Source organism: Avibacterium sp. 21-586, from assembly GCF_026226775.1.
Taxonomy (GTDB): domain Bacteria; phylum Pseudomonadota; class Gammaproteobacteria; order Enterobacterales; family Pasteurellaceae; genus Avibacterium.
Genome location: NZ_JAKKOD010000001.1, coordinates 1,381,543 through 1,439,213 on the forward strand (window position 1 = coordinate 1,381,543; position 57,671 = coordinate 1,439,213).

56 protein-coding genes (2 of these 56 only partly in view) are annotated in these 57,671 nt (G+C 38.9%); 44 read left to right on the forward strand and 12 right to left on the reverse strand.

Features of this window, described 5'->3' with window-relative positions; translation table 11 throughout:
- On the reverse strand, positions 1-468 hold the 5' portion of the coding sequence (uriH, locus tag L5B71_RS06370) for a uridine-preferring nucleoside hydrolase UriH (RefSeq protein ID WP_265757523.1). 465 nt of this gene lie to the left of the window's left edge; the window shows 468 of its 933 coding nt (coding positions 1-468); the start codon lies at positions 466-468; its stop codon lies off the left edge, out of view.
- A gap of 172 nt (positions 469-640) precedes the next feature.
- On the opposite strand from uriH, the gene rbsD reads away from it, so the two are divergent.
- The 8 genes from rbsD to crcB all read left to right on the forward strand — a co-directional run bounded on the left by rbsD (position 641) and on the right by crcB (position 7,835).
- Positions 641-1,060, forward strand: a complete 420-nt coding sequence (rbsD, locus tag L5B71_RS06375; protein WP_265757524.1) for a D-ribose pyranase — start codon at positions 641-643, stop codon at positions 1,058-1,060.
- A gap of 9 nt (positions 1,061-1,069) precedes the next feature.
- Positions 1,070-2,557, forward strand: a complete 1,488-nt coding sequence (rbsA, locus tag L5B71_RS06380; protein ID WP_265757525.1) for a ribose ABC transporter ATP-binding protein RbsA — start codon at positions 1,070-1,072, stop codon at positions 2,555-2,557.
- 11 nt (positions 2,558-2,568) lie between these two features.
- On the forward strand, positions 2,569-3,525 hold the full coding sequence (rbsC, locus tag L5B71_RS06385) for a ribose ABC transporter permease (RefSeq protein ID WP_265757526.1): 957 nt from the start codon (positions 2,569-2,571) through the stop codon (positions 3,523-3,525).
- Positions 3,526-3,555: 30 nt separating this feature from the next.
- Positions 3,556-4,434, forward strand: a complete 879-nt coding sequence (gene rbsB, locus L5B71_RS06390; protein ID WP_265757527.1) for a ribose ABC transporter substrate-binding protein RbsB — start codon at positions 3,556-3,558, stop codon at positions 4,432-4,434.
- A gap of 167 nt (positions 4,435-4,601) precedes the next feature.
- A complete protein-coding gene (rbsK, locus tag L5B71_RS06395; RefSeq protein WP_265757529.1) occupies positions 4,602-5,528 on the forward strand; it encodes a ribokinase in 927 nt (308 codons plus the stop codon).
- A 39-nt stretch (positions 5,529-5,567) separates the two neighbouring features.
- Positions 5,568-6,575 carry a substrate-binding domain-containing protein gene (locus L5B71_RS06400; protein WP_265757531.1) on the forward strand — a complete coding sequence of 336 codons (1,008 nt, stop codon included), beginning with the start codon at positions 5,568-5,570 and terminating at the stop codon, positions 6,573-6,575.
- Positions 6,576-6,614: 39 nt separating this feature from the next.
- Entirely contained in the window at positions 6,615-7,433 is an 819-nt protein-coding gene (locus L5B71_RS06405) for a Cof-type HAD-IIB family hydrolase (RefSeq protein WP_265757533.1), read from the forward strand.
- 18 nt (positions 7,434-7,451) lie between these two features.
- Positions 7,452-7,835, forward strand: a complete 384-nt coding sequence (crcB, locus tag L5B71_RS06410; RefSeq protein WP_265757534.1) for a fluoride efflux transporter CrcB — start codon at positions 7,452-7,454, stop codon at positions 7,833-7,835.
- Here crcB and L5B71_RS06415 read toward each other — a convergent pair.
- Complete coding sequence (locus L5B71_RS06415) at positions 7,795-8,781, reverse strand: alpha/beta fold hydrolase (RefSeq protein WP_265757536.1); 987 nt, start codon at positions 8,779-8,781, stop codon at positions 7,795-7,797. The genes crcB and L5B71_RS06415 overlap by 41 nt on opposite strands.
- A 160-nt stretch (positions 8,782-8,941) precedes the next feature.
- Here L5B71_RS06415 and L5B71_RS06420 point away from each other — a divergent pair, with 160 nt between their 5' ends.
- The gene (locus L5B71_RS06420; protein ID WP_265757537.1) at positions 8,942-11,260 is read left to right on the forward strand and encodes a Tex family protein; all 2,319 of its coding nucleotides are present in this window, start codon (positions 8,942-8,944) and stop codon (positions 11,258-11,260) included.
- Between the two features lie 84 nt (positions 11,261-11,344).
- Here L5B71_RS06420 and L5B71_RS06425 read toward each other — a convergent pair whose 3' ends face one another.
- The 3 genes from L5B71_RS06425 to L5B71_RS06435 all read right to left on the reverse strand — a co-directional run bounded on the left by L5B71_RS06425 (position 11,345) and on the right by L5B71_RS06435 (position 15,744).
- Positions 11,345-12,490 carry an N-acetylneuraminate epimerase gene (locus tag L5B71_RS06425; RefSeq protein WP_265757538.1) on the reverse strand — a complete coding sequence of 382 codons (1,146 nt, stop codon included), beginning with the start codon at positions 12,488-12,490 and terminating at the stop codon, positions 11,345-11,347.
- A gap of 53 nt (positions 12,491-12,543) precedes the next feature.
- Positions 12,544-13,527: a sialic acid TRAP transporter substrate-binding protein SiaP gene (locus tag L5B71_RS06430; RefSeq protein WP_265757539.1), complete on the reverse strand. Its 984-nt coding sequence runs from the start codon at positions 13,525-13,527 to the stop codon at positions 12,544-12,546.
- Between the two features lie 369 nt (positions 13,528-13,896).
- Positions 13,897-15,744: a TRAP transporter large permease subunit gene (locus tag L5B71_RS06435; protein ID WP_265757540.1), complete on the reverse strand. Its 1,848-nt coding sequence runs from the start codon at positions 15,742-15,744 to the stop codon at positions 13,897-13,899.
- Positions 15,745-16,089: 345 nt separating this feature from the next.
- Here L5B71_RS06435 and L5B71_RS06440 point away from each other — a divergent pair, with 345 nt between their 5' ends.
- From L5B71_RS06440 to nanA, 5 genes are read left to right on the forward strand one after another with little or no spacing between them, the layout of a single operon-like run.
- Positions 16,090-16,779, forward strand: a complete 690-nt coding sequence (locus L5B71_RS06440) for an N-acetylmannosamine-6-phosphate 2-epimerase (RefSeq protein WP_265757541.1) — start codon at positions 16,090-16,092, stop codon at positions 16,777-16,779.
- Between the two features lie 18 nt (positions 16,780-16,797).
- Positions 16,798-17,685 carry an N-acetylmannosamine kinase gene (locus L5B71_RS06445; protein WP_265757542.1) on the forward strand — a complete coding sequence of 296 codons (888 nt, stop codon included), beginning with the start codon at positions 16,798-16,800 and terminating at the stop codon, positions 17,683-17,685.
- Between the two features lie 18 nt (positions 17,686-17,703).
- The gene (gene nanQ / locus L5B71_RS06450) at positions 17,704-18,174 is read left to right on the forward strand and encodes an N-acetylneuraminate anomerase (RefSeq protein ID WP_265757543.1); all 471 of its coding nucleotides are present in this window, start codon (positions 17,704-17,706) and stop codon (positions 18,172-18,174) included.
- Positions 18,175-18,197: 23 nt separating this feature from the next.
- On the forward strand, positions 18,198-19,067 hold the full coding sequence (locus L5B71_RS06455; protein WP_265757544.1) for a MurR/RpiR family transcriptional regulator: 870 nt from the start codon (positions 18,198-18,200) through the stop codon (positions 19,065-19,067).
- A gap of 19 nt (positions 19,068-19,086) precedes the next feature.
- Entirely contained in the window at positions 19,087-19,965 is an 879-nt protein-coding gene (gene nanA / locus L5B71_RS06460) for an N-acetylneuraminate lyase (protein WP_265757545.1), read from the forward strand.
- A 588-nt stretch (positions 19,966-20,553) separates the two neighbouring features.
- Here the strand turns inward: nanA and rraB are convergent.
- The 5 genes from rraB to galT all read right to left on the reverse strand — a co-directional run bounded on the left by rraB (position 20,554) and on the right by galT (position 24,834).
- Positions 20,554-20,985 carry a ribonuclease E inhibitor RraB gene (gene rraB / locus L5B71_RS06465; RefSeq protein ID WP_265757546.1) on the reverse strand — a complete coding sequence of 144 codons (432 nt, stop codon included), beginning with the start codon at positions 20,983-20,985 and terminating at the stop codon, positions 20,554-20,556.
- Between the two features lie 85 nt (positions 20,986-21,070).
- Positions 21,071-21,469: a large-conductance mechanosensitive channel protein MscL gene (gene mscL, locus L5B71_RS06470; protein WP_265757548.1), complete on the reverse strand. Its 399-nt coding sequence runs from the start codon at positions 21,467-21,469 to the stop codon at positions 21,071-21,073.
- 111 nt (positions 21,470-21,580) lie between these two features.
- Positions 21,581-22,618, reverse strand: coding sequence for a galactose-1-epimerase (galM, locus tag L5B71_RS06475; RefSeq protein WP_265757550.1), 1,038 nt, complete (start codon positions 22,616-22,618; stop codon positions 21,581-21,583).
- Complete coding sequence (gene galK / locus L5B71_RS06480) at positions 22,612-23,769, reverse strand: galactokinase (RefSeq protein ID WP_265757552.1); 1,158 nt, start codon at positions 23,767-23,769, stop codon at positions 22,612-22,614. Before galK ends, galM begins: the two co-directional genes overlap by 7 nt.
- A 21-nt stretch (positions 23,770-23,790) precedes the next feature.
- Positions 23,791-24,834: a galactose-1-phosphate uridylyltransferase gene (gene galT, locus L5B71_RS06485; protein ID WP_265757553.1), complete on the reverse strand. Its 1,044-nt coding sequence runs from the start codon at positions 24,832-24,834 to the stop codon at positions 23,791-23,793.
- Between the two features lie 218 nt (positions 24,835-25,052).
- On the opposite strand from galT, the gene L5B71_RS06490 reads away from it, so the two are divergent.
- From L5B71_RS06490 to L5B71_RS06595, 22 genes are all read left to right on the forward strand, one after another.
- Positions 25,053-26,054, forward strand: a complete 1,002-nt coding sequence (locus L5B71_RS06490; protein ID WP_265757554.1) for a substrate-binding domain-containing protein — start codon at positions 25,053-25,055, stop codon at positions 26,052-26,054.
- 145 nt (positions 26,055-26,199) lie between these two features.
- On the forward strand, positions 26,200-27,192 hold the full coding sequence (mglB, locus tag L5B71_RS06495) for a galactose/glucose ABC transporter substrate-binding protein MglB (protein WP_265757555.1): 993 nt from the start codon (positions 26,200-26,202) through the stop codon (positions 27,190-27,192).
- Between the two features lie 50 nt (positions 27,193-27,242).
- Positions 27,243-28,760 (forward strand): galactose/methyl galactoside ABC transporter ATP-binding protein MglA, encoded by a 1,518-nt coding sequence (gene mglA, locus L5B71_RS06500; RefSeq protein WP_265757556.1) that lies wholly within the window; start codon positions 27,243-27,245, stop codon positions 28,758-28,760.
- A gap of 18 nt (positions 28,761-28,778) precedes the next feature.
- Complete coding sequence (gene mglC, locus L5B71_RS06505; protein WP_265757557.1) at positions 28,779-29,789, forward strand: galactose/methyl galactoside ABC transporter permease MglC; 1,011 nt, start codon at positions 28,779-28,781, stop codon at positions 29,787-29,789.
- A gap of 331 nt (positions 29,790-30,120) precedes the next feature.
- Positions 30,121-31,161 (forward strand): phosphate ABC transporter substrate-binding protein PstS, encoded by a 1,041-nt coding sequence (gene pstS / locus L5B71_RS06510; RefSeq protein WP_265757558.1) that lies wholly within the window; start codon positions 30,121-30,123, stop codon positions 31,159-31,161.
- Between the two features lie 75 nt (positions 31,162-31,236).
- Positions 31,237-32,187 (forward strand): phosphate ABC transporter permease subunit PstC, encoded by a 951-nt coding sequence (pstC, locus tag L5B71_RS06515; RefSeq protein WP_265757559.1) that lies wholly within the window; start codon positions 31,237-31,239, stop codon positions 32,185-32,187.
- Between the two features lie 2 nt (positions 32,188-32,189).
- Positions 32,190-33,041, forward strand: a complete 852-nt coding sequence (gene pstA, locus L5B71_RS06520) for a phosphate ABC transporter permease PstA (protein WP_265757561.1) — start codon at positions 32,190-32,192, stop codon at positions 33,039-33,041.
- Between the two features lie 12 nt (positions 33,042-33,053).
- A complete protein-coding gene (gene pstB / locus L5B71_RS06525; RefSeq protein ID WP_265757562.1) occupies positions 33,054-33,821 on the forward strand; it encodes a phosphate ABC transporter ATP-binding protein PstB in 768 nt (255 codons plus the stop codon).
- Positions 33,822-33,867: 46 nt separating this feature from the next.
- Positions 33,868-34,563 (forward strand): phosphate regulon transcriptional regulator PhoB, encoded by a 696-nt coding sequence (gene phoB, locus L5B71_RS06530; RefSeq protein WP_265757563.1) that lies wholly within the window; start codon positions 33,868-33,870, stop codon positions 34,561-34,563.
- A complete protein-coding gene (phoR, locus tag L5B71_RS06535; RefSeq protein WP_265757564.1) occupies positions 34,560-35,864 on the forward strand; it encodes a phosphate regulon sensor histidine kinase PhoR in 1,305 nt (434 codons plus the stop codon). Before phoB ends, phoR begins: the two co-directional genes overlap by 4 nt.
- A 135-nt stretch (positions 35,865-35,999) precedes the next feature.
- A complete protein-coding gene (gene htpG, locus L5B71_RS06540; protein WP_265757565.1) occupies positions 36,000-37,880 on the forward strand; it encodes a molecular chaperone HtpG in 1,881 nt (626 codons plus the stop codon).
- A gap of 74 nt (positions 37,881-37,954) precedes the next feature.
- The gene (locus tag L5B71_RS06545; RefSeq protein ID WP_265757566.1) at positions 37,955-38,218 is read left to right on the forward strand and encodes a DUF5339 family protein; all 264 of its coding nucleotides are present in this window, start codon (positions 37,955-37,957) and stop codon (positions 38,216-38,218) included.
- Positions 38,219-38,248: 30 nt separating this feature from the next.
- A complete protein-coding gene (locus L5B71_RS06550) occupies positions 38,249-38,986 on the forward strand; it encodes a 4'-phosphopantetheinyl transferase family protein (RefSeq protein ID WP_265757567.1) in 738 nt (245 codons plus the stop codon).
- Between the two features lie 95 nt (positions 38,987-39,081).
- A complete protein-coding gene (gene hflK / locus L5B71_RS06555) occupies positions 39,082-40,305 on the forward strand; it encodes an FtsH protease activity modulator HflK (RefSeq protein ID WP_265757569.1) in 1,224 nt (407 codons plus the stop codon).
- Positions 40,305-41,189 (forward strand): protease modulator HflC, encoded by an 885-nt coding sequence (gene hflC / locus L5B71_RS06560; protein WP_265757570.1) that lies wholly within the window; start codon positions 40,305-40,307, stop codon positions 41,187-41,189. The genes hflK and hflC overlap by 1 nt, the downstream gene beginning before the upstream one ends.
- A gap of 109 nt (positions 41,190-41,298) precedes the next feature.
- Positions 41,299-42,285, forward strand: coding sequence for a helix-turn-helix transcriptional regulator (locus tag L5B71_RS06565; protein WP_265757571.1), 987 nt, complete (start codon positions 41,299-41,301; stop codon positions 42,283-42,285).
- Between the two features lie 59 nt (positions 42,286-42,344).
- Positions 42,345-43,091, forward strand: coding sequence for a PP2C family protein-serine/threonine phosphatase (locus tag L5B71_RS06570; RefSeq protein ID WP_265757572.1), 747 nt, complete (start codon positions 42,345-42,347; stop codon positions 43,089-43,091).
- A 62-nt stretch (positions 43,092-43,153) separates the two neighbouring features.
- Positions 43,154-43,990 carry an SIR2 family NAD-dependent protein deacylase gene (locus L5B71_RS06575; protein ID WP_265757573.1) on the forward strand — a complete coding sequence of 279 codons (837 nt, stop codon included), beginning with the start codon at positions 43,154-43,156 and terminating at the stop codon, positions 43,988-43,990.
- A gap of 54 nt (positions 43,991-44,044) precedes the next feature.
- Positions 44,045-45,409, forward strand: a complete 1,365-nt coding sequence (locus L5B71_RS06580; RefSeq protein ID WP_265757574.1) for a DUF262 domain-containing protein — start codon at positions 44,045-44,047, stop codon at positions 45,407-45,409.
- A 14-nt stretch (positions 45,410-45,423) separates the two neighbouring features.
- A complete protein-coding gene (locus tag L5B71_RS06585; RefSeq protein WP_265757575.1) occupies positions 45,424-47,298 on the forward strand; it encodes a DUF262 domain-containing HNH endonuclease family protein in 1,875 nt (624 codons plus the stop codon).
- A 112-nt stretch (positions 47,299-47,410) separates the two neighbouring features.
- Positions 47,411-47,917, forward strand: coding sequence for an opioid growth factor receptor-related protein (locus tag L5B71_RS06590; RefSeq protein ID WP_265757576.1), 507 nt, complete (start codon positions 47,411-47,413; stop codon positions 47,915-47,917).
- A 154-nt stretch (positions 47,918-48,071) separates the two neighbouring features.
- Positions 48,072-50,135, forward strand: coding sequence for an AAA family ATPase (locus L5B71_RS06595; protein ID WP_265757578.1), 2,064 nt, complete (start codon positions 48,072-48,074; stop codon positions 50,133-50,135).
- A gap of 79 nt (positions 50,136-50,214) precedes the next feature.
- On the opposite strand, the gene yjgA is transcribed toward L5B71_RS06595, so the two are convergent.
- Entirely contained in the window at positions 50,215-50,748 is a 534-nt protein-coding gene (gene yjgA, locus L5B71_RS06600) for a ribosome biogenesis factor YjgA (protein ID WP_265757579.1), read from the reverse strand.
- A 119-nt stretch (positions 50,749-50,867) separates the two neighbouring features.
- Between yjgA and pmbA the strand changes: the two genes are divergently transcribed.
- Together pmbA and hpt are read left to right on the forward strand one after the other, a co-directional pair.
- Positions 50,868-52,217, forward strand: a complete 1,350-nt coding sequence (gene pmbA / locus L5B71_RS06605; RefSeq protein WP_265757580.1) for a metalloprotease PmbA — start codon at positions 50,868-50,870, stop codon at positions 52,215-52,217.
- Positions 52,218-52,451: 234 nt separating this feature from the next.
- On the forward strand, positions 52,452-52,994 hold the full coding sequence (gene hpt, locus L5B71_RS06610) for a hypoxanthine phosphoribosyltransferase (protein WP_265757581.1): 543 nt from the start codon (positions 52,452-52,454) through the stop codon (positions 52,992-52,994).
- Between the two features lie 64 nt (positions 52,995-53,058).
- On the opposite strand, the gene L5B71_RS06615 is transcribed toward hpt, so the two are convergent.
- Positions 53,059-53,298, reverse strand: coding sequence for a DUF5339 family protein (locus tag L5B71_RS06615; protein ID WP_265757791.1), 240 nt, complete (start codon positions 53,296-53,298; stop codon positions 53,059-53,061).
- Between the two features lie 548 nt (positions 53,299-53,846).
- On the opposite strand from L5B71_RS06615, the gene L5B71_RS06620 reads away from it, so the two are divergent.
- The 6 genes from L5B71_RS06620 to tolQ form a co-directional block, all read left to right on the forward strand.
- Entirely contained in the window at positions 53,847-55,409 is a 1,563-nt protein-coding gene (locus L5B71_RS06620; RefSeq protein WP_265757582.1) for a cytochrome ubiquinol oxidase subunit I, read from the forward strand.
- A 14-nt stretch (positions 55,410-55,423) separates the two neighbouring features.
- Positions 55,424-56,560, forward strand: coding sequence for a cytochrome d ubiquinol oxidase subunit II (cydB, locus tag L5B71_RS06625; protein WP_265757583.1), 1,137 nt, complete (start codon positions 55,424-55,426; stop codon positions 56,558-56,560).
- An 11-nt stretch (positions 56,561-56,571) separates the two neighbouring features.
- A complete protein-coding gene (locus tag L5B71_RS06630; RefSeq protein WP_103853713.1) occupies positions 56,572-56,670 on the forward strand; it encodes a cytochrome bd oxidase small subunit, CydX/CbdX family in 99 nt (32 codons plus the stop codon).
- Positions 56,671-56,674: 4 nt separating this feature from the next.
- On the forward strand, positions 56,675-56,980 hold the full coding sequence (locus L5B71_RS06635) for a cyd operon YbgE family protein (protein WP_265757585.1): 306 nt from the start codon (positions 56,675-56,677) through the stop codon (positions 56,978-56,980).
- 166 nt (positions 56,981-57,146) lie between these two features.
- On the forward strand, positions 57,147-57,545 hold the full coding sequence (gene ybgC / locus L5B71_RS06640) for a tol-pal system-associated acyl-CoA thioesterase (RefSeq protein ID WP_265757586.1): 399 nt from the start codon (positions 57,147-57,149) through the stop codon (positions 57,543-57,545).
- A 46-nt stretch (positions 57,546-57,591) separates the two neighbouring features.
- On the forward strand, positions 57,592-57,671 hold the 5' portion of the coding sequence (gene tolQ, locus L5B71_RS06645; RefSeq protein WP_265757587.1) for a protein TolQ. The gene runs 604 nt beyond the window's last position; only the first 80 of its 684 coding nucleotides appear in the window; it begins with the start codon at positions 57,592-57,594; its stop codon lies beyond the right edge, outside the window.

Sequence of the window (57,671 nt, forward strand, 5' to 3'; positions counted from 1 at the left end):
ATGATAACCTCCCCCCATTAGGACAACCTCTTTAACTCGCTCAATAATCCTAGGTTCAAGGCGAGCAGCAAGAGCGATATTTGTTAATCCTCCAGTAGGAACCAAGGTGATGGTTTTAGCAGGGTGCAACATGATTAAATCGATTATTAATTGTACAGCATGTGAAGGGTGAAAAGATTGGCTTGGTTTCGGTAGGATTGGACCATCTAAGCCAGATTCACCATGAATTGATGGGGCAAGCTCTATTTCCCTAATTAAAGGACGATCCGCCCCTTTAGCAAACGGAATTCCTTTTATATTTGCAATTTCCGCAATGGCTAATGCATTGTAAGATACTTTTTCTAAAGTTTGATTGCCTACTACCGTGGTAACCGCTAATAATTCAATATCAGGATTACCATAAGCTAATAGCATAGCTATTGCATCATCATGACCAGGATCGCAATCTAAAATGATTTTTTTACCCATATTTTTCTCCTTAATCATTTATTGATATTCCATTTATTTATACTTTACTGGGGTTATAAGATAAATTTTTTGAACTACTTCACAAATTTGAAGATTGTTACTTTTAATTTTCACTTAATTATTCTATTTTTATTTTATCGAAACGTTTCGATATGGTTTTTAGGGAGGCAATATGAAGAAAACAGGCATTTTGAATGCGCCGCTGTCATTGCAAATAGCGCAACTCGGGCATACGGATTTTTTAACGATTTGTGATGCAGGCTTACCCATTCCAGTGGGAATGGAAACCGTAGATCTTGCCTTGAGCGCAGGGATTCCAAGTTTTTTATCGGTTTTTGATGCCGTAGTGGGTGAATGTTTTGTGGAACGAGTGATTTTAGCCAAAGAAATTGAACGCCAAAACCCGAGCATTCATCAAGCGTTATTGCAGAAACTTGAACAATTAGCGCGACAACAAAACAACGAAATTACAGTGGATTATGTATCCCACGAAGAATTTAAAGCCTTGAGCCAAGAGAGCAAAGCTATAGTGCGTTCGGGCGAATGTACGCCTTATGCCAATATTATTCTTGTTTCAGGTGTACCATTTTAAGGGGGCGTGATGAAACCCATTTTAAGATTAGACAACATTTGTAAATCCTTCCCCGGCGTGCGTGCATTACATAATGCAAGCCTGTCCGTTTATGCGGGGCGAGTGATGGCATTAATGGGCGAAAATGGCGCAGGCAAATCAACCTTGATGAAAATTCTCACCGGGATTTATCAGCAAGATAGCGGAGAGATTTATTTTCACGGAGAGAAAGTGCGGTATAAAAATCCGAAATTTTCTCAGTTAGCGGGAATCAGTATTATTCATCAAGAACTCAATATTATTCCTAACTTAACCATTGCCGAAAATATTTTCTTAGGGCGAGAATTTACCCATAAATTTGGCGGTATTGATTGGGCTAAAATGACGGAAGAATCCGCAAAATTGCTTCAACGTTTGAAAGTTAAACATCACCCTTCAACACCTGTTGCAAAACTTTCCTTAGGTGAGTTGCAAATGATTGAAATCGCCAAAGCATTAAGTTTTGATGCCAAGGTGATTATTATGGACGAGCCAACCGATGCTTTAACCGATTCTGAAACTCAAGCCCTGTTTGACGTCATTCAAGAACTGAAAGCGGAAGGTTGTGGGATCGTATTTATCTCTCATCGAATGCAAGATATTTTTACCATTTGTGATGATGTTACCATTTTACGCGATGGCGAGTTTATTGCAGAAAGTGAGCTTTCCGCCATTAATGAAGAACAGCTTATTGAACTAATGGTGGGCAGAAAGCTGGAAGAACAATATCCTCATCTTGATAGCCCTATTGGTGAGCCGGTATTACGTGTGCAAAATTTGACGGGGCAGGGCGTTAATAACGTGTCTTTTCAGTTAAATCGCGGTGAAATTCTTGGCGTGTCAGGTTTAATGGGGGCCGGTAGAACAGAATTGATGAAACTCATTTATGGTGCGTTACCGAAAAAGAGCGGTGAGATTTTTCTACATAATCGTGCCTTGGCGATTCGATCCCCACAAGATGGCTTAAATAATGGCATTGTGTATATTTCTGAAGATCGTAAGGGGGATGGCTTGGTGTTGGGAATGTCAATTAAAGAAAATATGACACTCACTGCATTAAAGCAGCTCACTAAGAATGGGGCGATCGATCACCGTGCTGAAAAAATGACCGTCAATGATTTTATTCTACTCTTTAATGTGAAAACCCCTTCAATGGATCAAACGATCGGCTTGTTATCAGGCGGTAATCAACAAAAAGTGGCGATTGCCAAAGGATTGATGACACGGCCTGATGTCTTAATTTTAGATGAGCCAACTCGTGGTATTGATGTAGGGGCAAAAAAGGAAATTTATCAGTTAATCAATAAATTTAAAGAAGAAGGAATGAGCATTATCGTGGTTTCTTCCGATATGCCGGAAATTATTGGTATGAGTGATCGTGTTTTGGTGATGAATAATGGCGAAATTTGTGGTGAATTCTTGCGTGAAGAAGTGAGCCAAGAAAAGCTCTTAACTGCCGCTATCACGCAACAGCATTAAAAGGATAAATTATGACAACAACAAAATTAAAAAATTTCCTGATTGAGCAGCGTTCAATTTTGGCTTTAATTGTCTTGATTGTAATTGTTTCTAGCATTAATTCGAATTTTTTCACAATGGATAATTTGCTGAATATTTTGCGTCAAACCTCAGTCAATGCCATTATCGCAGTGGGAATGACCTTTGTGATTTTAACTGCTGGGATCGATCTTTCAGTAGGATCGGTATTGGCATTAACTGGTGCGATTGCCGCCTCACTGGTGAACCTTGATTTATCTATTTTCATTGTGATTCCCCTTGTTTTATTCTGTGGCACCTTATTAGGTGGCATCAGTGGTGTGATTATCGCGAAAGGTAAAGTTCAGGCTTTCATCGCCACCTTGGTAACAATGACCTTATTGCGTGGCGTAACAATGGTTTATACCGATGGACGACCAATCAGCCTTGGTTTTTCTGATGTTGCAGATCAATTTTCTTTCCTTGGAACAGGGTATTTATTTAATATTCCTTTCCCAATTTGGTTAATGGCAATTATTTTCCTTGTTGCTTGGTATATCTTAAAACATACTCCAATGGGACGTTATATTTATGCCCTAGGTGGCAATGAATCGGCAACCCGTTTATCAGGCATTAATGTCGATAAAGTAAAAATATTCGTGTATGCGGTAAGCGGATTTTTAGCCACCGTTGCAGGATTGATAGTGACTTCCAGATTATCTTCCGCACAGCCAACCGCGGGCGTGTCCTATGAGCTTGATGCGATCGCCGCAGTTGTTGTCGGTGGTACAAGTTTAATGGGCGGAAAAGGGCGTATCTTTGGCACATTAATTGGTGCGCTGATTATTGGATTCTTAAATAATGCGTTGAATTTATTAGATATTTCTTCTTACTATCAAATGATTGCAAAATCAATCGTTATTTTGGCAGCTGTACTTACCGATCATTTTTTCAGTCGAAAAAATGCTTAACTTAAACTCACCTAATGAAAGGAGATGTGTATGAAAAAATTAACGTTACTGGCGTCTGCAGTGATTCTTGGTTCGGCTGTTAGCCAAGCGGTGGTAGCAAAAGAGACCATTGCATTAGCCGTTTCAACTTTAGATAATCCGTTTTTTGTTACCCTAAAAGAAGGGGCAGAAAAAGAAGCGGATAAATTGGGCTATAACTTTGTGGTTTTAGATTCACAAAATGATCCAGCAAAAGAGCTGGCGAATGTTGAAGATGTCACTGTACGCGGTGCAAAAGTATTACTGATTAACCCAACGGATTCTACCGCAGTAGCAAGTGCGGTGCGAATGGCAAATCAAAAAAATATTCCTGTGATTACCTTGGACCGCGGTGCAGCGCAAGGTAAAGTGGTGAGCCATATTGCTTCTGATAATGTGGCTGGCGGAAAAATGGCAGGGGATTTCATCGCAGAAAAATTAGGAAATAATGCGAAAGTCATTCAATTAGAAGGTATTGCTGGAACGTCCGCTGCGCGTGAACGTGGTGAAGGTTTTAAACAAGCGGTAGAAGCACATAAATTTGACGTATTAGCCAGTCAGCCTGCAGATTTTGATCGCACCAAAGGCTTAAATGTAATGGAAAACTTACTCACTGCGCAACCAAATGTGCAAGCGGTATTTGCTCAGAATGATGAAATGGCACTCGGTGCAATTCGAGCTGTTCAAGCAGCGAATAAATCTGTGTTAATTGTTGGGTTTGATGGCACAGATGATGGCGTAAAAGCAGTAAAAAGTGGCAAGTTGGCTGCGACTATTGCACAACAACCAGCGTTGATCGGTGCATTAGGCGTGCAGACTGCTGACAAGGTGATTAAAGGTGAACCTGTTGAAGCACAAATCCCTGTGCCATTAAAAGTGGTCAGTCAATAATCCTTTAATTATTCAAGGCGGATTTTCTATTCGCCTTGAATTTCACTTTTGTATATTGAGTGTATTGCCAAATATTTTTCGTGTAATCAGGTTTCGTCAATGTATTTCGCAATATGCACAAAATATAAGTGCGGTGCTTTTTTTCGTGATTTTTATAAGGAATAACTATGCGCAATTCAACCCTAACCATTCTCGGCAGTATTAACGCAGATCATCTTATCCAAGTGTCGCATTTCCCGCAGCCGGGGGAAACCTTGTCGGGACGTAATTATCAAGTGGTGTATGGCGGAAAGGGCGCAAATCAAGCGGTGGCGGCAGCTCGCTTGGGGGCGAAGGTGAATTTTATTGCTTGTGTAGGAAATGACGATATTGGGCGGGAGATGAAAAAATCTTTCGCGCAAGCGGGAATGAATACAGCGGCAATTCCTGAAGTCCCAGAAGCTCGCACAGGGATTGCAATGATTCAAGTGGCAGACAGCGGAGAAAATAGCATTGTGATTTCCGCGGGGGCGAATGCTTATCTGAATGCTGATATGGTGCAGTCTTTCGATCATATGATTGAGCAGAGCGATGCCTTGCTGATGCAATTAGAAACCCCCTTGGACGGCGTGCTGTGTGCGGCGAAGTTAGCGAAACAAGCAGGTAAACAAGTGGTGCTAAATCCCGCGCCTGCGCAGCCATTGCCAGATGAATTGTTGGCTCAGCTAACAATTATTACGCCAAATGAAACAGAAGCCGAAATTCTTACAGGCGTGAAAGTGGTGGATTACCAAAGTGCGGTGCAATCTGCGCAAGTTTTTCATCAAAAAGGGGTGGAAACTGTCTTGATTACCTTAGGTGCGAAAGGGGTTTTCGTCAGCCATCAGAATCAACAAGAAATCGTGCAGGGTTTTGTGGTGCAGGCAACGGATACTACCGCCGCTGGGGATACCTTTAATGGGGCGTTGATGACGGCATTATTAGAGGGTAAATCATTAAATCAGGCCATTCATTTTGCCCAAGCCGCCGCAGCAATAAGTGTTACCCGTTTAGGCGCACAAACCTCCATTCCTACTCGGCAAGAAACCCTCGATTTTTTGGCTCAGGCTCATTAGAATGACAACTATTTAGTAATAACCACTTGAGAAGTCATTATGGCAACAATGAAAGACATTGCACGCATTGCGCAGGTTTCAACCTCCACCGTGTCGCACGTGATTAATAATACGGGATATGTGAGCGAAGCAATGCGAGAACGCATAATGAAAGTTGTCAAAGAGCTTAATTATCGCCCTTCTGCCTTGGCGAGAAGTTTGAAAATCAAGCAAACCAAAACCTTGGGAATGTTGGTTACCGCAACCAACAACCCTTTTTTCGCGGAAGTGGTGAGTGGCGTTGAGCAATATTGTAATCAGCACGATTATAATCTGATTATTTCAAGTCTAGATGGCAATGAAGATCGCTTAGAACAAAATATTCAAACGCTGATTCAAAAACAGGTGGACGGCTTGTTGTTAATGTATTCTGATAGCCGTCATTCCTTTCTTAAACAACTTGATTTAGCCTTGCCAATGGTGATTATGGACTGGTGGCCAACGGCATTAAGTGCGGATAAAATTTATGAAAATTCTGAACTCGGTGCGTATCTTGCGACAAAATGCTTAATTGAGCAAGGGCATAAAGAGATTGCGATTATCACAGGAAATCTAAATAAATCCCTCGCACAAAATCGTTTGCAAGGCTATAAAAAAGCCTTAAGCGAATATCAATTAGCCATTTGTGATGAATGGATTATCGAAAGCCATTTTGATTTTGAAGGTGGGGTGGAAGGAATGAAAAAACTATTACAAGCTGGCAAACGGCCTACGGCTGTGTTTGCGTGTAGCGACACTATTGCGGTGGGCGTTTATCAAGTGGCGTGGCAAAACGGTTTGCGTATTCCGCAAGATCTTTCTGTGATTGGCTATGATAATATTACCCTTGCTCAATATCTCGCCCCACCGCTCACCACTATTCATCAACCTAAAGCCGAATTAGGCAAACTTGCGGTAGAAACCCTGCTAGAACGCATTAAAAATCCCCATAAAAGCGAACAATCTATTTTGTTAGAACCTAAATTAGTATGGCGAAGCTCAGTTCAATCATATCCACTTAAGTCATAATTTGCTATCATATCCTTGTTTTGTTGAAGGAGGTTGACTATGCAAAATCGACCATTTCGTGCTGTGGTTTCAGATTTAGACGGCACATTACTCAATGGGGATCACGTTATCGGTGATTTTACTATTGAAACCCTTGAAAAATTATCGCAAGAAAAGATTGATATTATTCTCGCCACGGGGCGCAAGTATGAAGACGTGGCGCATATTGTCGGCAAGGTGAAGCTGGATAATGCGGTGCTGATTACATCAAATGGGGCAAGGGCGCATAATCTGCAAGGTAAATTGCTGTTAAGCAACAGTTTGCCTGATGAAATCGCAATGGAAATAATGCAAACCCCTTATGATGAAAAAAATGTGTTCGCCAATAGTTATCAAGATGATGGCTGGTTTATCAGCATCGATATGCCAGAATTAGCCAAATATCATCAAGATTCAGGCTTTATGTATCAAGTAGTGGACTTCAAACATCATCACGGACGTGGCACAGAAAAAGTGTTTTTTATTGGACGCACGGCCGCTGATCTAGCCCCGATTGAAGCGCATTTAAAAGCGCGTTTTGGCGATGCGATTTATATCACCTATTCCACGCCGCAATGTTTAGAGATTATGAATAAAAATGTGTCAAAAGCCACCGCACTTGCCCAAGTGGTACAAGGGCGTGAATATGATTTGAGCGCGTGCCTTGCCTTTGGTGATGGTATGAATGATATAGAAATGCTCAGCGAAGTGGGCAAAGGTTGTATTATGGGCAATGCTGATCCACGCTTGGTGCAGGCTTGTCCGCTCTTAGAGCAAATTGGCTTGAATCGCCACGAAGCGGTGGCAAGCTATTTGCGTGCCACCTTTGGTGTGTATTAGGTCAGGGATCAGGTAAAAATGGCGATTTGGCAATCTTTATTGATTATAAGCAGCGGCGCAGCAATCGGCGCTTGCACTCGTTGGGGCTTGAGCGAATTGCTAAATCCGCTGTTTTCTTTTCTTGCCTTTGGCACGCTTATCGCCAATTATCTTGGCTGTTTTTTAATCGGCATTTTGATCGCCTTACTTTGGCAATATCCGCAATTTTCTAGCGAGTGGCGATTATTTTTGATTACTGGATTTTTAGGCAGCCTCACCACCTTTTCTTCCTTTTCGGCTGAAGTGGTGAATGATTTTTTAACGGAAAAATGGCTATCTGCGCTGGCAATTATTACTTTGCATCTTGGCGGCAGTCTGCTGTTTACGCTGTTTGGCGTACTGTTGTACCGTTATTGGAAATAAAGGCTTGCACTGCATTTAAGGCTTCGGCGCGAATTTTATCCCGTTCAAACAAAATCTCGTGTTTGGCATTTTCCACTGTGATCAGTTGCCCTTTTGGCAAACAGGCAACCAATTTTTTCAGCTGCGCATTTTCTACGATCTTTTCTTTGCCCGCTTGCAAAACCAAAACGGGAATTTCAATGCGTGACAAAATTTTTTCTAGCCCTTTAATTGCGGTTAAACACAAATGCACCCAGCGGAAAGTTGGTCCACCAAGGCTTAACTCAGGAAAATAACGATTAATGCGGTTCATCCATTTCATTCTTGTTTTGCAAAAACTGAGTTCATTTTGATCCAGATTGGCGGGTTTATAGGCGCTCTTGCCGAACACATAGCGTTGCCCTTGCCCGAATAACATCATCAAATTAATAATCAGTTCATCGCGCAATAAATGTTTAGTTGGTAAGCCAAAAAATGGCGAAGAAAGCACCGCACTTTGAATATGATGATCATAGTTCGCCAAATAATAAGCCGAAATGAGTGAGCCTAGAGAATGAGCAAGCAGGTGTTGTTGCGAATAATCATAATGATGAGTGATTTGCTTGATAACAGCATTCATATCCTCGCAGTAAAAGCGGAATTCATCAATGTACCCTTTATCTTTATCCGCTAATAAACGCTGTGAATAGCCCTGCCCGCGATGATCGAAAAGTAATACATCATAGCCCCAGCGATAAAAATCATAAGCTAGTTCTGACCATTTCAGCATATTCTCTGCCCGTCCATTGACTAAAATCATCAATTTTCGAACCGCACTTGGTGAGGTTTCGGCATGCAAAAAATGGCGATAGGCAATTTGACACCCCTGTTTACCCGTTAAATATTGGATAGGGAATTGATCCACAAAGGGCATTAATTGTTGCAACGCAAAGCGGCAAAAATGGGGTTCTCGGTGCCTTAAGTCCATTGTCATTTCTTAATTCATTTAGTCTAAATAAAATTTATCATAAAACAAAGGCGTCGCGAAAGATAGCATGAGTCTACAATAAATATTTGAGCAAAGCCCACAAAACCAGTATCCTATGAAAATTTTTTACTAATTGTTTTACTAATCAAAATAAGAGCCAATGCTAAATCAACAAATTTCCCAAATTATTGCCGCAGAGCTTGCGGTACGCCCGCAGCAAATTTTAGCTGCGATTCAATTATTGGATGAAGGCAACACCATTCCTTTTATCGCGCGTTATCGTAAAGAAGTAACGGGCGGCTTAGATGACACCCAATTACGCCATTTTGAAACCCGCTTGATTTATTTGCGTGAGTTAGAAGATCGCCGTCAAACCATTTTGAAATCCATTGAAGAACAGGGCAAATTGACGGAAGAATTACGCAACCAAATCCAACAGACCCAAAGCAAAACCGAGCTGGAAGATTTGTATTTGCCGTACAAACCGAAACGCCGTACTAAAGGGCAAATCGCCATTGAAGCAGGGCTTGAACCGTTGGCGGAAAGCCTTTGGAATGATCCAAGCCAAGATCCTGAAACCGCAGCAAGCGCTTATATTGACGCAGAAAAAGGCTTTGCCGATAGCAAGGCCGTGTTAGACGGCGTGCGTTATATTTTAATGGAACGCTTCGCTGAAGACGCCCAATTATTGGCTAAAGTGCGTCAGTATTTGCAACAAAGTGCGGTGTTAATTTCTAAAGTTTTAGAGGGTAAAGAACAGGAAGGGGAAAAATTCCAAGATTATTTTGACCACCAAGAGCTTTGGCATAATGTGCCTTCGCACCGTGCTTTAGCAATGTTCCGTGGACGTAATGAGGGCATTTTGCAGTTGAGTTTAAATGCCGATCCAGAACAGGAAGAAGGGGCGCGTCAGAGTTATTGTGAAGAAATTATTCGCCAACATTTGGGCGTGCATTTTAACCAACAGCCAGCAGACAAATGGCGTGAGCAGGTGATCAGCTGGACGTGGCGGATTAAGGTTTCATTGCATTTAGAAACAGAATTAATGAGCCAGCTGCGTGAGAAAGCGGAAGAGGAAGCTATTAATGTTTTTGCCCGAAATCTTACCGCACTTTTAATGGCCGCCCCAGCAGGTGCAAAAAACACAATGGGGTTAGATCCCGGTTTGCGTACAGGTGTCAAAGTTGCGGTTGTGGATAATACAGGAAAATTATTGGCTACGGATACCATTTATCCACACACAGGGCAAACGGCGGCTGCAATGGCTAGCCTTTATCAATTAATTGAACGCCATAATGTAGAACTGATCGCCATTGGAAATGGCACAGCATCGAGAGAAACGGAACGCTTTGCTAAAGATGTATTAAAGCAAATCTCAGGGCAAAAACCACAAACCGTGGTGGTGAGTGAAGCAGGCGCTTCTGTCTATTCTGCTTCTGAATTAGCCGCACAAGAATTTCCACAGCTTGATGTATCTTTGCGTGGTGCGGTGTCCATTGCGCGCCGTTTGCAAGATCCGCTCGCGGAATTAGTGAAAATTGAGCCAAAAGCTATTGGCGTGGGGCAATATCAGCACGATGTGAACCAAACTCAATTAGCACGCAAATTAGATGCAGTGGTGGAAGATTGTGTGAATGCGGTGGGCGTGGATCTTAATACCGCTTCTGTACCGTTACTTGCTCGCGTAGCAGGAATGACCAAAACGCTCGCGCAAAATATCGTGCAATTCCGTGATGAGAATGGCCGTTTTGAAAACCGTGAAGAGCTGAAAAAAGTGTCCCGTTTAGGGCCAAAAGCTTTTGAACAATGTGCGGGCTTTATGCGCATTTCTGCGGGGCAAAATCTCCTTGATGCGTCAGGCGTTCACCCTGAAACCTATCCTGTGGTGGAAAAAATCTTGCAAGCCACGCATCAATCTATCCAAGATTTAATGGGCAACGCCAGCGCCATTCGTCAGCTCGATCCAAAACAATTTATTGATGAACAATTTGGTTTGCCAACGGTGCAAGATATTTTCAAAGAGCTAGAAAAACCAGGGCGTGATCCGCGTGGTGAATTTAAAACTGCCACCTTTATGGACGGCGTGGAAGAAATCAGTGATTTGAAAGCAGGAATGATCCTTGAGGGAACGGTAACCAACGTAACCAACTTTGGTGCGTTTGTGGATATTGGCGTGCATCAGGACGGGCTGGTGCATATTTCTTCCCTTTCCAATAAATTTGTGGAAGATCCGCACGATGTGGTGAAAACCGGGGATATTGTGAAAGTCAAAGTGTTGGAAGTGGACGTGGCGCGTAAGCGTATTGCGCTGACAATGCGTTTAGACGAACAGCCTGTGGATAAATCACAAAATGGCGAAAAAAATCACCGCACTTTGACGGCGAAAAATCAGCGTAACGCACAAGCAGCGCGTAAGCCACAAAATAACAGCGCAATGGGTAATGCCTTTGCTGATGCGTTGAAAAACTGGAAGAAATAAAAGAATAGAATATTTGCAATTATTAATTGTACGAAAAAAAAGCCTCTTGAAATGAGGCTTTAAATTTATATTAATAGAAATATTTTATTCAACAACCAGTTTTTTTCCATCATAACTCATTGTTTGAACTGAGGTTAGCGCTTTTCCTCCTTGACCCTCACCACCGATTAATAGCACTTTATTATCATAGCTGACGCTCACCCCGTAACCAATTGGCTCTGGTAAGTTACCAATGATTTTCCAAGTACCTTTCTTGGCATTGAGTGCATAAACATCACTATGCCAAGTTTTTTTCAACCCACCAGTGCGATGTGCGTCGGTAATACCATTTTGATAATTTGCTCGTGCCCCCGGGAAGTTTGCTCCACCGGTTACAATATAGTTACCGTAGGTGTAGCCCCCCATTGCGCCAGCAATACCTTCTTGTTGTTTTTGCCCTTTCGGTGTTGGTAAATCACCTAATTTTTTCCAAGTAACTCCATTTTTACCGATTGTACCAAGTTCCGTGGTTTGGGTTCGCAATCCTGCTTTTACTTCTCCGTTTACAACAAGAAGTTTGTTATCCTTAATTGCCACCGCTGCCCCTGCTCGTCCTGAGTATGGGAAAATACCTTCGTTACGCCACGTGTTGGTGGCGGGTTCATAGCTGACAATTTCTGGTGAGAAGAAGAAATCCTGTACGCGTAAGTTGAAATAAGGATCAAAAATGGCTTTTTCTTTGTCTTTATCACCACCTGCGGCAGCAATATCTTGGAAAAGTCCGTTCCAAATTTCTTGGTTAATTCCGCCTACAAAATAAATTTTACCGTTGGTTTCTGCTACGCTTGCGCCCACAGCTGAACGTGGTGAGCGGGTTTGCAATTTTGTCCAAGTGTTTGTTTTAGGATCATAGCGATAAGCATCATTGATCACTTGATTTTTCGCCACATCGGTATCTTGGAAACCGCCAAACACATAGAGCTTACCATCTACGCCAGCAGAAACTGGTTGATTACGTTTCCCACCTGGGAAAGTAGGCAACTCTTGCCATTTAGCCTCTTTCTCTTTTAAGTTGAGAGAATAAAATTTATCTCCACCCGTTCCTAAACCAACATAAACGGTATCGCCAATTAATGCCCCTGTTCCGCTTTTAATCCCTACAGGCAAATCAGGATATTGGCTTGCTTGTGCAGCAAATGCTGTCATTGCAATCGCAGCAAATAATGCACTATGTAATGCTGTTTTTTTCATATTGACCTCTTGTCGTTAAGGTTATTGCTTAATAAATTGAGCAAGCAAACCGCTTATTTAGCTAACTCAGAGATTTCTTCTACAGCTTGTTTTCCAACTTCACCATTCTTTTTCAAGTATTCATCGTAGTATGGTTGTAACGCCGCTTTAAACGGAGCAAGATCGGGTTTTGTTACGGTTACGCCTTTTTCTTGGAAGAAAGCGATTAACTCATTTTCACCGTCCACAAATAATTTTGTGTGATAATCTGCCGCTTTAAGAGCAGCTTCTTTCACTACAGCTTTCAAATCATCGGGTAACTCATCAAGGGTTTCATTACTGATAAGGTATAGTTGATCGTTCAAAATATGATTAGTTAAGGCTAAGTATTTCTGTACTTCATAGAATTTTTGCGCCTGAATCGTTGGTAATGGGTTTTCTTGACCATCTACTGCATTGGTTTGTAACGCAAGATACACTTCAGAGAAAGCCATTGGTGTTGGGGTTGCCCCTACATATTTAGCGAAAGCAAGGTTAGTCGCCGCATTTGGTACGCGAAGTTTCAAGCCCTTCATATCTGCAATGCTATTAATTGGACGGTTTGAAGTAGTTTGACGAGTACCGTTATAGCCGATAGAAAGCACGCTCACGCCCAATTCTTTATTGATTTTGGCGAATAAGTTTTTACCAAAGTTTGTTTCTAACACCGCTTTTTTCGCCACATCAAAGTTTTTCAACATATAAGGCAGTGCAAATACCTCCGCTTCTGGGTAGAAAATTTGGAAACGTGCAGATTCCGCAAGGGTGAAGTCTAATGCGCCGTCTTTAAGTTGTTTTAACATTAAGCGATCATCACCAAGCTGAGCACTTGGGAAAATTGCAATTTCAATTTTACCTTGTGATTTGTCTTTCACTTCTTGAGCGAAGAACTCAACAGCTTTATACTCATTGGAGCTGGTGCCAGCAACCATACCAAATTTTAAGTTATAGTCTGCGGCAAACACCGAGCTAGATAGACCTAAACATAATGTAGCAAGAGCAAGTTTGTTTAATTTCATTGCAATTCTCCTTTCATTGATTTGCAGAGTGAACATTAAAATCTAAATGGTTAGGGTGTATTTCTCTTTGGGGATACGACAACGCCAAACAACGGAGGAAACATCCTAATGGCTATATAATAAATGAAGTGATATTTCATTACTGAGAGCTATATCACAAAATTGAAAAAAGATTAAAAAAACTTTTAAGCGTCTCTTATATTGAAATGAATTGATTTTTAAGCGTTGAGTGTTTTATTAATATGAAACGATACTCCATTTTTTCAAAAAGATTTTCCTAAGAATTAAAGTGCGGTGTCTTTTTAGGAATTTTTAGTGATGAAAAAGCGGGTGAATTTTCACCCGCACTTTTTATTTTCTATTTTGTGCTTAAGGCATTAATAGATTTGGAATAAACGTTATAATTTGTGGGAAGACGGTAATAACCACTAAGGTTGTCACTACAGGGATTAAGAAAGGGAGCACTCCTCTGGTTACTGTACTGACAGGCATATTCCCCACACGAGCTACGACAAATAATGCCATTCCCATTGGCGGGGTTAAAATTCCTACCATCATATTTAATGTTGTCATCACACCAAAGAACACCAGATCAATGCCAAAGTGTATCGCAATTGGAATCAGCATTGGCAACACTAAGAATTGTAGCGCAAGGGCATCAATAAACATTCCTAAAAAGAGAAGAAGTAAATTGATCATAATGAGCACCATTGTTGGTGTATCTGCCACTGCCATAAAGAGATCGGCAATGCGCATTGCCACTTGCTCGCGGGCGATCATATCGCCGAAGAAAGTTACCGTCATCACCATTAGGGCTGTTACCCCTGTGATTGCCATTGCTTCAACACAGCTTTTGAACACCATTTTTAAGGTGAGTTCGCGGTATACAAACATTCCAATAATAATCGAGTAGGCAGCGGCGATCACGGCGGCTTCTGTTGGCGTGAATAAGCCGGAGAAAATACCACCAATAATTAAAATTGGGGTTAGGATTGCCCAAATGGCTTTTTTGAATGCTTCACAACGTTGTTGTAATGAGGCTTTTGGCGTTTTTGGATAATGGCGTTTTTTGGCAATCGCATAGTTCATTGCCATTAAGGCGATCGTCAGTAAAACACCCGGTACAAAGCCTGCTACAAAGAGTTTGGCGATAGATTCGTTGGCGATTACACCATAAATAATCATCGCAATACTTGGTGGCACAAGTGGCCCAATGATACAAGATGCTGCGGTAATTCCACCACAAATATCATCATCATAACCAGCATCACGCATTGCTTTAATTTCAAGCTGACCTAATCCTCCAGCATCCGCCAGAGCTGAACCTGACATTCCAGAGAAAATCAAACTTGCTCCGATATTAACGTGTCCCATACCGCCAGAATAATGCCCTAACAAGGCTTTCGCAAAGTTGAAAATCCGTTCGGTTATACCCCCTGTGTTCATTAAAATCCCAGTTAGGATAAAGAACGGAACGGAAAGTAATGGGAAGCTGTTTAGGCTATCAACTAATTTTGATGAGGCTGAATTGACCACACTCCAGCGGGTCATTGCGAAATATAAAATGGTAACAATAAATAGCGACCAACCTACAGGCGTACCAAGAAACATAATTACTAACCATACGATTAAAGAGACATAAACCGCATTGCTGCCGAACTTGATGTAGTTGCTAATACGTAACACTTTGAACCATTCCGGGTGGAGCATCAACATTGCAAATAGAATCAATGCCAGAATAATATAGAAGGTGGCAGGTAAATAGCTCAGTTGATTTTTGTAATTTTCCCCTTGTGCTTGCAGAAAGCGGATAAATATTAAAATTGACATCAATGGCAGTGGGGCATAAAGCCATTTTTCTGAAATCTGCAAGGACACAATCTCAAAACTCGCGTCTAAAAAGACCTTAAAACCTAAATAGATAAATAAGAAAATACAGCTAAAAATGATCAGTTGAACAAAAGAGGTTATGGCTTTTCGCACTTTTTCAGGCATTAAATTCGTGAGAAAGTCTATGTAAACGTGCTGTTGCGAACGCGTTGCCATACTAATGCCAAACATAGCGACATAAACAAAGAGTAAGCGAGCCAGTTCTTCACTCCAGATAAACGGAGAATCAAAAACTTGGCGAGCAACGATTTGGGCTAGAAGAATAAGAAAAATAATGAGAAATAAAACGCCACCTATCCATTCTTCTACTTTATTCAAATATTTCATAGGAACTCCAAAGATGTTCAACTAAAGATTGTGATATTTGTTTATAATCAAATGCGAAACTGATTTGCCTTCTAATGTTTTTATTCTCAAAGTTTAATGAAGTAATATTTCAAAAAAATATGATTTTTTTTGACTTAAGAGAAACATCATTTCCAGCAAAAAAACTTATTTCTCTTTTAAAATACAAGGATAATGGCGTTTTTTCAAACTCTTTAATGAAATTTTACTCCAATTTATGATCTAGATCTCACTTTTAAACTATTTTTCTTGTATTTTATTTTCAGAGGTCTATCCTAGCAGCTAGCGAAAATTAACTTCTTTTCTTAAAAATATCTTGGAGTTTATATGTCAAAATTATCACATCACGATGTGCTAAACCAGCTTCGCTACGGGCTTATTGCCTCTTGCCAACCTGTTGATGATGGCCCTATGGATAAACCTGAAATTGTAGCGGCAATGGCGCAAGCCTCAGTGCAAGGAGGCGCGGCTGGATTGCGAATTGAAGGGGTCGAAAATTTAAAAGCCACTCGTCCTGTGGTGGATAAACCTATTATTGGGATTGTAAAACGTGATTTGCCAGATAGCCCTGTGCGGATCACGCCATTTTTGCAAGATATTGAAGATTTGGCGTTGGCGGGAGCAGATATTATTGCCGTAGATGGCACATTGCGCACGCGCCCCGTATCCCTTGAAAGTGCGGTGAAAAAAATCAAAGAATTAGGTTGTTTGGCAATGGCAGATTGCTCGAACTTGGAAGAAGGGCTGTATTGCCAAAAACTCGGTTTTGATATTGTGGGTAGCACAATGTCGGGGTATACAGGCGGCGAAGTGCCTGATGAGCCTGATTATCAACTGGTGAAAGATCTCAAAGCCGCAGGCTGTTATGTGATGGCGGAAGGGCGCTACAATACCCCAGAACTGGCGAAAAATGCCATTGAAATTGGCGCAGATGTGGTTACTGTGGGATCAGCGCTCACTCGCTTAGAACATATTGTGAGCTGGTTTGCCTGTGCAGTGAAATCTGCAAAATCATAATCAAAGCGAGGACGGCGTATGCGTTGTTTAGCATTAGATATTGGTGGCACAAAAATTGCCGCCGCATTGGTAGAAAATGGCGTGATTTCACAACGCCAGCAAATTAGCACTCCGCAAGATCAGTCTGCACAAGGAATGGAGCAGGCGTTACAAACCTTAGTAACAGAATATGCAGGGCAGTTTGATGCGATAGCCGTGGCCTCCACAGGAATTATTAATCGTGGTGTGCTAACTGCGCTTAACCCCAAAAATTTGGGAGGACTCGCCAATTTTCCACTAAAAGCGTGCATTGCGCGTTACACCGATAAGCCTATTGGCTTACTCAATGATGTGCAAGCTGCGGTCTGTGCGGAATATCAATTACAAGCACAAGATAAAAGTGCGGTGCAAAATTTCTTATTTATTACTGTTTCCACGGGCGTGGGTGGTGGCATCATTTTAAATGGCAAATTAACCACAGGTGAAAACGGCATTGCTGGGCATATTGGGCATAGCCTTGCTGATCCCAATGGACCAATGTGCGGTTGTGGGCGTAAAGGTTGTGTGGAAGCCATTGCATCAGGACGCGCCATTGAGGCGGTGTCTTCACAATGGGTAGAACCTTGTTCGCCAAAAGAGGTGTTTGAACGTTTTAGAAAAAATGACGAAAAAGCTACCGCACTTGTGCAACGTTCCGCACAAACTATTGCCAATTTAATTGCCGATATGGTGATTAGCCTAGATATTCAAAAAGTGGTGCTAGGAGGTAGCGTAGGCTTGGCAGAAGGTTATTTGCCTTTAGTGCAACAATATTTACAGACAATGCCAGCGTTTTATCAATGCCCTGTTGAAGCCGCCCAATCTGGTGCTGATGCAGGCTTATTAGGTGCGGCTTATTGGCTAGAGCAACAAGTAGTAAAAAAATAAAAATCGAAGGAGTACAAAATGATTTTAGGCGATTTAACCCGTGATGATTTTGCCAGAGGTTTACCAAGGATACTGGCAGAAATTTGTCATCAATTAAAACGAATGGATCTCACAGGATTAACTCTTGGACGCCACGATCTCACTGATCAAGTTTATATGAATGTGATGGAATTGGACACCGAACCAAGTGATAGCAAGCAAGCGGAACTTCACCATCAATACATTGATATTCAACTGTTAATTAGCGGTAACGAGGTGATTGAATACGGCGTGAATGAGCCTGATCTGAGTGCTTATAATGAGTACAACGAGGAAAGTGATTATCAACTTACGCCAGATATTCCCAATAAAAGTGCGGTGCGTTTATCGCCAAAAATGTTTGTCGTGTTTTTCCCTTATGAGCCTCATAAACCGGGCTGTATGGCAGGGGAAAAGCCTGAATTTATCAAAAAATTAGTGGTAAAAGTACCTGTGGATTTAGTGAGCTAAACAAACATAAGGGGAAAAGCTTTATGGTTGCAACAAGTGGGAATATTCTGGATACCATTGGGGCGTTGTATAACAGCCTGACAAAAACGGAGAAGAAAATTGCGACGACAATCTTATCTTCTCCGCATTTGTTAAGCCAATTTTCATTGGCGGAAATTTCACAGCAGTTTGATGTGGGGGAAGCGACATTTATTCGTTTTTGCCGAACCCTCGGGTTCAAAGGTTTCACTGATTTCAAATTACAGCTTTCCATTGAATTGGCAACCAAAGAAAAACAGCAAAATTCTTTGTTAGAAAGCGATATTAGCAAAAATGATGATACGCAGAACATCGCAGAAAAACTGCATAATTCCATTAATAATGTGATTAAAGAAACCATTAATTTGCTTGATGTAAAACAGCTTGAACAAGTGGTGCTGGCAATGCGTCAGGCAAAACGCGTATTTCTTTTCGGTGTGGGCTCATCAGGCATCACCGCAGAGGATACAAAACATAAATTAATGCGTATTGGGTTACAGGTGGATGCTATTAGCAACAACCATTTTATGTATATGCAAGCCGCGTTGATGAATAAAGATGATGTAGTGATTGGTATTAGCCATTCAGGTTATTCCAAAGAAACTACACAATCTTTGAATATCGCCAAGAAAAATGGGGCAACGACCGTGGCACTAACCCACAATTTACGCTCGCCCATTACACAGGTTGCTGATTATGTTCTTATCAACGGACATCGACAGGGGCAACTACAAGGCGATTCTATCGGAACAAAAATTGCACAGCTCTTTGTGTTAGATTTAATTTATGCCTTGATCGTGCAAGCCGAAGAAGAAAATGCAACAGAAGTGAAGCAAAAAACCGTGAATGTGATTTTAGAACAGCGGATTAAATAAATTAGTTTAGGAGAAACCAATGAAAAATTTAAAAGGCATTTTTAGCGCCTTACTTGTATCTTACAACGAAGATGGTTCAATCAATGAAAAAGGCTTACGTGAAATTATTCGCCACAACATTGATAAAATGAAAGTGGACGGCTTGTATGTGGGTGGTAGCACAGGGGAAAACTTTATGATTTCCACTGCAGAGAAAAAAGAAATTTTCCGCATTGCCAAAGACGAAGCAAAAGACCAAGTAGCACTGATTGCACAAGTAGGTAGCGTCAATTTACACGAAGCTGTGGAATTAGGGAAATACGCCACGGAACTCGGTTACGACAGCCTGTCTGCAGTAACCCCGTTCTACTACAAATTTAGCTTTGCAGAAATCAAACATTATTACGACACCATTATTGCTGAAACAGGCAATAATATGATTGTCTATTCCATTCCATTCTTAACAGGTGTGAATATTGGCGTGGAACAATTCGGTGAATTGTATAAAAACCCGAAAGTGTTAGGCGTAAAATTCACTGCAGGTGATTTTTATTTGCTAGAACGCTTGAAAAAGGCCTATCCTGATCACCTTGTATGGGCGGGTTTTGATGAAATGATGTTACCAGCTGTGGCCCTTGGCGTGGACGGTGCGATCGGCAGTACGTTTAATGTAAATGGCGTTCGGGCAAGACAAATTTTTGAACTCACCCAAGCAGGTAAACTGGCTGAAGCCCGCGAAATTCAACAGGTTACTAATGATCTTATCGAAGGCATTTTGGCAAACGGCTTGTATCTCACCATTAAAGAATTGCTTAAACTTGAAGGCGTGGACGCAGGCTACTGCCGCGAACCAATGACCGCCAAAGCCACCGAACAACAAATTGCCGTGGCAAAAGAGCTAAAAATTAAATATCTATAAGATAAATTTTTAAACGAAAGGTTAGCGAAAGCTGACCTTTTTTTGTTACTTTCATCAATCCTGACAGCAAGTGCAATACTATATTAAGTTGGGGGAATATTGCTTATAACGATGGAGATAAATTGAAGATGGGCATAATGAGCAAGGATATCTTTTAGATATGTGTCTATTTTAGCTGATAATTTTAACTTGAATGTTTAATTCTCGATTACGCTAAATTATGCGTAATAACTACGCATTTTATAAATCAGCCAATATGCCAGCGATAGTAATGACTAAGAAGGGTGGGGATTAACTTATCGTAAGTGGTGTAACTACTAACTTAAATATTGTGAATGGCAAACGCCCGAAACCACTTGATGTAAAAGTGACTTTAAAAGGAGTGTGGAAAGTGAAAAAAGCTAACCCTAAAGTAAGAGTGAAAGCGTCAGGTAGTAGTACAGAGCTTGTTTTCAGTAGCTTCTTTGGGATTCCAGAGGAAGTGGTTTTATATCATTAAGATGAGCTATTGAAATAATAAAATACCCGCATTTATTAAAAGTGCGGGTATTTTTTTATAGGTTTTTAGTTGAAATTAAAACGATGCGATTAATGATGATTTGGATGAGTATCTTCTAAGTCATCAAAAAACTCGCCATCTTCACCGTATTCATCATCTGTAGCATTAGGATCTTCAAAGTAAGTTCCCCAGCCATCATAAATACCATTTAATTTACTAATTATTGGTATAAGTTCTTGCTGTTGAGTAGAAATGAGTTCAGCATTTAGTTCAATTTCGCTAATCGCATCAAAGGAAAATAAGAGTTTACCCTCTTCATCTTGAAATTCTTCCGCGTCAGATACTTCATAACCAGCTTTAAACACATCAACTGCAATTTTTTCTAATTTGTCAAAATCATAATGGCTAATATGGTGTTCGATAATGTAAAGTGCATCGGGATCACTACCATCTTCTAATAATTGAGAGATGATTTCCTGTGTTTGTTGTTGTAATTCTGTGTTATCGGGAATTGCTTTCATAGTTTCCTCCTATATAGTGAATTGAGTGGATTGCGGAGATAAAAAAACTCCCTACGATGAGGGAGATTGTAACCGAAAGCAAGAATTATTTTTTCAATAAATCACGAATTTCTGTTAATAATTTTTCTTCATTTGAAGGTTCTGCTGGGGCTGCTGGAGCTTCTTCAACAGGTTTTTTCATTTTATTGATACCTTTGATTACTAAGAAGATTGCGAAAGCAATAATCACAAAATCAACGATATTTTGTACGAATAGACCATAGTTTAAGGTTACAGCTGGCACTTCGCCTACCGCTTGTTTTAAGACAATGTGTAAATCTTTGAAGTCCACGCCACCAGTAAATAGACCTAATACGGGCATAATCACGTCTGCGACGAATGAACTTACGATTTTACCAAATGCACCACCGATAACCACACCGACAGCCATATCAACAACATTTCCACGCATTGCAAATTCGCGGAATTCTTTCATAAAACTCATAAAAGCTCCTAAGGTTAAAATAAGAGATAAATTAATTAAGGAGCGTATTATAGAAGTAAAAATTGAGATGTACAGAACTATTTTAGTTTTTATTCGCACATTTTATTTATTTTATGTGGCGTTAAAATTGTAGTCAAACTGATACTCAATCCATTGTTTATAAGGCCGATTTTTCTTACTAATGCCGCCATATTTTTGCCATTCTGGGTGGTTTGGGGTGTCTGGCAGGCATTCGGGTTCAAGGGCGATGCCTTGATAGTCTTGGTAAGTATAGCCTAGGCGATTTGGCGTGCCAGCCAGATAATTTCCTGTGTAAATTTGTAATGCTGGTTGTGAGGTGGAAAGGGTAAGGGAAAGCTCACGATTGCTGGAAGTCAGCACAGCGCAAGGTTGTGTGCCATTGAGTAAAAAGGCGTGATCATAGCCTTTGGTGAGCTGCTGTTCTTGTTGTAAGAAATCTTGCGCAAGAGGTTTTTCTTGGCGGAAATCAAAACTTGAGCCTTGCACGGCTTTGAGTGGGGCGCTAGGAATGCCTTGTTCGTTCACCGGTAAAAAATAGTCTGCATTGAGTTGCAGAAAATGTCCTCGCACGTCCGCGCCTTGGCTTGCGTTATCTAAATTAAAATAGGCGTGATTGGTGAGATTAAGTGGTGTGTATTCATCGCTTAGGGCTTCAAATTCAATGCGAATGCTATTTTGTTGCGTTAAGCGATAAGTGGTTTTTACTTGCACATTGCCGATAAACCCTTGATCTCCATCTGGCGAGAACAGAGAAAATTGGACAAAATTATCACCGCACTTTTCCACTTGCCAACGGCGTTTATCAAAGCCTTCACCGCCGTGAAGTTGGTGTTTGCCTTGATTGGCACTAAGGTAAACCGTTCTGCCATTTAAACGAAAACGGCTGTTGGCAATGCGGTTGGCATAACGCCCCACGGTTGCACCTAAATAGGCTTGTTGTTTTAGGTAATCAGGCACTTGCGCGCCCAATAGCACTTCTTGTAAGTCGCCATTAACAGGTACTTGGCAAGAAAGCCAAGTTGCGCCCCAATCCATTAATTGAATGCACATTCCTTTCTGATTGGTTAGGGTAAATAGGTTGAAGGGCTTGCCGTCTGGCGCAAGCCCAGTGTGAGATTGTCTTAACATACGGTGACCCCTTGTGAGGCAGTGCAAACATAAAAATCTTCTTTTAATCCGGTTTGTTTTTCGTAGTTTTCTGCGATGATATTACGCACCGCGTCCACCTTATCCAACGGTGCAACCACCACGATACAGCCACCAAAGCCACCGCCTGTCATTCTTGCGCCGCCTGTGTTACCCACAGCAAGTTGGGCTAGTTCGACTAAGTAATCAATTTGTGGCACGGTGATCTCGAAATCATCGCGCATTGAATCGTGGGATTGTGCCATTAATTGCCCAAGTTTTGTGAGATCACCTTGTTTTAAGGCTTCCACCGCGGCAAGCACGCGTGCGTTTTCGCTAACAACGTGTCTGGCGCGTTTAGCCACAATAGGATCAAGTGCGGTGAGTTTTTCTTCCATTTTTTCAAATTGTTCTATGGATACATCACGCAAGGCTTTCACGCCAAAAAATTCTGCAGCTTGTTCGCATTGTGCACGGCGTGTGTTGTATTCGCCAGCCACTAAATCGTGTTTAACGTGAGAATTGACGATCATCACTGCCACATTATTAGGGACAGGGGTAGGTTGGGTTTCAAGGCTACGGCAATCGATCATCAATAAATGATCTTTTTGGCCAAGGGCGGAAATTAATTGATCCATATTGCCGCAATTCGCGCCTACAAATTTGTTTTCTGCTTGCTGCCCGATTAACGCCAGCTGCGTATCGCTGAGCGGAAGTTGTGCGAGCTGCTGGCAGAATTTACCCACCGCCACCTCAAGAGAAGCGGAAGAGCTTAACCCTGCAGAAAGTGGCACATTGCCACTAATGACTAAATCTGCGCCTTGTTTGAAGTCGGGACATTGCGCTTGAATAAATTTCACCACGCCACGCACATAGCCCGTCCATTTGTGTGCAGGATTAGGCTCAATAGGTTTAGCAAGATCAAACTCGTCAAACTCATCAAGATCGGCCGCATAAACACGGAAAAGGTTGTCATCACGTTTTGCACCGCATACTGCTGTGCCGTAATTAATCGCACAGGGCATTACAAAGCCGTCATTGTAATCCGTATGCTCGCCGATAATATTGACACGCCCAGGGGCATAAACACGCAGATCAAAAGTGCGGTGGAATTTTTCGGAAAATAATTGTTCTGCTCGTTGTTGTGGGGTCATTGGTTATCTCCTTTCTCTGATTTAGCGTAATTTATAATGAATGTCGCTTAAGGCACGTAATCTTTCTGCTGCTTGTTCTGCGGTGAGATCGCGCTGGCTTTCGCCCAGCATTTCATAGCCCACCATAAATTTTCGCACCGTGGCAGAACGTAATAATGGGGGATAAAAATGCGCGTGCAATTGCCAATGATCATTTTCTTTGCCATTAAATGGGGCAAAATGAAAGCCCATTGAATAAGGGAAAGAGGTTTCAAACAGATTGTCATATTTGGTGGAGAGCAATTTCAAAGCAAGCGCTAAATCTTGCTGTTGTTCAGCGCTGAGCTGGGCAAAATTTTTAATATGGGCTTTTGGCAACAACAACGTCTCAAATGGCCACACAGCCCAATAAGGCACAAGGGCAACCCAGTGTTTGGTTTCAACCACAATGCGTTCTTTCAGCGCTAATTCACGCTGCACATAGTCCACCAATAGTACTGAACCGTATTTTTCAAAGTAACGTTGTTGCGCTAAATCTTCTTGCGCCACTTCATTAGGGAGAAAACTATTCGCCCAAATTTGCCCGTGTGGGTGCGGATTGGAACAACCCATTGCAGCCCCTTTATTTTCAAAGATTTGCACCCAAGCATAACGCTGCCCTAGCTCGTTAAGCTGAGTTTGCCATACGTCAATGACATCAGCAATTTCTTCCACCGTCAGCAATGGCAAGGTTTTGCTGTGATCAGGTGAAAAGCAAATCACACGGCTTTCTCCCTCTGCTTGAGCGGTTTGAAAAAGGGGATCAGCACTCGGCGCGGGGGCTGGCGTTTGTTCTAACAAGGCGGAAAAGTCATTTTTAAACACAAAAGGCTTGCGGTAATCAGGGTTTTGTTCACCTGTAATGCGCTTATTGTTTGGGCAAAGGTAGCAGCTTGGATCATAGCAAGGTTTTTGTTCTTCTTCATTTTTTTCTTGCTGACCTTGCCACGGACGTTTTGCTCGATGGGGAGAAACCAGCACCCAACGGTCAATCAGCGGATTATAGCGGCGGTGTGGATGATCGGCCGCAACAAATTGTTCAGACATAATATTCCCCTTTCTTGAAATTTTTTGAAAACGGTTACATAAACACTGCTATAAAATAACAGATTACACAAAATAAACTTTTAACTAGATCACAAATTAGCAAATAAGTAGCATTTTTTGTGATAAAGTTGTCATTTTTAAGGGGAAGCGTTTTCAATCGAACTGAATTCTTTATATGATAAGTGCGGTGTTAATTTGCAGAGTTTTTAGGGGAGAATATGATTACCATTCGTGATGTAGCAAAACAGGCGGGTGTTTCGGTGGCAACAGTTTCGCGCGTGTTGAATAATCATTCTTCTGCTAGTGAAAAAGCTCGTCTGGTAGTGCAAAAAGCAGTGCAGGAATTGGGCTATCACCCTAATGCTAATGCGCAAGCCCTTGCTTTGCAAACCACCGACACCATTGGTGTGGTGGTGACTGATGTTACTGATCCTTTCTTTGCGATTTTAGTGAAAGCAGTGGATAAAGTGGCGGAGCTACACCACAAAAGCATTTTGATCGGCATTGGCTATCATAATGCGGAAAAGGAACGTAACGCGATTGAAACCTTGCTACGCAAGCGTTGTAGCTGTTTGGTAGTTCACGCTAAAGCGTTGAGTGATGAAGAACTCAGCCAATATTTAAGCCGTATTGCGGGAATGGTGGTGATTAATCGCGTGGTACAAGGCTATGAAAATCGCTGCGTGAGCTTGGATAATACCAAAGGTACGTTTATTGCCACGGAAAATTTAATCCGCCTTGGGCATAAGCAAATTGGCTATATTGGCTCAAATCACCAAATCAGTGATGAAGCAGAACGCATTCAAGGCTATTTGAATGCTCTTGCGCAGCACAATTTGCCAATGGCAGAACACCGTATTGCGCACAGTTCACCTGATTTCGAGGGGGGCGAGCAAGCGATGATCCATTTGTTGAGCTACAATTCTGATTTAACTGCTGTGGTTGCCTACAACGACACAATGGCAGCGGGTGCCATTTCAGTTTTGAATGAAAACAGTATCAACGTGCCGAAACAATTTTCCATTATCGGTTTTGATGATATGCCGATTGCTCGCTATCTGATCCCTAAGCTCACCACCATTCGCTATCCCATTGATTTAATGGCAACTTATGCAGCAAATCTAGCGTTAAGTTTGGTGGATAACCGCATTAATACACCAATTCATACCCAATTTAACCCCACCCTAGTCAGACGATTTTCCACAGAACCTTGTGATTGATTTATGATCATCGTCACATTTTTGAATATTTTTTGTAATCGCTTACAGTAAGTGTGAGGGGGATCACAGTCTTACAGCTTATTTTCTTATATGCTTAAGTGCGCTAGAGGTCAATTTTCCACTAAACAATTAAGGAGCTATCCCTATGAAAAAAATCTCATTAAAAATCACCGCACTTGCTTTAACCTTGGGGCTTGCTGGTACTGTTGCTCAAGCAGCGAATCGTGTGGGGGTAACTATTTATAAATATGATGACAACTTTATGTCATTAATGCGTCAAGAAATTGATAAAGAAGCAAAACAATTTAAAGACATTGAATTGTTAATGAATGATTCACAAAATGCCCAATCAGTGCAAAATGACCAAGTAGATGTATTGATTTCTAAAGGGGTGAAAGCCCTTGCGATTAATCTGGTTGATCCAGCGGCTGCGCCAACCATTATCAAAAAAGCACAGTTAGAAGATGTGCCAGTGATTTTCTTCAATAAAGATCCTGGTGCAAAAGCTATTGGTAGTTATGAACAAGCTTATTATGTAGGGACTGAGCCGAAAGAATCTGGCGTGATCCAAGGTCAGTTGATTGCGAAACACTGGAAAGCCAACCCTGCTTATGACTTAAATAAAGATGGCAAAATTCAATATGTCTTATTAAAAGGTGAGCCAGGCCACCCAGATGCAGAAGCACGTACTAAATATGTGATTGAAGAGCTAAATAAAAATGGCATTGAAACCGAACAACTCTTTATCGACACAGGGATGTGGGATGCGGCATTAGCGAAAGATAAAATGGATGCGTGGTTATCAAGTCCGAAAGCTAATGAAATTGAAGTGATTATTTCTAACAATGATGGTATGGCAATGGGGGCCTTAGAGGCCACTAAAGCACACGGTAAAAAATTACCAATCTTTGGTGTAGATGCTCTACCAGAAGTGTTACAGTTAGTCAAAAAAGGTGAAATAGCTGGAACAGTACTAAATGATGGTGTAACACAAGGTAAAGTGATTGTGCAATTTGCCGATAACTTAGCCAAAGGTAAGCCTATTGCTGAAGGAACAAACTGGACATTAGAAAATAAAGTACTACGAATTCCTTATGTGGGCGTTGATGCCGATAACCTAAAAGATTTCTTAAAATAATTTTATTGCTATAGGGGAAGGCAGGCTTCCCCTTTTCTGTGGGGGTGGCTATGACAGAACGAACACCAGATACCCAAGAAGTCTTGCTTACAATGACGAATGTAAGCAAAACCTTTCCGGGCGTTAAAGCTTTAGACCGGGCAAATCTCACCGTGCGTTCTCATTCAGTACACGCATTGATGGGAGAAAATGGGGCGGGGAAATCCACCTTGCTTAAATGTTTATTTGGTATTTATGCGAAAGATGAAGGGGAGATTCTCTTTTTAAATCGCCCCGTGAATTTTAAAACCTCGAAAGAGGCACTTGAGAATGGCATCTCTATGGTTCACCAAGAACTCAATCTTGTGCGCCAACGTAATGTGATGGATAACCTGTGGTTAGGACGTTATCCACTAAAAGGCGTATTTGTGGATCACGCCAAAATGTATCGTGATACTAAAGCCATTTTTGATGAATTGGATATTGATGTTGATCCAAAAGAAAAAGTGGCGAATCTCTCTGTTTCACAAATGCAAATGATTGAAATTGCAAAGGCCTTTTCTTACAACGCAAAAATTGTGATTATGGACGAACCCACTTCATCACTATCAGAAAAAGAAGTGGAACATTTATTTAAAATCATCGAAAAGCTGAAAGCACGTGGCTGCGGGATTATTTATATTTCCCATAAAATGGACGAAATTTTCAAAATTTGCGATGAAATCACTATTTTACGTGATGGCAAATGGATCAATACTGTCCCAGTAAAAGACGTCACCATGGATGATATTGTGGCAATGATGGTAGGGCGTGAGCTAACGCAACGTTTCCCTGAAAAAACCAACACACCACAAGAAGTGATTTTAGAAGTTGAAAACCTGACTGCACTGAACCAACCCTCTATTCAAAATGTCAGCTTCCAACTTCGTAAAGGGGAAATTCTCGGCATTGCAGGGCTTGTTGGGGCAAAACGCACGGACATCGTTGAAACCATTTTCGGCGTACGTGAACGTAAAACGGGCGAGATTAAATTGTACGGAAAAACAATGAAAAATCGCACCGCACTTGAAGCCATTAATAACGGTTTTGCCTTGGTAACGGAAGAGCGCCGTTCCACAGGGATTTATTCCAATCTAAATATTGAATTTAACTCATTGATTTCAAATATGAAATCCTATCTAGGACGGCTTGGCTTATTAAGTGGCGAGAAAATGAAAAGCGACACCCAATGGGTGATTGATGCAATGAATGTGAAAACGCCATCACATAAAACTACCATTGGCTCACTTTCAGGCGGAAATCAGCAAAAAGTGGTGATTGGTCGCTGGTTGCTCACTCAGCCTGAGATTTTAATGCTTGATGAACCAACGCGCGGCATTGATATTGGTGCAAAATTTGAAATTTACCAACTGATTATGGAACTCGCCAAAAAAGATAAAGGCATTATTATGATTTCTTCCGAAATGCCAGAACTGTTAGGCGTAACCGACCGTATTTTGGTAATGAGTAACGGAAAAGTGGCGGGCATTGTAGAAACTGCAAAAACGTCGCAAGAAGAAATTCTGCAACTTGCCGCAAAATATCTTTAATTTAGAAGGAAATGAATTATGTCAGCTTTAAAACAAAATAAATCGCTAGATTTCCTTAAACAAAACGCTATTTACTTTGTGCTGCTGGTGCTTCTTGGCATTATCATTATGCAAGATTCCAGCTTTTTGAGTTTAAGAAATTTTAGTAATATTCTTACCCAATCTTCTGTGCGTTTAATCATTGCCCTTGGTGTGGCGGGGGTGCTGATTACTCAAGGAACAGACTTATCCGCAGGGCGTCAAGTCGGGCTTGCCGCGGTAATTTCAGCTACACTTCTGCAAGCGATGGATAATATGAACCGTGTGTTTCCTAATTTAAGTGAGATTCCGATTCCTGTTGTTATTCTCACTGTTTGTGTGGTGGGGGCATTAATTGGGTTAGTGAATGGTATCGTGATTGCCTATCTTAACGTCACACCATTTATTGCTACTATGGGAACAATGATTATTGTTTATGGTATTAACTCACTTTATTATGATGCAGTAGGTTCATCGCCAATTGCTGGATTTAACGAGCAATTTTCCACGTTTTCTCAGGGCTTTTTCCGTTTAGGCACTTTCAAATTATCCTATATCACAATCTATGCCGCCATTTGCGCGTTATTCGTATGGATTTTATGGAACAAAACTCGCTTCGGCAAAAATATCTTTGCGATTGGTGGAAACCCAGAGGCAGCGCGCGTTTCTGGAGTCAATGTAACTCGTAACCTTGTTATTATCTATATGATTGCTGGTGTGTTTTATGCTTTCGGCGGAATGCTTGAAGCTGGACGTATTGGTAGTGCCACCAATAATCTCGGATTTATGTATGAGCTTGATGCGATTGCTGCTTGTGTTGTTGGTGGGGTTTCCTTTGCCGGTGGCGTTGGTACGGTGATGGGGGTTGTAACAGGGGTGCTCATTTTTACAGTAATCAACTATGGACTCACTTACATTGGTGTAAATCCATATTGGCAATATATTATCAAAGGTAGCATCATTATCTTTGCGGTGGCAATTGATTCACTTAAGTATGCAAAGAAAAAATAATTTTTATTAAAACATACAAAAATCATCGCGAAAGTGCGGTGATTTTTTTATGGATTTTAGATTTACATACGAAATTTTTTCGATTAAGTATAGTGTTATATCGAATTCCCCTCAACGCGCACTTTCTAAGCCAATAACGCTCATCACACCTTGCAATAAAACTGAATACAAAGAACTATAAAAAGGAATAAGAGAGGTTAGTTTTATCATACAGAGTGTGCAATTTATTAAAATTTTATAAGAAATGGAAGATTGTCATAAAACTGTAATATTGTTCTATTAGACTTCAATTTGCCAAATAACTGGCGATCTAGAGAACGGAGAGATTAATATGAAGAAGTCTATTGTTAAGATTTTTACGGTATTAGGGATATCAATAAGTTTACTGAATGTAGCAAAAGCGCAGACTATTACTGGTGCAGGCGCTTCATTTCCTTATCCGATCTATGCTAAATGGGCATCACTTTATGAAAAAGAAACGGGTAACCGAGTAAATTACCAGTCAATAGGATCTGGTGGTGGCCAACAACAGATTATATCAAAAACGATTGATTTTGGTGCTTCAGATGATCCAATGAAAGCTGCGTTGATAGCTGAACATAAGCTTTTACAATTCCCAGCTATTATTGGTGGAACAGTACCTGTTGTTAATATTCCCGATATTTCTGCAGGAGAATTAAAGCTATCAGGAGAGTTAGTTGCAGATATTTTCTTGGGCAAAATTAAAAAATGGAATGATCCTGCCATTGCTAAACTAAATGAAAAACTAACACTACCAGAGAAAGATATCATTGTAATTTATCGTTCTGATGGTTCTGGTACAACATTTGGTTGGACAAATTATTTATCGAAAGTTTCTTCTGAATGGAAAGAGAAAGTAGGGGAAGGAAAATCTGTAAAATGGCCTGTAGGACAAGGCGGTAAAGGTAATGAGGGTGTAGCAGCTTATGTTGGACAGATTAAATATTCAATTAGTTATGTTGAATATGCATATGCTAAACAAAATAACTTAGCTTGGGTTACGTTGCAAAATAAAGATGGAAAATTTGTAGCGCCTTCAAAAGAGAGTTTTACCTCTGCTGCAGCTAATGCAAAATGGAATGAAGTAGAAAATATGGGTGTTATATTAACAAATGAATCTGGTGCGAACTCTTGGCCAATTACCGCTGCAAGTTTTATTTTATTACATAAAGTAGCAGATAAGCCTGAATCAACAAAAGGTGTACTGGATTTCTTTGACTGGGCATTTACCAAGGGGCAAAATGCAGCAAGTGAGTTGGATTATGTGCCGTTACCTAGTGAAGTAATTAAACAAATTAAAACCAAGTGGCAATCTGAAATTAAAGATGTAAATGGAAAGGCTGTTTATTAAAGTAGCGGCCATTTTTTAAATAGCTTATGGGCTTAGCTATTCAATTAGCTAAGCTCTAATATCAATGAATTACATATGAAAAATCTTAAATCTCAGTGTAGCAGACAAAAAATTTTTGAGCTTGTTTTTCATAGCTTAACTAAGTTCTTTGCGTTTATTGTTCTTATTATGCTAGCTTCCATTTTGATATCTTTAATCTATGGAAGCTGGGATTCTATTAAGCAGTTTGGCATTTCATTTTTATGGACTAATGAATGGAATCCAACACAAGATATCTATGGTGCAATTGTTCCTGTCGTTGGGACGTTGATTTCCGCACTCTTTGCCTTAATTATTGCAGTACCTATTTCTTTTGGAATTGCTACTTTTTTAATAGAACTCGCACCAGAGCCATTGAAAAAACCTATTAGTATCGCGGTAGAAATGTTGGCTGCAATCCCTTCTATTATTTATGGTATGTGGGGGCTATTTGTTTTTGTACCATTATTTCAGACATATATACAACCACATTTAATCGATACGCTTGGTGACATACCTTACGTTGGCGTATTATTTTCTGGCGCCCCATTTGGTGTAGGCCTTTTTACTGCAGGATTAGTGCTTGCAATTATGATTATTCCTTTCATCGCATCTATTATGCGAGAGGTGTTTTCGGTCGTTCCTCCTATGCTGAAAGAATCGGCTTATGGATTAGGCTCAACAACTTGGGAGGTGGTATGGCATGTTGTTTTACCTTACACCAAAACGGGAGTAATTGGCGGGATTATGTTAGGGCTTGGCCGGGCATTAGGTGAAACCATGGCGATTACGTTTGTTATTGGTAATTCTTTTAATTTGCCGAATTCTATTTTTTCCCCAAGTACCTCAATTGCATCAGCGATTGCTAATGAATTTAATGAGGCGTCTGGATTACAAAAATCCTCGTTGATGGAATTGGGTCTGATTTTATTCTTAATCACTACTTTAGTACTTGCATCATCTCGTATTTTGATTGCTCGTATGACGTTAAAAGAAGGGAAGCACTAATTATGCAAAACTATATAACAGGTCGTTTTAAACAACGTAAATGCATAAATAAGGTAATGATTGGAGTTGCAATACTGGCAGTTATTTTTGGATTATTTTGGCTCTCGTGGATTATTATTACTCTAATAATAAAAGGAGTGCCAGCATTTTCTATTGAGCTATTTTTAGAAAAAACACCTGGACCAGGAGAAAAAGGCGGGCTATTAAATGCACTTATTGGCTCAACACAAATGCTAGTTATTGCATTACTTATCGGGGCGCCGATAGGTGTTTTGGCTGGAACATACCTAGCAGAGTATGGACGATTTAGCAAATTAGCCTCGATGACACGTTTTTTAAACGATATTTTGCTTTCAGCGCCCTCAATTATTATTGGGTTATTTATTTACTCAATTTATGTTGCTCAAGTAAATCACTTTTCGGGATGGGCAGGCGCGTTAGCATTAGCCGTGATAGTTATTCCAATTGTAGTTAGAACGACAGAAAATATGCTAGTATTAATTCCAAATAATCTACGTGAAGCTGCTATTTCACTAGGTTGTCCTCGTTGGAAAGTTATTACAATGATTTGCTACAAAGCAGTAAAATCAGGGATTTTAACAGGGATTTTACTTGCCGTGGCAAGAATAGCAGGAGAAACTGCGCCACTTCTTTTTACCGCACTATCAAATCAATTTATCTCATTTAATATGAATGAGCCAATGTCTAACTTACCAGTGGTTATTTACCAATATGCAGCGAGTCCATTTAAAGATTGGAATGAATTGGCTTGGGCAGGTGCAAGCTTAATTACTATTTTTGTACTAGGCTTAAATATATTCATTCGTTTTTATTTTAGTAATCAAAAAAAATAGGGATATAAAAATATGATCGATCTAAATAATACAAAAATTAATGTAAGGAATTTGAATTTCTATTATGGCGATTTTCATGCTTTAAAAGATATCAATTTACGTATCCCACATAATAAAGTTACTGCATTTATTGGTCCATCTGGCTGTGGAAAGTCAACACTATTAAGAACATTTAATCGCATGTTTGAGCTTTACCCTACACAAAAGGCAACAGGAGAAATTTATCTTGATGATGAGGACTTACTAACCACAAAGACCGATATTGCTATTATTCGAGCTAAAGTTGGTATGGTATTTCAAAAACCCACTCCTTTCCCTATGTCAATTTATGATAATATTGCGTTTGGTATTAAGTTATTTGAAAAACTCAGTAAATCAGAAATGAACGAACGTGTTGAGTGGGCTTTGACAAAAGCAGCACTATGGAATGAAGTGAAAGATAAGCTTAATAAAAGTGGTGATAGTTTATCTGGTGGGCAACAGCAACGTTTGTGTATTGCTAGAAGTATTGCGATAAAACCCGAAGTATTATTACTTGATGAGCCTTGTTCTGCTTTGGATCCTATTTCTACCATGAAAATTGAAGAGCTTATCTTTGAATTAAAACAAGATTACACCGTGGCTATCGTAACCCATAATATGCAACAAGCTGCACGTTGTTCTGACTATACCGCCTATATGTATTTGGGGGAATTGGTAGAGTTTGGAGAAACAAAAAACATTTTTGAGCAACCAAATGACAAAAGGACTGAAGATTACATTAATGGCAGAATGGGCTAGTTACTTAGTAGGCTGATGGCTATTTTTTATGGAGCTAGGAGAGGCAATGGCAACTCAAATTTTGGTGATTGAAGATGAGCAAGCAATTCGAGAAATGATTAAATTATTTCTTGAACAACAAGGCTATGAAGTTCTTGAAGCATTTGATTATCAAAGTGCGGTCAAAAAAATAGAAGAAACGCCAAAATTAGTTTTATTAGATTGGATGTTACCTGGTCGTTCAGGCATTCAATTTATTCAATATTTGAAGAAAATGCCTAAATTTGACAGCATTCCAATTATTATGCTTACTGCTCGTAGCGCAGAAGATGATTGTATTGCTTGCTTGAATGCAGGCGCAGATGATTATGTAACAAAACCATTTTCACCTAAAGTTTTACTTGCACGGATTGATGCATTATTGCGTAGAGCCTATGAACAAGCTCCTAATATATTAAATATAGATGGTTTAATACTTGATCAAAATGCAAAGCGTGTTACCTATCAACAAAGTGAAATTAATCTGAGCTCCACAGAATTTAAATTATTACATTTCTTTATGCTGCATCCAGAGAAAGTTTATAGTAGATCTCAGTTGCTTGATTTTATTTGGGGAAATGATATTTATGTGGAGGATCGAACTGTAGATGTTTATATTCGGAGATTGCGTAAATGTTTAGAGCCTTATCACTTTGAACGTTATATACAGACTGTGCGAGGGAGTGGCTATCGGTTTTCAAATCATTTTTGGAGTAATGAATGAGGATCAGGCTTTCTTATAAGCACATTGTGCTAGAAGCAATTTTAGTTATAACTACAGCATTATTTTTTAGTTTATTTGCAAAAGATTTTTATTTTTGGATTATTATCTGTTTAATTATTTCCTTAATTTGGCATCATAATAATGAATTTAAATTATTAGAAATTTTATATCCTCAGCTAGAATATAAAAAAAGAAAGACAATTTTAGAGTATATATTACCTACTCAGGACTATTGGAAACGTAAAAGCCGTAAAGAAAAAATAAAGACACTAAGGCTATTATCAAAACTAAATAAAAATATTCAATATTTTCCTGAAGGGGTTATTATATGCCAGAAAGATGGAGATATATCTTGGTGTAATAGTGCGGCACAAGAAATATTTTCTTTTTACTGGCATAAGAAAGCGCATAAAAATATTTTTAATATTATTTTTTATCCAGAATTCAAAGACTATTTTCATAATTCTTCTACTCAACATCCTTTGATTTTATTGACAGAGGACCAACGTTATATTGAGATTAGTATAAATATTTATGATAGCCAAAGTTCTCTTGTCATTATGCGTGATGTTACACAGTTAATTAGGCTTCTACACACTCGGCAAACATTTTTAGCTAACGTAAACCATGAATTACGAACTCCTCTTACTGTTTTGAAAGGTTATTTAGAGTTGTTGGGAGAAAATAAACCTCAGGATCCTTTATATAACAAAGCTATTCAAGCGATGCTTGAACAGAGTCAAAGAATGTCCCATTTGTTGGATCAATTAAGTCTTCTTGCAAAAATTGAACATTCTAATAATGAACATTATCCTGTAGATTTATCTGAAATTATTAATTCATTGCAAAAAAATGCGTTGATTCTCCATGATGATTCACAAAAATTGACTTTTGATATTGAGCCTAATTTAGAGATATTAGGTGATGCAAATCAGTTGCAAAGTGCGGTATCGAATTTAATCTATAATGCGATTAGACATTCAGGAAAGAATACACATATTCACGTAAGCTGGCAGCGTTGTCCTGAAGGTGCTAAATTTACAGTCTCCGACAATGGCGTTGGTATATCAGAAAAACATATTCCGCATTTAACAGAACGTTTCTATAGAGTAGATGAATCTCGTAATAACCAAACGGGCGGAAGTGGATTAGGTTTAGCTATTGTTAAGCATATTCTCGAACAACATCATACAAACTTAGAGATTACAAGTGAAAAAGGGCAAGGCAGTACTTTTTCTTTTCAGATTAATAGCAAATATTTGGTTGATGACTCCTCTATGACCAAGCTCCCGAGTAAATGACCACACTTTATCTTTTATGAAGCTGGACGCTTTTACTAAAATTTTTGGCCAAATTATCATCAAATAAACAAGATTCTAGTTGAAATTAGCGCTTTTGTTCTTATATAAGTCAAAAATTTTAAAGAGGAAAATACGATGAATAAAAATCAAGAAACGCGTGGATTTCAATCTGAAGTTAAACAGTTACTCCAATTAATGATCCACTCACTTTACTCTAATAAAGAAATCTTTTTGCGTGAGTTAATCTCAAATGCGTCTGACGCAGCGGACAAGCTACGCTTTAAAGCCCTTTCTGTACCAGAATTATATGAAGGCGATGGTGATTTAAAAGTTCGCATTAGCTTTGATGAAGAAAAAGGCACCATCACCATTAGTGATAACGGGATTGGAATGACGCGCGAGCAAGTCATCGATCATTTAGGTACGATTGCCAAATCAGGAACGAAAGAATTTTTAACCGCACTTGGCGCGGATCAAGCTAAAGACAGCCAGCTTATCGGGCAATTTGGTGTCGGTTTTTATTCTGCCTTTATTGTGGCGGATAAAGTGACCGTGAAAACCCGTGCAGCAGGTGTGCCTGCAGATCAAGGCGTGTTGTGGGAATCCACTGGTGAAGGTGAATATACCGTTGAAAATATTGAGAAAAAAGATCGTGGAACGGAGATCACGTTGCACTTGCGTGCGGAAGATAAAGGCTTTGCCAATGCGTGGCGTTTACGTGAAATCATCAGCAAATATTCCGATCATATTGGTTTGCCAGTAGAAATTTTGACGCCAGAATATGATGATGAAGGCAAAGAAAAAGGCGTGAAATGGGAAAAGATCAATAAAGCCCAAGCCCTTTGGACTCGTTCGAAAGCCGAAATCTCTGATGAAGAATATAAAGAATTTTACAAACATTTAAGCCATGATTTCGCGGATCCACTTTTATGGGCACATAATAAAGTAGAAGGAAATCAAGAATATACCAGCTTGCTTTATGTGCCGTCTAAGGCTCCTTGGGATCTCTTTAACCGTGATCACAAACAAGGCTTGAAGCTCTATGTGCAACGTGTGTTTATTATGGACGATGCGGAACAATTTATGCCGAATTATCTGCGTTTTATGCGTGGTTTAATTGATAGCAATGATTTACCGCTCAATGTTTCTCGTGAAATTCTGCAAGATAACAAAGTGACCGCCGCCTTGCGTAAAGCGCTTACCAAGCGTTCATTACAAATGTTAGAAAAATTAGCGAAAGACAACCCAGAGCAATATTTACAATTTTGGAAAGAATTTGGCTTGGTGTTAAAAGAAGGGGTAGCGGAAGATGTGGCTAACCGTGAGCAAATTGCGCACTTATATCGTTTTGCTTCGACCCATAATGATAGCAGTGAGCAAACTTCTTCCTTGCAAGATTATGTTTCGCGAATGAAAGAAGGGCAAAAAGCCATTTATTACATCACCGCAGATAGCTATATTGCGGCGAAAAATAGCCCGCACTTAGAGCTGTTTAATAAGAAAGGCATTGAAGTGTTGTTGCTTTCTGGTCGCATTGATGAATGGATGGTAAGTTATCTCACTGAATTTGATGGTAAACCATTGCAGCCTATCACCAAGTCCGAGCTCGATTTAGGCGATTTGGCTGATCAAGAGCAGGAAGAGCAAAAGGCACAAGATGAGGCATTTGGCTCGTTTATTGAGCGAGTGAAAGCTTTATTAGGTGATCGTGTGAAAGCGGTGCGTTTAACCCATCGTTTAACCGACACGCCTGCGGTAGTTTCGACCGATAACGATCAAATGACCACACAAATGGCGAAATTATTTGCAATGAGTGGGCAGCCAGTGCCTGAAGTAAAATATACTTTCGAGCTAAATCCAGAGCATAATTTAGTGAAGAAAGTGGCTGATATGGTAGATGAAGAACAATTTGCCAACTGGATTGAATTACTACTTGAGCAAGCGATGCTTGCTGAACGTGGATCCTTGGAAAACCCAACAGCATTCATTAAACGTGTAAATGAGTTGTTATCTTAATAAATTAGGTTAGAATAGAAGCGTTGTCTAAAACTAGGCAACGCTTATTGTTTAGACTCATAAAAAGGAATGGTATGAAAAAATTTATTGTTGTTATCAGCTTATTGTTATCTGCTTGTAGTTCAGTGCTTAATATCAGTCAATCTGCTAAATTAGTGAACAGCTGCCAAACCTATTTCAATATCTTAGATGAGAATGTGGCGACATCTACTTTACCTGCGGAAACATTGCAGGCATTGCAACAGGATTTTGCACAATATCGCAAAGAATTTACTAAACTCTCTTTAGAGAAACAAGAGCAATTCTGCCGTGCACGTTTGGCACGTTTTCAACATTAATTTGCTTTCCCCGCGTAACAAGGAGCGTCAATGAGCATTTTTATTGCGTGGGGAAATGTTCATCAGTCTTATCCTTTCGAGCAAATTCCAACGGCATTACTCACGCCTAAATTACGTCAAGCACGGCCTGAACAACAGCGTTTGTTGCAACGTTATCGCTGCCGTTGGGTGGCGCATTTTTTGTTATGGGAGTTAGTAAAAACAGCAAAAATTTCCACCGCGCTTTTATCACAAATCGCATACAGCCAAAGCCAGCGCCCTTATTTTCCGACGCCAAATATTGATTTTAATATCAGCCATTCAGGCAATTGGGTGGCGGTGATGCTCAAGGTTGATGAAAAAAAAGAGGGAATCCAAAGTGCGGTAGGAATTGACATCGAATTTCCGCAAAAAGCACGAGATTATGCCGCCTTGCTTGGCCATTTTGCAGCCGAACAAGAGCAACAATGGTTTGCCAAGCAGCCCGACAAAAAAACAGCCTTTTATCGTATTTGGTGTTTGCGTGAAGCACTGTTGAAATCCCAAGGTGTGGGCATTGTAAAATTATCTGAAGTGGATCATCAAGCCGATAGCCAGCAATTATTTTCAGCTTATTGTCCGCAAGGAGAAGCCCTATTCACCGAAGAGTTGCCTTTTTATTTTGCCGCCTTTGCTAATGAAACCCTTGCAACAGCACATTATTTTTATTGGAATGATAAAGGCTTAATTCCCACTGAATTAAAGCAAAAAATTTGCTATAAAGTGAACCGCACTTTAACAGATTTTTGACGGCTTAAAGGGAGGGAAAAGCGGGCAATCTGCCCTAGACTTCACCTATTATTTTGTTTAGACTTGTAACAATTTTTTGACAAATGGAGAAAAGAATGTCCTTTAATGGTTCAGAGCAAGATCCTTGGGGAAAACCAGGGAGCAACCCAAATCAATCGGATAACAAATCCGATCCAAATAACCAATGGGATAAACGCAATAAGCAAGAACAATCCCCACCTGATCTTGAAGAAGTATTTAGCAATTTATTGAAAAAACTCGGTGGCGGTCAAAATGGCGGCAACCATAATGGCGGTAGCAAAGGTCTATCTTTCGGCTTAGGTAAATTATTACCTATTGCCGCCCTGATTGGCGCAATTGTTTGGGGCGTGAGCGGTTTTTACACTGTGAAAGAAGCGGAACGTGGCGTAGTGTTACGTTTTGGTGAGCTGGAAAAAATCGTGCAGCCAGGTTTGAACTGGAAACCAACTTTTGTAGATAAAGTGATTCCCGTTAATGTCGAGCAAGTAAAAGAGCTGAAAACCCAAGGGGCAATGCTCACTCGCGATGAAAATATGGTGAAAGTTGAAATGACCGTGCAATATCGTGTGAGTGATCCTGCGAAATATTTATTCAGTGTAACCAATGCCGATGACAGCTTAAATCAAGCCACCGACAGTGCTTTGCGTTATGTGATCGGGCATATGTCAATGGATGATATTTTAACCACAGGACGTTCTATTGTGCGTGAAGACACTTGGAAAGCCTTGAATGGCATTATTCAGCCTTATGATATGGGACTGGAAGTGCTTGATGTGAACTTCCAATCTGCGCGTCCGCCAGAAGAAGTGAAAGCTGCCTTTGATGATGCGATTAAAGCACAAGAAGACGAACAACGTTATATTCGTGAAGCGGAAGCTTATGCACGTGAGCAAGAGCCAATCGCGCGCGGTAATGCACAACGCATTATTGAAGAAGCCACGGCCTATAAAGATCAAGTGGTGTTAAATGCGCAAGGTGAAGTGGAGCGTTTCCAACGCCTATTGCCAGAATTTAAAGCAGCCCCGCAATTATTGCGTGATCGCTTATATATTCAAACTATGGAAAAAGTGATGGCAAACACGCCAAAAGTATTGCTTGATGGCAATGGCAATAATTTAAGTGTGCTGCCGCTCGATAAAATTTTATCGCCAAAAAATAGTGAAAAAAGCACCGCACCTAATCCAACTAATGCACAAAGTGCGGTGAAAAATCAGGATAGTTATTCTGATACTCGCTCTTTTTCCAGCAGTGAGAACTATCCACAATCATCTGAAAATCGCCAAGGGAGATTTAACTAATGCGTAAGATTTTAACCCCTGTTTTACTGGTATTGCTTGCGGTGATTTATTCTAGCCTTGTGATTGTAGATGAAGGCACGCGTGGCATTATGTTACGTTTTGGTAAGGTTCAACGTGATGGTCAGAACAAAGTGGTGGTGTATGAGCCAGGGTTACACCTTAAAATCCCATTTATAGACTCAATGAAAGTATTAGATGCACGTATTCGTACGCTTGATGGGGCAGCGGATCGTTTTGTTACGGTAGAGAAAAAGGATCTCTTAGTAGATTCTTATGTAAAATGGCACATCAGTGATTTCGGCCGCTTTTTTACCGCAACGGGTGGCGGAGATTATACTCAAGCTGCTAATTTATTACGACGTAAAGTCAATGACCGTTTACGCTCTGAAGTAGGCTCACGCACGATTAAAGATATTGTGTCAGGGACACGCGGCGAATTAATGGTTGGCGCACGCAAAGCCTTGAATACAGGGCAGGATAGCACGTCAGAATTAGGTATTGAAGTAGTAGATGTGCGGGTAAAACAAATCAATCTACCTGATGAAGTGTCTTCATCAATCTACCAACGTATGCGTGCAGAGCGTGATGCTGTGGCTCGTGAGCATCGTTCACAAGGTAAAGAAAAAGCCGCATTTATTCAAGCCGATGTGGATCGTAAAGTCACGGTAATTTTGGCCACAGCCAATAAAACGGCACAAGAATTGCGTGGTAACGGTGATGCCGCCGCCGCCAAACTCTACGCCGATGCCTTTGCGCAAGAACCTGAGTTTTACAGCTTTGTGCGCAGTATGAAAGCCTACGAAAAAAGCTTTGCAGAATCAAACAATATGCTGATTCTCAAACCAGACAGCGACTTCTTCCGCTTTATGCAAGCGCCGAAGTAAGCTGAAGTAAAAGATATGGGGTTATTAAGTTAGCCCCAAATTTCCCACTATTCTCGCAAAATCTTCACTTGCTCTTGCTATAATTTTATGATCAAAGCTAGAGGGAATTATGGCAACTCGACCAAAAGATATTGATGCTACGCTCTTGCAGCTAGAAATTTTGAGGATTATTCCTAGGCTGCCAGCGAGTATAGATGCAAAAATGATTCATGAAAAACTGAAAGATTTAGGCTTTAATCGTGATTTACGTAGTATTCAGAGAACGCTACAAACACTTTGCTTACATTTTGACGATTTAGAATGTAATAACGATAGCAAGCCTTATACCTATTACTGGAAAGAACGTTCAGCTGGATTCGCTCTACCAGTTTTAAATGAGCAACAATCACTATTACTCAAACTCGCAGAAAAACAGCTTAAATACCTGTTACCTGCGAATATTATGTCCTCAATGAAACCCTTTTTCGATCAAGCGGATCGAATGGTTTCAGGTGTTTATCCAAATGGCAAAGAAAAGCCTACACATCAATGGCTCGATAAAGTTTGTATCACGCCGACAAGTTTACCGTTAATTCCTGCTAAAATCGGAGCTGATATTTTTTCAGCTGTTAGCCAAGCACTATATCAAAATAAGTTACTGAAGATTGCATATCAAAATCCAAGTGGTAAAAAATATGTTAAGACTATTATGCCTCTGGCAATTGCACAGCAAGGTGCAAGCATTTACCTTATTTGCCGTTTTGATGGATTTTCCGATACACGAATGTTGGCAATGCACCGCATCCGTAAAGCAGAAATTTCTACATTTAGCTTTGAACGCCCGAAAGATTTTAATTTACAAACTTATCAAGAAGAAGGACATTTAGGTTTTACAAGCTATCAGAATATTTGCAAAATTCGCCTGACTTTTTCTATCGCAAAATGGGCGGGGTTTCATTTGACGGAAACACCACTCTCTAAAGATCAACAAATTTTAGAAGAAAGTGATAAACATTACCGTTTTCAAGCAACCGTTTCTGAGAATGATATGCTGGAGTGGTGGCTTTTAAAATTTGGCGAGGATATTTGGGATATTGAGCGAGAGCCGTTAACATAGTTTACCTGCTATATAATTTGAATAAAACTCCTGGCAAACAGTCAATTAGGAGAAACCTTATGCCATTTCAACTCACATTTTGCCAGCAAGCTGGTAATGATAAAAAACATAATCAAGATGCGTTATTCAATGGTGTGAACGTTTACCAATGGCAGCTAAAAAATGCTGAAAGTGTTATTTTATATGAGGATAAGGTAATTTTTGGCATTGCCGATGGTATTTCTAATGGCCCAAAACCTCAACTCGCTAGTCGATTTTTAATGGAACAATTAAGTCACTGTCAAACGCTTAGCTCAGCTTGGCTAAGGGCAATTCAAAATAAGTTGAGTGAACGGTATGCTCAATCTTATTTTGGAACGAGTAGTACCTTTGTTGCCTGTGAATTATATGCGGATGGAAGTGGTAAAATAATCAATACAGGTGATAGTCGAGCTTATAAAATCACGATAAATGACGAGTGGCAACAACTCAGTTTTGATCATACTGTTCTTGCTGAAATGCAAGCTCAAGGTTTAGTTGGCGAACAAACGGAATATGCAGCAATGTATCAAGCTTTATCTGATTGTATTAGTGCTGATTTTGATGATGCAGATTTCCGTATTCATATTGCAACATTTCAACTAGCAAAAAGCGAAAGCATATTACTTTGTTCAGATGGTTTGCACAATTACCTCACACCGATACAGATTAAACAAATTTGGCAAAAATATCCTAATAACATTGAGCGTCTTCAGGTTTGTAGAAAAATAGTAAAAAAACACCGCACATATGATGATTTTTCTGTCGTTATGTGCAAATCTTTATAATTTAGCGACACAATTTGTCGTTTTCCTAATTAGAATAATAAAAAAGAAAAAAGGGGGAATCGATGAATAACAATCTAAATTATGCGGTTGAGCTTATTCGCCAAGCTGATGGTATCTTAATTACCGCTGGGGCCGGTATGTCTGTTGATAGTGGTTTACCTGATTTTAGAAGTGTTGGTGGATTTTGGAATGCCTACCCGCCACTTAAAAAATTTAATTTGCAATTTACAGATATTGCAACACCTCTTGCCTATGAACAACATCCTGAACTTGCTAAATGGTTTTTTGCTCATCGCTTAAATCAATATCGCCAAGTAGAACCTCACGAAGGTTATACAATTTTAAAACGCTGGGCAGAAAATAAACGATATGGCTATTTTGTATTTACCAGTAATGTGGATGGGCATTTTCGTAAAGCAGGGTTTAATGAAAGTCGAATTTACGAATGCCACGGCACGTTAGATCGCTTGCAATGTATGAATAATTGTCAAGACCAATCTTGGTGGTCTTATGGTTACAACCCTATTACGGATGACGAACAATGTGTAGTCGTTAGCGAAGTTCCAACTTGCCCCAATTGCGGAAGTTTAGCACGGCAAAATGTAATGATGTTTAATGACTATACTTATTGCGAAAACTATCAACTTATTAAATATACACTACTTAATAAATGGCTAGATAAAACTCAGCGTCCAATAGTCATTGAAATCGGTGCAGGAAAAGTCGTACCGACAGTTCGCCATTTTTCCGAACGCATCGCTAAACAGAAAAAAGGTGGTTTAATTCGTATTAATCCGATTGATGCAGGTGTGCCTAAAATACACTTTCTAAGCTTGAAAATGGGAGGATTAGAGGCGTTGAGAGCAATTGATAAGTTATTACAAGCAGATGAAAACTAATGAAGTTTTGTTACAATGTGTAGTATTTCAAATTTTAGAAAGTAGGAAAATAGAATGAGTCAAGAAATTGTGGAAACCCAAAAAATTGTTACGAAAATCCAAAAAATTGGCGATATAGTAAAAAAGGAACTATCTATTCCAGACTATCAAAGACCCTATAAATGGACAAGTAAAAATATTATCCAACTATTAAACGATCTCTATTTTAATTTTGAAAAAGGTAAGAAAGTTTATCGAGTTGGATCTATCGTTATACATCACGATAAAAAAGATAATAAACACAATATTGTAGATGGACAACAACGGTTAATTAGTTTGTCGTTAATTTTATATTTATTAAATAACAATAATGATAGCATCTTAACCTTACCACTACTCAAGGAAAAACTTCCTCATACTATTAGTGCTGATAATTTAATAAATAATAAGAATGCAGCCAAGCAATTTATGCAAGATAGAGTGAAAGATAATGCGGAATTTGCTAACTATATTTTAAAGGTATGTGAACTGGTTTATATTGAATTAAATGACATTGATGAAGCATTCCAGTTTTTTGATGCGCAAAATGCAAGGGGTAAATCACTTGCACCCTATGATTTACTTAAGGCATATCATCTAAGAGTGCTAAAAACAGATAAAGTAGATAAAGAAACCACTTATCAATGTGTAGAAAATTGGGAAAATGCGGTCAGTTCAGAGATAGCTAATTTAGAACAAGTGATTAGTAATACATTGTTTCGATTACGCCGTTGGTATAAGTATCAACACGCAGAATCTTTTACCAATAAAGAATTAGATACTTTTAAAGGATATAATGCTGATGATAATTATCCTTATATTAATCAGCAGTTAGCTAATTTTAATTTATATAAGCTTTATCGAATTTTGCCTACGCGAATAGATCGTCGATTTAGCCAACTAAGTTTTCAATCTACCCAGCCAATTATCAATGGTGAACTGTTTTTTAGATATGTTGAACATTATAGAGAAAGTTATGTTTTCTTATTTCATAAAAAAAATGGTTTCTTAAACAAAAGTGAAATTTTTGATAAGAAATTAACTGAAAAAGGCGGATTGTTACATTTTATCGATAGTTATCCAGGTGCTTATCGTGTTGGCGATAGATATATTAAGAACTTATTTCAATGTTTAGTTATGCTTTACTATGATAAATTTGGTCAAGAACATCTTGTTCAAGCGATAGAAAAATGCTTTAAATGGTGCTATCGCATTCGCTTAATGCAAGGACGAGTGTTTTATAGAACGATAGAAAATCAGGTTTATGCTGAAAACAGTTTATTTTTTCATCTTATAAAATCTGATAACCCTAGGGAGTTTTTAGAATTTATCATTGATAAATATGAGCAAGAATTTGATACAAATAATCATACAGGTTTAGCTACCTTACTAGAAATTTGATTTGGAGAAATAAAATGGAAAATAATCAAGTGAAAACATTAACAGTAAGCGAGTTATGCAATGGGGACAAATATATTATTCCGATTTATCAGCGTAATTATGCTTGGGGAAGAGATGAAATTGAGCTATTGATTCAAGATATTTCAGAAGCACTAAAAAATAAGGAAAATAATTATTATATTGGTAGCTTGGTTGTTGCAAAACGAAAGGATGGTTATGAAGTTATTGATGGACAGCAACGGCTAACAACATTGAAATTATTATTAAGCTATTTAAATAATCATCCAAATATTAATGAGAATCAAAATATTAATTTGAATTTTGAGTATCGTGATAAATCTAATCAAAGCCTAAATGATTTAGGTAATAGTGAATATGGAAACAGTATAGAAATAGGGTATAAATTTATCTTAGATATTTTTAATGAAAAAAATAATTTTAATGAAAAAGAATTTTCTAGTTTTTTACGAAATAAAGTTGTAATTTTAAGAACTGAAGTGCCAGAAGATACCGATCTTAATCACTATTTTGAGATTATGAATAATCGAGGTGAGCAGTTAGAGAAGCATGAAGTATTAAAAGCTAGATTAATGGAAAAACTCACTGGCGATGATGATAAAAAACTATTTGCATTAATTTGGGATGCCTGCTCAGATATGTCTGTATATGCAATTAAACGTTTCCCTTACTCAAAGGATAAGGATAAAAATATAAGAACTTCAGAGGTGTTTTTTGGTGAGTTAGTGAATAAAATACCAATGCAAACACTAGAAAATTTCGATGCAATGAAAAGCACCTTGAATGAATTTAAAAATAATGATGGTGAACCTAATAATAAGAGCATTTTAAGTCTATTGAAAGAGACTGATAATAATAGACTTAATCAAGATAAAAGAAATTATGAAGATGGAAATTTCCAATCTATTATTGATTTTCCAAACTTCTTAATGATTGTGTATAAGATTTTTCGTGGTAGAGATGTGCCATTAAATGATAAATATCTTCTGAATGAATTTAAAGAGATAGGGAATGAACCAGCGACCATAAAAGAATTTATCCTTCTATTACTAAAGGTTAGATTGATTTTTGATCGATACATTATTAAGTCAAAAGAGGAAGAGGATAGTTGGATTTTAAATGGCATAAAAAAATATAAAGAAGGCTCCTTTAGGGAAGTTAATACCTTTGGAACTGCTTTGGAACGACTTGACAATGATGCTGATAAAGATGGTGATACAGATGATTTATCTGAAAATCATACTAAAATAGTACAGTTATTATCAATGTTCCATATTTCATTTAGACAGAAGACCTATAAAGACTGGTTATTTGATGTGTTAGAAAAATTATATAAATCCAAAAAATTAGAAACTACATATAGTTTAAGTGCTGTTGAATATATAGAAATTCTGGAGCAGTTAGCTTATGAGTATTATAAAAACTCTAAAAGACAAGAGTTATTTAAATTAGGTGGGCAGAATATACCAAATTATATCTTTAACTATTTAGATTATCTGTTATGGAAAAATTGGGATAATCATGGTAAGGATAATAAATTTTTGAAAAAAAGTGATTTCGTATTTTCATTATCTCGAAACTCTATTGAACATTATTTCCCTCAGAGTAGAATAGGTAGTTTAAGTGAAAATGATAAGGATAATTTTGGTAATCTATGTTTGATTTCACATTATCAGAATTCATCATTAAACAATGAAGTGCCATCAGAAAAAAGAAAGCGGTATGAAAGTGGAAGTTTAAAATGTATTAGCCCCAAACAAGCACTAATGCTTTCGCTTTCTTGTGATAGCTGGGGTAGTGAAGAAATTAAAAAACATAATGATAATATGATGAAAATTTTAAATCCTGAAAGCAATCAGCATAATAAATAATAGTATTAGCTAAAGTGTTAACCCCTGCGAAATCAGGGGTTCGTATGCTGTAAGATGTTGAGATGCTCGAAAGTTATAAGTGGAGTGAATAATAATGTTATAGGTATTTGTTATGAATCAGCATCCTATTATTGAATTTTATCAAGGTAAACGTAAAACAAGTCAGGCTAATTTGAGCTTGGAAGAAACTTGGAGGCTTGAGAAATTTATATTAAATCAGGGCTATTTTTGGATTGCGTGGTTGTTTCCCGTAGAAAAAACGTCAAAATGGAACAATCTCGCACCTGCATTTCAGCCACAAGATACGATGTTTTTTCGAAATGATCCCAATATTCAAGAGAAGTTTTTAACGACCTTTAAGCATATTATCTCTTACTGGGGATTATATTTGGAAAATGGTGAACTCAAAATTAGCGAAGAAGTAAAAAATCGACATTATTGGATTAGGGATATTGGACACGAAGACAAAAAAATCTCTCGTATTATCGTAAGCCTTAATTTATGTGGACAGCCAGCACTTGCAAAGCAGCTACAACATATTGCTATTCAATTAGGAATGGAGAAAGGTACACCAAAACCTGAAACAGTTGAAATTTGGAAGCGGTTATTAGATGAATAATAGTTTTCTTGCTTGATACACATAAAGCAATCGTACAATTAAAAAATCTTTTTTAAGATAATTTCAAAAATATAAATTTCTTTCTTTTTTGCGACACTAATTGTCGCACTCATAAATATAATTTCTAATGTGAAGTTAGTAAAAGGAATATTTTATGAGTAAATACCAATTAAATCCTGCAACCGTTTCGCTTTATTCTGAAAAAATTATGCTAAAAGCAATGTTTGAGTATAAATTATTTTCGGAATTTTTTCGTAATAATCGTTATGATGATGACGATGTGGCATATGCTCTTGGCTTGCCACAGGAAATGAAAACAGATGCTGACCTTGAACAACAAGCCCGTGAGTTATTAAAGCAACGCTATCAAACTATTTTGGCTCAAAAAGAAGAGCCAAAGAATTGGCAAACTGCATATGATAATTTAGCGAAACTTACAGAGTTTCTTGAATTAACCGCTTGCGAAAAAGCTATTATGAAATTGGCATTCCATTTACAAGCAGAGCGAAATTTGCTTGATTTGTTGGCGTATATACCTAAAGGGGATTTAGATCAAGTCGCATCAATTTTAGCAAATTTGATCAATCATCCTCAAAAAGAGGTGAGATTTGCACTCACTAAGCGAAGCAAATTGAGGAACTATGGCTTGGTTGATGTGCACAATCATGATTATTTTGATTCTCTTCTCGATTACTTACGCTGGGGAGATGCTTTAGATTTTGATGATTTTGTAATTCTACCAATTACTGAAAAATCCTTAATTGAGCAAGCCACTATTCCAACATCACCTTGTACATTAAAACTTCGCCACTATGATCATATCGCTAAAAATAGTGAAATGATGTTAAATTACCTTGAATTTGCGATAAAACGCAAGAAAAAAGGCGTGAATATTCTACTTTATGGGGTGGCAGGAACTGGTAAAACCGAATTTGCGGCGCTATTGGCTGAAACATTAAATCTACCTGCTTATACAATGGCTAGTCAGGATAAAGATGGTGATGTGTTAAGTGGCACAACACGTTTAGAAAACTGCCGTTTAGCACAAAAATTACTGGCAGGTAAAAAAGCAATTATTATTTTTGATGAAGTGGAAGATGTTTTCTCAGCTTCTTTAACTGAACGTTCAGTTGCTCAAGAACATAAAGCGTGGGTAAATGATTTTTTGGAAAATAATGCTATTCCAATGATTTGGATATCTAACTCAGTTACTTGTATTGATAATGCCTATTTACGCCGTTTTGATATGGTATTTGAAATGCCGATGTTACCGAGTAAACATAAAGAACAACTGATTACAGAGCTAGCAGGAGATAAACTTTCTACTGATTATATTCAATATTTTGCCCAGAATACTGATTTATCGCCAGCAGTATTAAGCCGCACTTTAAATGTAATAAATGTGTTGCCAACAGAAAATTCTACAGATTTTGCTGATAAAGCATTAACAATGTTTAATCAAATGCTCACCTCTCAAGGCTTTAAGAAAATCGAACCACTTATCGAAAATAGAGTTTTCTATAATTTAAACTGGGTGTCGTGTAAAAATAATCTGCATAAAATTAGTGAAGGACTAATGCGTATGAAGCGGGGAAGAATTTGTTGCTATGGTCCACCGGGAACAGGTAAAACGGCATGGGCAACGTGGTTGGCACAAGAAATAGGAATGAAAACATTAATTTGCCAAGGTTCAGATTTATTAAGTATGTATGTAGGTGACACAGAGCAAAATATTGCACAAGCTTTTCAACGGGCAAAAGAGAATAATATGGTGTTAATTTTTGATGAAGTAGATACTTTTTTATTCGCTCGAGAAAATGGACAACGTAGCTGGGAACATAGTCAAGTAAATGAAATGCTGACTCAAATTGAAAAATTTGAAGGCTTACTTATCGTTTCAACTAATTTGATGGATAATCTTGATCCTGCAGCTTTACGCCGTTTTGATCTTAAATTACATTTTGGCTATTTGGAGCTAGAACAGCGAAAAGATGCAGCTATCAGTCAAGTAGAGAAACTAGGTTTAACGAGCTTAGATGAACAACAGCTTGCTCGCTTTCAATATCTGAATAATTTAACATTAGGTGATTTTGTGGCGATTGCTCGACGTCATCAAATTTTCCCTTTTGAAACAAGCACTGAATGGCTCAATGCTTTAGAAAATGAGTTACTACTAAAACCTAAAGTAGATACCAATTTAGAGAAATGGGTGCTTTAGGCTAAAACAAGCGTTTTCAGCAAAAAATGGCACCTTAAGCGTGCCATTTTTATTGAGATATTGTAGGCGATTTTACAAATTATTCTTCAATCGCCAACTCTTTCAAATATTGAAAAATCTCACGATAGGCTTTTGGTGGTTTGTTTTGTGCTTTTTCTTTTTGCGCAGTGCGGATTAGGTTGCGTAGATGTTGGCGATCGGCATTGGGGTAGTCATTTAGCACATTGCTTAATGCTTCGTCCCCTTTGACGATGAGTTCATCACGCAGTAATTCTAATTTATGCAACAGCGCTTGTTGGTGATTGTGTTTATTCTCGATTTTATCCAAGGCTTCTTGAATTGGCTCAGCATCTACTTGGCGCAGTAGTTTGCCAATATACTGTAGCTGGCGGCGTTTTGCTTCTTTTTGTAAGCGTTGAGCGAGCGCAATGGCATCAAGAATATTTTCTTCCAATGGCATTTTTTCTAAGTTGGTTTTGGTTAGATTTACCAATTTTTCACCCAGCTGTTTTAAGGCTTCTGCATCACGTTTTATTTCACTTTTGCTTACCCAAATAATTTCTTCTTGTTCTTCATCTTCCCAATCAAATTGTTCTTTTCTACGTTTTGCCATAAGGTTTTCCTAAATCTAAATGCGCTAAATGGGCGTTAGTGTAGCATAATTTCGGCTAAATTAGCGAGATAAGGGAAAATGGGATAGAATACGGCAAATTTTGATGAGAGGTTAAAAAAATGCAACAAAATCCCACCGCTCTTTTAAAACAGCAAGAACAAGAATTGTGTGAGGCTGTGAGTTATGCCATTGATATTGCAACAAAAGCGGGCGCAAGCGCAGAAGTTGCCGTGACCAAAGTGAATGGGCTTTCTGTTTCTACACGTTTGCAAGAAATTGAAAATGTGGAATTTAATAATGATGGGGCATTAGGTATTTCTGTTTATTTAGGACAACAAAAAGGTAATGCGTCCACTTCCGATTTAAGCCCGGCGGCGATCAAAAATGCGGTGGAAGCTGCCCTTGCCATTGCAAAATATACGTCGCCTGATGATTGCACAGGCTTGGCTGATCGCGATTTAATGGCGTTTGATGCGCCAGATTTATCCCTTTATCACCCCGCTGACATTGATGTGGATCAGGCGGCAACGTTAGCATTGAATGCAGAAAAAGCGGCGTTGGATTATGATGAGCGTATTGTAAATAGTGAAGGGGCAGCGTTTAATTCTCATACTGGTGTGCGAGTTTATGGCAACAGTTATGGAATGTTGCAGAGCTATTTGTCTAGCCGTTATTCCCTTTCTTGTTCAATGATTGCGGGGGAAAATGATCAGCTTGAGCGTGATTATGAATATACTATTTCACGTTATCCGGATAAGTTAGAAAATCCAGCCTGGGTGGGGGAAAACGCGGCGAAAAAAGCCTTATCGCGTTTAAATCCGCAAAAAATCGCAACCCAAGAAGTGCCAGTAGTGTTTTTAAATGATGTGGCAACAGGGTTGATTAGTCATTTAACCGCGGCAATTAGTGGCGGCAGTTTATACCGTAAAGCGAGTTTTTTATTAGATGCCTTAGGTAAGCAAATTTTGCCAGATTGGTTTCACATTAGTGAACGCCCACATTTAATAGGGAAATTGGCTTCTTCGCCTTTTGATAGTGAAGGCGTGCGAACTCGCGATATGGAAATTATTGAGCAAGGCATTTTACAGACTTATTTATTAACTAGTTATAGTGGGCGAAAACTCGGTATGCAAAGCACGGGCCACGCAGGTGGGATTCATAATTGGTTAGTGAAACCAAATTTGCAGGGGGGATTGACCGCACTTTTAGAAAAAATGGGAACAGGCTTGCTAGTTACGGATCTAATGGGACAAGGCATCAATCTCGTTACTGGTGATTATTCCCGTGGCGCAGCAGGATTTTGGGTGGAAAATGGGCAAATCCAGTATCCTGTGGCTGAAATTACCATTGCTGGCTCACTTCCCGAAATGTTTAAGCAAATTGTCGCCGTGGCGGACGATGTAGAACTCCGCTCTAATATTCAAACCGGTTCAATTTTGTTAGAAAAAATGAAAGTATCAGGAAATTAATTTTATAAATGAGAATTATTATTATTGACAATTGTTTTGGGTTTGCTATAATGAATGCGTTTGTTAAGTATTGTTGTTGAAAATGAGGATTCATTTTTAAGATGCTCCAAACAAGTAGAGTAGAAAGTAAATTCGTTAGGGTATTATAAAAGGCTGAGACTTATATCTCAGCCTTTTTTTTGCTATAATTTGAATGTTTTTAACTCAATTATTTCGCTTAAAGGTAAATTAATAATGAAAAAACACTATGTAGATGTGATGATTTCTGAACAAGATGTGTGTGCAAGAATTAGCGAATTAGGCCGTGAGATTACCCAATATTACCACCAGCAAAAAGTAGAAAAACTGGTTGTGATTGGTTTGCTACGTGGCTCCTTTATGTTTATGGCTGATCTTGTGCGTGAAATTGATTTACCAGTAGAAGTGGAGTTTATGACTACTACAAGCTATGGTACGGGAATGACGACAAATCACGATGTAAAAATTAGTAAGGATCTTGATGGCGATATTCGTAATGAACAGGTTCTCATTGTGGAAGATATCATTGATACTGGTTATACTCTACAAAAAGTCCGTGAGATGCTAAAATTACGTGATCCAGCATCATTACGTATATGTACCCTATTAGATAAACCTTCACGCCGTGAGGTGGATGTGCCTGTTGATTGGGTGGGATTCACTATTCCTGATGAGTTTGTTGTGGGCTATGGCATTGATTATGCGCAACGTTATCGTAATTTAGGCTATATTGGAAAAGTAGTTTTACAAGAAGAATAATGATAAGCAATATAAAAAGGCTAGAGCTTAACTAGCCTTTATTTTTTCATTATTAATTTCACTCTTATTGGTTATCTTGCTGAATAGATGTTAGTTTAGTTAGCGCTACATCACAGCTCTTAATTTGTGTTGCAACTTCCATCTCTAAAATCTGTTTTTTACTTTGTTTTAGTTTACTTTTGATTTTATTTAACTGAGTGTGTGTGCCGGGTTGTTTCTCTGCTTGGGAAATGAGTTTTTCTGTTTCTTTAAAGAGTTTTTGGCATTGTTGAGGAACATTATCCTGTTGTGCAGCATTTGCCATTGGGAATGAAATAAGGGCATATCCAATGATGGCGGCTAAAAGAGTAATCTTTTTTATAGTTAGCATTTTGTTAAGACTCCTTTTATTTTAAATATTTATCTAATAAATCAATTTGTTATGGTTATTCATTAATAATAATGACATACCTAATTAGATATAAGTGATGGCAACTTACCAAAAAAATTAGCTTAAGTCCAGTTATTTGACGTTTTTTAGTCTATGTTTGTAACTTTGTTGTAATTGATGTTGTAAAAATGTTGGGAGAATTTATAATTCTCACTTTGCCCTAAATAGCCTTGTTATTTGGCGTTGAAGTGTAAAAATGTGATCGGTGTGGCATTATTTACTATTTTTTATCCATACTTTTAATAGTAGAATAATACCGATCTAGAGTTATCTGCTTTTCGTTTGTTGCTAAATGGTTGTTATCTTACCTTTTCGCAGCAAAGGCAATTCAGGATAATTAGCTTAAGGGTATTCCTTTAAGATTTGGGGTGGTTACACAGTAATCATTGGTTTAGAACTTGTAATATTTACAAGGAGTTGAGATGTTAGACGTTGTTGAACTCTCTCGATTACAGTTTGCATTAACGGCACTGTATCACTTCCTGTTTGTACCGTTAACATTAGGGTTATCCTTTATTCTTGTGATTATGGAAACCTTATATGTTGCGACAGGCAAAGAAGTCTATAAGGATATGACTAAATTCTGGGGAAAATTATTTGGTATTAATTTTGCTCTTGGAGTAACAACTGGAATTACAATGGAGTTCCAATTTGGTACTAACTGGTCATATTATTCTCATTACGTGGGCGATATTTTTGGTGCACCACTAGCAATTGAAGCATTATTAGCTTTCTTTTTAGAATCAACATTTGTTGGTTTATTCTTTTTCGGTTGGGATCGTTTATCGAAAGGTAAACACTTACTTGCAACTTACTGTGTAGCGTTTGGGTCAAATCTTTCTGCAATGTGGATTTTGGTTGCAAATGGTTGGATGCAAGCACCAGTTGGTTCAGATTTCAATTTTGAAACAATGCGAATGGAAATGACCAATTTCATGGATCTTTGGTTAAACCCAGTTGCACAAAGTAAATTTTTGCATACTTTATCAGCTGGTTATGTTTCAGGCGCATTCTTTGTTTTAGGCATCAGCTCTTACTATATTTTAAAAGGTCGTGATACTGGTTTTGCGAAACGTTCATTTTCTGTCGCTTCAGTATTTGGGACAATTGCTGTATTTACAGTATTGATTATGGGGGATGAATCTGGTTATGAAATTGGTCAACATCAACCAATGAAACTTGCCGCAATGGAAGGTGAGTGGCATACAGAACCTGCTCCAGCAAGTTGGAATATGATTGTTGTACCTAATCAAGCTGAAAGACGCAATGATTTTGCACTGCAAATTCCTTATGCGGCAGGGATTATTGTCACTCGGTCTATTGATAAAACGTTTTCCGGTATAAATGATATTTTAACTGTGAATGAGCAACGTGTCCGTCAAGGTATGGTTGCTTATGAGCTACTAGAAAAATTACGTGCTGAGAAGAAAGCGGGTGGAATTAACGAGAACACAAAAGCTCAATTTGATTCAGTTCGTGGTGATCTTGGTTATGGGCTATTATTGAAGCGTTATACTGATAAAGTGGTTGATGCCACTGAAGCTCAGATTAAACAAGCAACCTTAGATACGGTTCCTAAAGTAGGACCTACTTTCTGGGCATTCCGTGTAATGATGGCCGCTGGTGGTTTAATCCTTATCTTAATGGTTTCCGCAGTGGTACAAAACGTGCGTAAAAGAGTGGGTAAAAGTCGCTTATTGTTACATGCATTGTTATGGGGGCTTCCGCTTCCTTGGCTTGCCATTGAAAGTGGTTGGTTCTTAGCCGAATATGGTCGTCAGCCTTGGGCTATTTACGATATGTTACCAGTTGGTGTAGCTGCATCGAACTTAACCCCTGGGGTATTATGGTTCTCAATCGGTCTTATTTGTGCCCTTTATACTATTTTTTTAGTAGTAGAAATGTACTTAATGTTTAAATATGCTCGTCTTGGTCCGAGTGCATTAAAAACAGGTCGTTACTACTTTGAGCATTCATCTAAATAATTAGGAGCCTAACTATGATTGATTACGAATTTTTACGTTTTGTTTGGTGGGTTCTCATTGGCGTATTGCTGATTGGCTTTGTAGTAACCGATGGATTTGATATGGGCGTTTTAACTCTTTTGCCATTTGCTGGTAAAAAAGAGATTGAAAAACGTATTATGATAAACTCAATAGCTCCTCACTGGGATGGAAACCAAGTATGGTTATTAACGGCAGGAGGGGCAATGTTTGCCGCTTGGCCAGTTGTCTATGCAACTTCGTTTTCTGGTTTCTTTGTGGCAATGATCCTAGTTTTAGGGGCTTTGTTCTTCCGTCCTGTTGGCTTGGAATATCGAGCAAAAATTGATAGTCCGGTGTGGCGTAAAGCTTGGGATGCTGGTTTATTCATAGGTGGATTTGTGCCATCAGTGGTATTTGGTGTGGCCTTTGGTAATTTATTACAAGGTGTACCATTCTATTTCAATGATATGCACCAAATTTTCTACACAGGATCATTCTTTGAATTATTAAACCCATTTGCCTTACTTTGTGGTTTAATTAGTTTATCAATGCTCATTACGCAAGGCTGCGCGTGGTTACAGTTAAAAACTACCTCTGAATTGCGTGAGCGTGCAAGAGTCATTACCCAAGTTGGTGCAATGGCGACCTTAATCACCTTTGTATTAGCAGGCGTGTGGTTATACTTCAAAGATGGCTATGTGGTAACTAGCGTAGTGGATCATAATGCGCCTTCATCGCCACTAACAAAACAAGTGGCTGTTGAAGCGGGTGCGTGGTTCAAAAACTACTTTGATGCCCCTGTATTGTTCATCTTCCCAGCTTTAGCAGTAGGTGGTGCATTATTAAATGTATTGGCATCGAAAGCAAACCGTTGTGGCTTTGCCTTCTTGTTCTCATCATTAACAATGGCTGGCGTGATATTAACTTGTGGAGTGGCAATGTTCCCATTTGTAATGCCATCAAGCTCTCACCCTGATATGAGCCTATTAATGTGGGATTCAACATCAAGCCAATTAACCTTAACCTTAATGCTTGGTTTTGCATTAGTGTTTGTGGTGATCTTATTGTCTTATACCATTTGGTCATACATCAAAATGTTTGGTCGTTTGGACAGTGAATTCATCGAAGACAACAAAAACTCATTATACTAAGGAGCGAAGTTATGTTTTATGTTTTATGGGTAGTGGGTGTCTTATTTGCCATAATGCTAAGTGCTGTGATTACCATTGGCATTGAAAAAACAGGTAAATTTGACGAGTAAGTCAATGATTAATAAAGCATATCATTTAGTAAATAAGGGCTCTTGGCGAGCCCTTTCATTGATCTTGGCAATTGTATTAACCCTTTGCTTTTTCTTTAATATTTATGGTTTTGTCTCGTATTTAAGGGTTGAATTCAGCACTTTGGCTATACTTTGTACATTGTGGGCGACGGTAATTTTATGGATTCACGGTATTGGTTTTGAAATACGTGCAACAATCTGGAAGCTCCTCTTTTTTCCCTATATTGGCTATCTAGTAGGTATTTTGACCTTGATCTATACCTTTCTCTTGCCAGATCTCTCGCGTTAATTCAAGTGCGGTGTGTTATTAGCTAGTTTTTATACTTAAATAAGATAAAAATCTTTTTAATTTACACCGCACTTTATTTCTTGCTAATCCTGATTAAGCTCTCTACAATACGCCAATTTTCTATGCTAAAAAAACAATGATGAAACAAACTCAGGTTTAATGATTTATGCCAACATTTTGTGTACCGATGCGAGTTTATTATGAAGATACCGATGCAGGTGGGGTGGTGTATCATGCCCGTTATCTGCATTTTTTTGAGCGAGCAAGAACGGATTATTTGCGTGAATTAGGGTTTTCCCAACAAGCATTACTTGAGGAACATAAGCTAGCATTTGTTGTCAAAACAATGCAGATTGATTATCGCCTTGCCGCAAAGCTAGATGATTTATTAACGGTGGAAACAGAAGTAAGTGGCATTAAAGGCGCAACAATTTTGTTTTCGCAGCAAATAAAACGTAATGATGTGCTGATTTGTACGGCTGAAGTAAAAGTGGCTTGTGTGGATCTCACAAAAATGAAGCCTGTTGCTATTCCTCAGGAAATGAAAGCAGCACTTACAGTATAAATAGGCAATTACCTATTTTTTATTCTCTTTTTTGGGAGCTATATAAATGACCAGTGAATTGAACTTTTTGGAACTGTTTTTAAAAGCCAGTGTAGTGGTTCAAATTGTAATTGTAATCCTGATCGC

Coding starts and splice junctions, on each gene's coding strand:
- L5B71_RS06430 (WP_265757539.1), bottom strand. CDS start 13,527: ATGAAATTAAACAAACTTGCTCTTGCTACATTATGTTTAGGTCTATCT.
- cydB (WP_265757583.1), top strand. CDS start 55,424: ATGATTGATTACGAATTTTTACGTTTTGTTTGGTGGGTTCTCATTGGC.
- L5B71_RS06590 (WP_265757576.1), top strand. CDS start 47,411: ATGAATCAGCATCCTATTATTGAATTTTATCAAGGTAAACGTAAAACA.
- phoR (WP_265757564.1), top strand. CDS start 34,560: ATGAGGATCAGGCTTTCTTATAAGCACATTGTGCTAGAAGCAATTTTA.
- L5B71_RS06570 (WP_265757572.1), top strand. CDS start 42,345: ATGCCATTTCAACTCACATTTTGCCAGCAAGCTGGTAATGATAAAAAA.
- ybgC (WP_265757586.1), top strand. CDS start 57,147: ATGCCAACATTTTGTGTACCGATGCGAGTTTATTATGAAGATACCGAT.
- L5B71_RS06455 (WP_265757544.1), top strand. CDS start 18,198: ATGGTTGCAACAAGTGGGAATATTCTGGATACCATTGGGGCGTTGTAT.
- htpG (WP_265757565.1), top strand. CDS start 36,000: ATGAATAAAAATCAAGAAACGCGTGGATTTCAATCTGAAGTTAAACAG.
- hflK (WP_265757569.1), top strand. CDS start 39,082: ATGTCCTTTAATGGTTCAGAGCAAGATCCTTGGGGAAAACCAGGGAGC.
- rbsC (WP_265757526.1), top strand. CDS start 2,569: ATGACAACAACAAAATTAAAAAATTTCCTGATTGAGCAGCGTTCAATT.
- L5B71_RS06620 (WP_265757582.1), top strand. CDS start 53,847: ATGTTAGACGTTGTTGAACTCTCTCGATTACAGTTTGCATTAACGGCA.
- crcB (WP_265757534.1), top strand. CDS start 7,452: ATGGCGATTTGGCAATCTTTATTGATTATAAGCAGCGGCGCAGCAATC.
- L5B71_RS06545 (WP_265757566.1), top strand. CDS start 37,955: ATGAAAAAATTTATTGTTGTTATCAGCTTATTGTTATCTGCTTGTAGT.
- mglB (WP_265757555.1), top strand. CDS start 26,200: ATGAAAAAAATCTCATTAAAAATCACCGCACTTGCTTTAACCTTGGGG.
- hflC (WP_265757570.1), top strand. CDS start 40,305: ATGCGTAAGATTTTAACCCCTGTTTTACTGGTATTGCTTGCGGTGATT.
- L5B71_RS06435 (WP_265757540.1), bottom strand. CDS start 15,744: ATGAAATATTTGAATAAAGTAGAAGAATGGATAGGTGGCGTTTTATTT.
- nanQ (WP_265757543.1), top strand. CDS start 17,704: ATGATTTTAGGCGATTTAACCCGTGATGATTTTGCCAGAGGTTTACCA.
- L5B71_RS06580 (WP_265757574.1), top strand. CDS start 44,045: ATGAGTCAAGAAATTGTGGAAACCCAAAAAATTGTTACGAAAATCCAA.
- L5B71_RS06400 (WP_265757531.1), top strand. CDS start 5,568: ATGGCAACAATGAAAGACATTGCACGCATTGCGCAGGTTTCAACCTCC.
- L5B71_RS06405 (WP_265757533.1), top strand. CDS start 6,615: ATGCAAAATCGACCATTTCGTGCTGTGGTTTCAGATTTAGACGGCACA.
- galK (WP_265757552.1), bottom strand. CDS start 23,769: ATGACCCCACAACAACGAGCAGAACAATTATTTTCCGAAAAATTCCAC.
- phoB (WP_265757563.1), top strand. CDS start 33,868: ATGGCAACTCAAATTTTGGTGATTGAAGATGAGCAAGCAATTCGAGAA.
- hpt (WP_265757581.1), top strand. CDS start 52,452: ATGAAAAAACACTATGTAGATGTGATGATTTCTGAACAAGATGTGTGT.
- L5B71_RS06445 (WP_265757542.1), top strand. CDS start 16,798: ATGCGTTGTTTAGCATTAGATATTGGTGGCACAAAAATTGCCGCCGCA.
- galM (WP_265757550.1), bottom strand. CDS start 22,618: ATGTTAAGACAATCTCACACTGGGCTTGCGCCAGACGGCAAGCCCTTC.
- L5B71_RS06440 (WP_265757541.1), top strand. CDS start 16,090: ATGTCAAAATTATCACATCACGATGTGCTAAACCAGCTTCGCTACGGG.
- rbsD (WP_265757524.1), top strand. CDS start 641: ATGAAGAAAACAGGCATTTTGAATGCGCCGCTGTCATTGCAAATAGCG.
- rraB (WP_265757546.1), bottom strand. CDS start 20,985: ATGAAAGCAATTCCCGATAACACAGAATTACAACAACAAACACAGGAA.
- L5B71_RS06615 (WP_265757791.1), bottom strand. CDS start 53,298: ATGGCAAATGCTGCACAACAGGATAATGTTCCTCAACAATGCCAAAAA.
- pstA (WP_265757561.1), top strand. CDS start 32,190: ATGCAAAACTATATAACAGGTCGTTTTAAACAACGTAAATGCATAAAT.
- L5B71_RS06490 (WP_265757554.1), top strand. CDS start 25,053: ATGATTACCATTCGTGATGTAGCAAAACAGGCGGGTGTTTCGGTGGCA.
- pstC (WP_265757559.1), top strand. CDS start 31,237: ATGAAAAATCTTAAATCTCAGTGTAGCAGACAAAAAATTTTTGAGCTT.
- L5B71_RS06420 (WP_265757537.1), top strand. CDS start 8,942: ATGCTAAATCAACAAATTTCCCAAATTATTGCCGCAGAGCTTGCGGTA.
- rbsA (WP_265757525.1), top strand. CDS start 1,070: ATGAAACCCATTTTAAGATTAGACAACATTTGTAAATCCTTCCCCGGC.
- L5B71_RS06630 (WP_103853713.1), top strand. CDS start 56,572: ATGTTTTATGTTTTATGGGTAGTGGGTGTCTTATTTGCCATAATGCTA.
- L5B71_RS06595 (WP_265757578.1), top strand. CDS start 48,072: ATGAGTAAATACCAATTAAATCCTGCAACCGTTTCGCTTTATTCTGAA.
- L5B71_RS06585 (WP_265757575.1), top strand. CDS start 45,424: ATGGAAAATAATCAAGTGAAAACATTAACAGTAAGCGAGTTATGCAAT.
- galT (WP_265757553.1), bottom strand. CDS start 24,834: ATGTCTGAACAATTTGTTGCGGCCGATCATCCACACCGCCGCTATAAT.
- mglC (WP_265757557.1), top strand. CDS start 28,779: ATGTCAGCTTTAAAACAAAATAAATCGCTAGATTTCCTTAAACAAAAC.
- nanA (WP_265757545.1), top strand. CDS start 19,087: ATGAAAAATTTAAAAGGCATTTTTAGCGCCTTACTTGTATCTTACAAC.
- yjgA (WP_265757579.1), bottom strand. CDS start 50,748: ATGGCAAAACGTAGAAAAGAACAATTTGATTGGGAAGATGAAGAACAA.
- pmbA (WP_265757580.1), top strand. CDS start 50,868: ATGCAACAAAATCCCACCGCTCTTTTAAAACAGCAAGAACAAGAATTG.
- L5B71_RS06635 (WP_265757585.1), top strand. CDS start 56,675: ATGATTAATAAAGCATATCATTTAGTAAATAAGGGCTCTTGGCGAGCC.
- rbsB (WP_265757527.1), top strand. CDS start 3,556: ATGAAAAAATTAACGTTACTGGCGTCTGCAGTGATTCTTGGTTCGGCT.
- L5B71_RS06550 (WP_265757567.1), top strand. CDS start 38,249: ATGAGCATTTTTATTGCGTGGGGAAATGTTCATCAGTCTTATCCTTTC.
- pstB (WP_265757562.1), top strand. CDS start 33,054: ATGATCGATCTAAATAATACAAAAATTAATGTAAGGAATTTGAATTTC.
- pstS (WP_265757558.1), top strand. CDS start 30,121: ATGAAGAAGTCTATTGTTAAGATTTTTACGGTATTAGGGATATCAATA.
- rbsK (WP_265757529.1), top strand. CDS start 4,602: ATGCGCAATTCAACCCTAACCATTCTCGGCAGTATTAACGCAGATCAT.
- L5B71_RS06415 (WP_265757536.1), bottom strand. CDS start 8,781: ATGGACTTAAGGCACCGAGAACCCCATTTTTGCCGCTTTGCGTTGCAA.
- mscL (WP_265757548.1), bottom strand. CDS start 21,469: ATGAGTTTTATGAAAGAATTCCGCGAATTTGCAATGCGTGGAAATGTT.
- L5B71_RS06565 (WP_265757571.1), top strand. CDS start 41,299: ATGGCAACTCGACCAAAAGATATTGATGCTACGCTCTTGCAGCTAGAA.
- L5B71_RS06425 (WP_265757538.1), bottom strand. CDS start 12,490: ATGAAAAAAACAGCATTACATAGTGCATTATTTGCTGCGATTGCAATG.
- L5B71_RS06575 (WP_265757573.1), top strand. CDS start 43,154: ATGAATAACAATCTAAATTATGCGGTTGAGCTTATTCGCCAAGCTGAT.
- mglA (WP_265757556.1), top strand. CDS start 27,243: ATGACAGAACGAACACCAGATACCCAAGAAGTCTTGCTTACAATGACG.